Origin of the sequence: Cyanobacterium sp. T60_A2020_053 (assembly GCA_015272165.1) — a bacterium.
In the GTDB taxonomy this organism is placed as follows: domain Bacteria; phylum Cyanobacteriota; class Cyanobacteriia; order Cyanobacteriales; family Cyanobacteriaceae; genus Cyanobacterium.
Genome location: JACYMF010000113.1, coordinates 57,672 through 100,285, shown reverse-complemented (window position 1 = coordinate 100,285; position 42,614 = coordinate 57,672). Strand labels below are relative to the sequence as shown.

General features: G+C 36.8%; 36 protein-coding genes, 2 tRNA genes and 2 pseudogenes. 22 read left to right on the top strand and 18 right to left on the bottom strand.

What is annotated here, in order from left to right:
* Positions 1–124 precede the first annotated feature (124 nt).
* Positions 125–553 (top strand): four helix bundle protein, encoded by a 429-nt coding sequence (locus IGQ45_15545; protein ID MBF2058581.1) that lies wholly within the window; start codon positions 125–127, stop codon positions 551–553.
* A gap of 109 nt (positions 554–662) precedes the next feature.
* Complete coding sequence (gene opcA / locus IGQ45_15540; GenBank protein ID MBF2058580.1) at positions 663–2,021, top strand: glucose-6-phosphate dehydrogenase assembly protein OpcA; 1,359 nt, start codon at positions 663–665, stop codon at positions 2,019–2,021.
* Between the two features lie 107 nt (positions 2,022–2,128).
* On the opposite strand, the gene IGQ45_15535 is transcribed toward opcA, so the two are convergent.
* The 8 genes from IGQ45_15535 to dprA all read right to left on the bottom strand — a co-directional run bounded on the left by IGQ45_15535 (position 2,129) and on the right by dprA (position 14,225).
* Positions 2,129–4,354 (bottom strand): RNB domain-containing ribonuclease, encoded by a 2,226-nt coding sequence (locus IGQ45_15535; protein MBF2058579.1) that lies wholly within the window; start codon positions 4,352–4,354, stop codon positions 2,129–2,131.
* Between the two features lie 130 nt (positions 4,355–4,484).
* On the bottom strand, positions 4,485–4,718 hold the full coding sequence (locus IGQ45_15530; protein MBF2058578.1) for a DUF4327 family protein: 234 nt from the start codon (positions 4,716–4,718) through the stop codon (positions 4,485–4,487).
* A 150-nt stretch (positions 4,719–4,868) separates the two neighbouring features.
* Positions 4,869–6,470: a beta-glucosidase gene (locus tag IGQ45_15525; GenBank protein ID MBF2058577.1), complete on the bottom strand. Its 1,602-nt coding sequence runs from the start codon at positions 6,468–6,470 to the stop codon at positions 4,869–4,871.
* 263 nt (positions 6,471–6,733) lie between these two features.
* Positions 6,734–8,026, bottom strand: coding sequence for a phosphoribosylamine--glycine ligase (purD, locus tag IGQ45_15520; protein MBF2058576.1), 1,293 nt, complete (start codon positions 8,024–8,026; stop codon positions 6,734–6,736).
* Between the two features lie 128 nt (positions 8,027–8,154).
* On the bottom strand, positions 8,155–8,991 hold the full coding sequence (locus IGQ45_15515; protein ID MBF2058575.1) for a photosystem II manganese-stabilizing polypeptide: 837 nt from the start codon (positions 8,989–8,991) through the stop codon (positions 8,155–8,157).
* 536 nt (positions 8,992–9,527) lie between these two features.
* A complete protein-coding gene (locus IGQ45_15510; GenBank protein ID MBF2058574.1) occupies positions 9,528–10,724 on the bottom strand; it encodes a hypothetical protein in 1,197 nt (398 codons plus the stop codon).
* A gap of 94 nt (positions 10,725–10,818) precedes the next feature.
* Positions 10,819–12,426, bottom strand: a complete 1,608-nt coding sequence (locus IGQ45_15505) for a SpoIID/LytB domain-containing protein (GenBank protein MBF2058573.1) — start codon at positions 12,424–12,426, stop codon at positions 10,819–10,821.
* Positions 12,427–13,082: 656 nt separating this feature from the next.
* A complete protein-coding gene (gene dprA, locus IGQ45_15500; protein MBF2058572.1) occupies positions 13,083–14,225 on the bottom strand; it encodes a DNA-protecting protein DprA in 1,143 nt (380 codons plus the stop codon).
* Between the two features lie 511 nt (positions 14,226–14,736).
* Between dprA and IGQ45_15495 the strand changes: the two genes are divergently transcribed.
* From IGQ45_15495 to IGQ45_15485, 3 genes and pseudogenes are all read left to right on the top strand, one after another.
* Positions 14,737–20,118 carry a diguanylate cyclase gene (locus IGQ45_15495; protein ID MBF2058571.1) on the top strand — a complete coding sequence of 1,794 codons (5,382 nt, stop codon included), beginning with the start codon at positions 14,737–14,739 and terminating at the stop codon, positions 20,116–20,118.
* A 275-nt stretch (positions 20,119–20,393) separates the two neighbouring features.
* A pseudogene (locus tag IGQ45_15490) lies at positions 20,394–21,224 on the top strand (urease accessory protein UreD).
* A 43-nt stretch (positions 21,225–21,267) separates the two neighbouring features.
* The gene (locus IGQ45_15485; protein MBF2058570.1) at positions 21,268–21,630 is read left to right on the top strand and encodes a hypothetical protein; all 363 of its coding nucleotides are present in this window, start codon (positions 21,268–21,270) and stop codon (positions 21,628–21,630) included.
* Positions 21,631–21,968: 338 nt separating this feature from the next.
* Here IGQ45_15485 and IGQ45_15480 read toward each other — a convergent pair whose 3' ends face one another.
* From IGQ45_15480 to IGQ45_15460, 5 genes are all read right to left on the bottom strand, one after another.
* Positions 21,969–22,430 (bottom strand): divergent PAP2 family protein, encoded by a 462-nt coding sequence (locus tag IGQ45_15480; protein ID MBF2058569.1) that lies wholly within the window; start codon positions 22,428–22,430, stop codon positions 21,969–21,971.
* 6 nt (positions 22,431–22,436) lie between these two features.
* Positions 22,437–23,378, bottom strand: coding sequence for a polyprenyl synthetase family protein (locus IGQ45_15475; protein ID MBF2058568.1), 942 nt, complete (start codon positions 23,376–23,378; stop codon positions 22,437–22,439).
* Positions 23,379–23,497: 119 nt separating this feature from the next.
* The gene (locus tag IGQ45_15470) at positions 23,498–23,851 is read right to left on the bottom strand and encodes a hypothetical protein (GenBank protein ID MBF2058567.1); all 354 of its coding nucleotides are present in this window, start codon (positions 23,849–23,851) and stop codon (positions 23,498–23,500) included.
* Between the two features lie 229 nt (positions 23,852–24,080).
* Positions 24,081–24,431, bottom strand: coding sequence for a transposase (locus IGQ45_15465; GenBank protein MBF2058566.1), 351 nt, complete (start codon positions 24,429–24,431; stop codon positions 24,081–24,083).
* Positions 24,432–24,853: 422 nt separating this feature from the next.
* Complete coding sequence (locus IGQ45_15460) at positions 24,854–25,516, bottom strand: class I SAM-dependent methyltransferase (GenBank protein MBF2058565.1); 663 nt, start codon at positions 25,514–25,516, stop codon at positions 24,854–24,856.
* Between the two features lie 95 nt (positions 25,517–25,611).
* Between IGQ45_15460 and IGQ45_15455 the strand changes: the two genes are divergently transcribed.
* Entirely contained in the window at positions 25,612–25,953 is a 342-nt protein-coding gene (locus IGQ45_15455; protein ID MBF2058564.1) for an NADH-quinone oxidoreductase subunit K, read from the top strand.
* A gap of 168 nt (positions 25,954–26,121) precedes the next feature.
* Here IGQ45_15455 and IGQ45_15450 read toward each other — a convergent pair whose 3' ends face one another.
* Entirely contained in the window at positions 26,122–26,295 is a 174-nt protein-coding gene (locus tag IGQ45_15450) for a (2Fe-2S)-binding protein (GenBank protein ID MBF2058563.1), read from the bottom strand.
* Between the two features lie 325 nt (positions 26,296–26,620).
* On the opposite strand from IGQ45_15450, the gene IGQ45_15445 reads away from it, so the two are divergent.
* From IGQ45_15445 to IGQ45_15405, 9 genes and pseudogenes are all read left to right on the top strand, one after another.
* Positions 26,621–27,760 carry a DegT/DnrJ/EryC1/StrS family aminotransferase gene (locus tag IGQ45_15445; GenBank protein ID MBF2058562.1) on the top strand — a complete coding sequence of 380 codons (1,140 nt, stop codon included), beginning with the start codon at positions 26,621–26,623 and terminating at the stop codon, positions 27,758–27,760.
* A gap of 165 nt (positions 27,761–27,925) precedes the next feature.
* A complete protein-coding gene (locus tag IGQ45_15440) occupies positions 27,926–28,132 on the top strand; it encodes a hypothetical protein (protein MBF2058561.1) in 207 nt (68 codons plus the stop codon).
* A gap of 40 nt (positions 28,133–28,172) precedes the next feature.
* Positions 28,173–28,403 carry a hypothetical protein gene (locus IGQ45_15435; GenBank protein ID MBF2058560.1) on the top strand — a complete coding sequence of 77 codons (231 nt, stop codon included), beginning with the start codon at positions 28,173–28,175 and terminating at the stop codon, positions 28,401–28,403.
* Positions 28,390–28,757: pseudogene (locus IGQ45_15430) on the top strand (PIN domain-containing protein). The gene IGQ45_15435 and the pseudogene IGQ45_15430 overlap by 14 nt, the downstream one beginning before the upstream one ends.
* A 167-nt stretch (positions 28,758–28,924) precedes the next feature.
* Positions 28,925–29,221 (top strand): BrnT family toxin, encoded by a 297-nt coding sequence (locus IGQ45_15425; GenBank protein ID MBF2058559.1) that lies wholly within the window; start codon positions 28,925–28,927, stop codon positions 29,219–29,221.
* Complete coding sequence (locus IGQ45_15420) at positions 29,211–29,492, top strand: hypothetical protein (protein ID MBF2058558.1); 282 nt, start codon at positions 29,211–29,213, stop codon at positions 29,490–29,492. The genes IGQ45_15425 and IGQ45_15420 overlap by 11 nt, the downstream gene beginning before the upstream one ends.
* 27 nt (positions 29,493–29,519) lie before the next feature.
* Positions 29,520–29,966: an ISAs1 family transposase gene (locus IGQ45_15415; GenBank protein MBF2058557.1), complete on the top strand. Its 447-nt coding sequence runs from the start codon at positions 29,520–29,522 to the stop codon at positions 29,964–29,966.
* A 178-nt stretch (positions 29,967–30,144) separates the two neighbouring features.
* Positions 30,145–31,551, top strand: a complete 1,407-nt coding sequence (fumC, locus tag IGQ45_15410) for a class II fumarate hydratase (protein ID MBF2058556.1) — start codon at positions 30,145–30,147, stop codon at positions 31,549–31,551.
* A gap of 894 nt (positions 31,552–32,445) precedes the next feature.
* Positions 32,446–33,012 carry a cupin domain-containing protein gene (locus IGQ45_15405; GenBank protein MBF2058555.1) on the top strand — a complete coding sequence of 189 codons (567 nt, stop codon included), beginning with the start codon at positions 32,446–32,448 and terminating at the stop codon, positions 33,010–33,012.
* A 149-nt stretch (positions 33,013–33,161) separates the two neighbouring features.
* Here IGQ45_15405 and fabD read toward each other — a convergent pair whose 3' ends face one another.
* On the bottom strand, positions 33,162–34,037 hold the full coding sequence (fabD, locus tag IGQ45_15400) for an ACP S-malonyltransferase (GenBank protein ID MBF2058554.1): 876 nt from the start codon (positions 34,035–34,037) through the stop codon (positions 33,162–33,164).
* A 362-nt stretch (positions 34,038–34,399) separates the two neighbouring features.
* A complete protein-coding gene (locus tag IGQ45_15395) occupies positions 34,400–34,687 on the bottom strand; it encodes a hypothetical protein (GenBank protein ID MBF2058553.1) in 288 nt (95 codons plus the stop codon).
* A 48-nt stretch (positions 34,688–34,735) separates the two neighbouring features.
* Between IGQ45_15395 and IGQ45_15390 the strand changes: the two genes are divergently transcribed.
* Positions 34,736–34,808: transfer RNA gene (locus tag IGQ45_15390), tRNA-Ile, on the top strand.
* Positions 34,809–34,814: 6 nt separating this feature from the next.
* Here IGQ45_15390 and IGQ45_15385 read toward each other — a convergent pair.
* The gene (locus IGQ45_15385) at positions 34,815–35,237 is read right to left on the bottom strand and encodes a hypothetical protein (protein MBF2058552.1); all 423 of its coding nucleotides are present in this window, start codon (positions 35,235–35,237) and stop codon (positions 34,815–34,817) included.
* Between the two features lie 60 nt (positions 35,238–35,297).
* On the opposite strand from IGQ45_15385, the gene IGQ45_15380 reads away from it, so the two are divergent.
* From IGQ45_15380 to mnmG, 4 genes are all read left to right on the top strand, one after another.
* Positions 35,298–35,864 carry an orotate phosphoribosyltransferase gene (locus IGQ45_15380; GenBank protein MBF2058551.1) on the top strand — a complete coding sequence of 189 codons (567 nt, stop codon included), beginning with the start codon at positions 35,298–35,300 and terminating at the stop codon, positions 35,862–35,864.
* Between the two features lie 217 nt (positions 35,865–36,081).
* On the top strand, positions 36,082–37,305 hold the full coding sequence (locus IGQ45_15375) for an NAD(P)/FAD-dependent oxidoreductase (GenBank protein MBF2058550.1): 1,224 nt from the start codon (positions 36,082–36,084) through the stop codon (positions 37,303–37,305).
* A gap of 101 nt (positions 37,306–37,406) precedes the next feature.
* Entirely contained in the window at positions 37,407–37,892 is a 486-nt protein-coding gene (locus tag IGQ45_15370) for a nucleoside deaminase (GenBank protein ID MBF2058549.1), read from the top strand.
* A 99-nt stretch (positions 37,893–37,991) separates the two neighbouring features.
* Positions 37,992–39,884, top strand: a complete 1,893-nt coding sequence (gene mnmG / locus IGQ45_15365) for a tRNA uridine-5-carboxymethylaminomethyl(34) synthesis enzyme MnmG (GenBank protein MBF2058548.1) — start codon at positions 37,992–37,994, stop codon at positions 39,882–39,884.
* Positions 39,885–40,189: 305 nt separating this feature from the next.
* On the opposite strand, the gene IGQ45_15360 is transcribed toward mnmG, so the two are convergent.
* A tRNA-Ser gene (locus IGQ45_15360) sits at positions 40,190–40,276 on the bottom strand.
* A gap of 172 nt (positions 40,277–40,448) precedes the next feature.
* Here IGQ45_15360 and IGQ45_15355 point away from each other — a divergent pair.
* A complete protein-coding gene (locus IGQ45_15355; GenBank protein MBF2058547.1) occupies positions 40,449–41,888 on the top strand; it encodes a glutamate--tRNA ligase in 1,440 nt (479 codons plus the stop codon).
* Positions 41,889–41,978: 90 nt separating this feature from the next.
* Positions 41,979–42,515, top strand: coding sequence for a DUF721 domain-containing protein (locus IGQ45_15350; GenBank protein MBF2058546.1), 537 nt, complete (start codon positions 41,979–41,981; stop codon positions 42,513–42,515).
* Positions 42,516–42,614: the final 99 nt, after the last annotated feature.

The following is a 42,614-nucleotide window of genomic DNA, read 5'->3' as shown; positions in this document are numbered from 1 at the left end:
GGGGACGGGGGGACAAGGGGACAGGGGGACAAGGGGACGGGGGGACAAGGGGACGGGGGGACAAGGGGACGGGGGGACAAGGGGACGGGGGCTTGATTTAGTTTGATTTAATTGGTATTTGACTATGAATAATAAAAATTTTGATGGTGGGGAGGGTAAAAAGATTGTTAGTCATGAGGATTTGATTGTTTATCAGAAGGCTTTTAGGTGTGCTATGGATATTTTCTATATTTCTAAGCATTTTCCTTTTGAGGAAAAGTATTCTCTCACTGATCAAATTAGACGTTCTTCTCGCTCTGTGTGTGCTAATCTCGCAGAAGCATGGCGCAAAAGAAGATACAAGGCTGCATTTATCGCTAAATTAAATGACTGTGAAGGGGAATCTGCTGAAACTCAGGTATGGCTTAAATTTTGTTGGGAGTGTCGCTATATCCCTGAGTTAGACATGAACAAACTTAACAATCAATATAATCAAATTATTAGCGGTATTGTCAAAATGATCAATAATCCAGACCAATGGATTATTCATTACTCTAACGACTATCAAAAATAGTCATCTCTTAATTATCTTCCTGTCTTCCTGTCTTCCTGTCTTCCTGTCCAAAATAAAAACATTTTGATACTAACCTAATTTCGACAATCACAAACAAGGAGAAAACATCATGACAACCACACCATTAGTAGCGCTCCAAGCGCCCAAGGACGTTGATTTTGAGTCCATCGACAATGAGTTAAGGGAAATTTGGCTCACCTACACGGGCAACACGGACGGATTAGCCGCCACAAGGGCTTCTACTTTCAGTTTTTTGGTTTATGCCCCAGAAACTACCCAACCACTTCTAGCGGCGCTGGGCTTTTATACTGGTCCAGTGGATGGCATCGCTGGCCCCCGCACCTCCTCCGCCATTAAAGCAGCCCAAAAAGCCTACGGTTTTGAGCCTACAGGAATTTCTACTAAGGAGTTATCCGCTAGGTTACAAGCGGAATACATGGCGCTACAGGAAGAAGGTAAGGTAAATGTACGAGATGAATCCGTTTTAAAACAATATTCCCCTGATGTGGAGGGCGCTGGTATGGCTGATGCTATTGCTTCTGTCAATCCTTGTCGCATCATTACCCTTTGCCCTACGACGGGAGAAGATAAGGGGGTTAAGGTTCAAGTATCGGCTTATTGCCCCATTAATAAACGTTCGAGTAGTAGCTTAATTTGTTGTGAGTATATCACTATTACAGGGGTTTCTTCCGCTTTAGAACGTATTGCTGGAGTGATTTCCGAGTTAATGATTCCTGATTTACCTAAATACGTCTGGTGGAAAGCTGGAATTGATCCTGATTATCCCCTGTTTCAACGGTTACGGGGTGAATGTGATCGCCTGATCATTGACTCTAGCATTTTTACTGAACCGACTTTAGAAATCAATCGCATTGCTGATTTTATTAAGCACGATGTGCCAGTTATTGACTTAAATTGGGCTAGACTCTCTCCTTGGCAAGAGTTGACGGCGGAGGCTTTTGATCCCCCTGAGCGCCGTAATGCTATTTGGGAAGTAGATCAAGTGATAGTAGATTATGAAAAGGGCAATAAAACTCAAGCCTTGATGTATCTCGCTTGGTTAGCCAGTCGTTTGGATTGGCAACCAGTTTATTATGATAACCAAACGGGAGATTATGACATTACTACCATTAATTTTATCAATCCAGAAGGGAAGGAAATTAAAACGGAATTAGCTGGAATCCCTCTGGCTGATTGGGGTGAAGTTTTAGGGGATTTAATTAGTTTAAAGTTGACTTCTACTAATTTGGAGGCTGATTGTTGTACGGTATTATGTTCTGAAACTACAGGATGTATGCGCATGGAAGCGGGGGGGGGCGCTCAAGCCTGTCGTATTCAACAAGTGACATCTTTAGCTGATCAAGAAACTGAAAAGCTTTTAAGTCAACAGTTACAAGCTGGTGGCAAAGATACTCTTTATCAAGAAAGTATGGCTGTGGTAGCCCAAATTTTAAGCATTAGATGTTAAGGTGGAGGGCGCTGAAAAAGTAGGGTGGGCATTGCCCACCACCAAAGATAATAAATAAAGATGCGAGGTTTTGTTGGGTTACGCTGTCGCTAACCCAACCTACAGATTTAAAAATCAAATTCGATAGATGTTAGATTATGTTGAATGATCATTACTCTGGAAGCGCATTGTCGGGCATTTTTTTTACTATTACCAAAGCCCTGAGATTTTAAGATATTACCGCCATATTGGCAAGTAAGATCACAACGATAAAAACTAGCAATTTTATAGTATTCATCTTCAGGATAATCAATACCTAATTTTTGGCAAAAATCGTTTAACCATGACATTCCATCAAAACCATTATTTTCTGATTCTACTAATTCATTTTCTGTTAAGTTTTGAGTAATTAGTTTAACAGATGCAGGATTTGGGGTTAAATTATCAAGCAAATAACTTTCGATATATGCCATAGCAGATTTTTGTTTTGCTTTCATCTTTTTTTTATCTGCTTGTCTTTCTGAAGAAGTCAAACCGTCCACATAACAAGAAGCAATATAACAAGCATTTTTTTGATCATATTCTATGTGATAATCCATAGTAACATTATCTAATTGTGAGCGCACGACTAACACCGATACAGCGTTAAGACTATCGACATCAAACCAGCGATTAATTTTAGCTTTAAACCACAAATAATATAAATCTTTTGGTTGTAATTTATCTATTCTTGAATCAATTTGAGTAAGTATTTCATCGTTTATGTTATTTTCATCGATGGCTTTAGTTAAAAATTGAGAAAAATCTTTAATATTTGAATTGTCATCTTTTTTATTATTTGCACTTAATTCAGTTTCTAATATTTGAGATTTTTTAACCTTGTCAAATATTCTTGGTTTACTAACTAATTCATCATTGATATAACTTTGAATTGCTTTTAATGCTGACTGATGTTTAGCCTGAGTTTTTCTACTATCTTGGGCAGGGAGTTTAGTGGTTAAGCCATCAATAAAACAGTAACAAGAATGAATTTTTTTAGCACCATTAAAACTACAGTAGTAGTCAATGTTAATTTGTTTAATTTGTGAAGCAACTAATAAAATTGAGATAGCATCGATATTATCAACATCAAAAAATAAATTTAATTTACCCACAAACCAAAGATAGTAAAAGTCTTTTGGTTTTAAATCTTTAAGTCTATTTTCTAAGTGGATAATTAATGTATTAATATCCCCGTGAATAACTGTATATTCGATTAATTCTGAAAATTTTTCTGAGGAAAGCTGTTCAATTTCTTGGTCGCTAATATTAGCATATTTAGCGGTTTGTTGTTGACGATGTTTAGTTTTTAAGTAATTTTCTAAACTTTGTTTTAATTGAATATAAAAATCGTTAATTTCAGTAGCTATTGCAATTAATTCTTCAAGTTGATAAGGTTGTTTTTTGTTATTAATAAAAGCCTTAATAATACGATGATTTACTAAGTCTACAAAACGCCGTAAGGGGCTGGTAAAATGACAATAAGCCTTGATACCCAAACCAATATGAGATTTGGCTTCCACTTCATATATAGCTGGTACTAAACAATGCCCCATTTCCTTGACAGCTTGAGTTAAATCGGCAATACCTACATCTTGGGTGCGATAAATTGCTGGTATTTTTTCTTGGGCTAATAAGTTGGCAATGGTAGTATTAGTTAAAATCATCAATTCAGCGATTAGCTGTTGGGTATTGATGTTATTTTTTATCAAATTTCCGTCTTCATCGATATAGCCTTCTGCGGTTAAAGTTCCCGATTTTCCTCGTCTATTTTTAGCGAATTTTTGGGCTATTTGTTGAATTTTAATTAATAGTAATTCTTCTTGATTGTTACTGGGATTTCGTAATATTTCTTCTACTTCTTTGTAACTAAATGCCTTTAAGCTATGAAATTTTGTTTCCTCAATACGACTAGAGATTATCTCTCCTTGGGGGGATAATTCAAAAAACACGGTAATGGTTAATCTTGTTTCCCCTTGATTAAGTGACCCTAAGTTTGTGCTAATATTAACTGGTAGCATTGGGGTAGGGGGATGGGTATGATATAAAGTTACTACCCGTTTTAAGGCTTCTTGATCGATGGGTGAGTTAATTTCGACAATTTCCGCTATATCAGTAATACTAACCTGTAATTCAAGGTTACCGTTGCTTTTTTCTTCTAGCCAAATGCCATCATCTCGATCTACTGTGGTAGCATCGTCAATGGTAATACCTCGCACCGATGGGCGCTGATTTAGTAATGGTGTTAAATTGATTTCCTTGGCTTGGGCGATGTGCGCTGGAGTAAATTTCCGATTAGTGGTATTAGCTTTCATCCGAATGGATTTGAAAATGGTAAAAATTAAGAAGTGATAACTAAAAGCTGATCACCCCACATTATCATCTTAAATCATTGTCAATGATACATGGTTAATTAAAAACCAGCGCCCGTCACACTATGCAATTTTAGTCATTTTCCCAATTTTCATGGGCAATCAAGTCGCCTATTTGATCTCTGAGGAGAAAATCGCATTTCTCCAATTCACATTCTACATATACCCATTCCCGTGCTGGAATGAATTGACATAGAATATAGATAGGTTGATGACGGCTAACATTGCCATTTTCCACCAGATGGCGCACTTCGTCTTTGATCATGTCGATGGAATATTGAGTGGCAACTCTTTCTATAGTTTGCATCTGCTTTTCCTCGTAAATTTAATCTGCTTACTTTTCACTATAGTTTAACTCACAGTTTCAGTAAAGAACCATTTTCTGTATATTACATTACAGATTTTTTGAAGATTCTTTTTCAATGTATTGGTGTCTCTAGTCTAATTGTTATTTAAGCTACATAAACTCCCCCGTTTTGATGTCATCATCTGTAGATATTTGTAACATTACTTTACATAAACTTTTTTGAGCACCTTCTATTTGTCCATAAGAAAAGCCGAAAGGTAGATAAGATGGGATATATTGTTTAACCCATGATTGTAGATAAGGGCTACCGTAAAGTAAAACTCCTTGTATTTGTGGTGATTGTAGTAACTTTTGATAGATTTTTTGGCTACTATGACTTAAACTAACAGCGCCCTTAAAGGGATTACCGCGCTGAAAGATTTGCAAAATGAACGGTTGCTCAAAGTTTACCATCTCTAATAAGTAAAAAGTGCGACTGTCAAAAATTTGCGTTTGATAGCCTTTAATTTGCGGTAAAATCACGGCTGGAGTTTGTCGAGGTAAAAAATCACAGTTTAAAACGTCATCAACTATTATTATATTTATCCCTTCTGCCACTGGTTTAATAGGTATATTACCTTGTAAATGATTACTTTGTTTTAAAATGTCATTTACTATGGTTAAAGCCACCTTATTGCTAATTTGGTTAAAATTTTGTGGAATACTATTTTTTTCAGATGTAGACAATTTTTGTTTGGCTTGAAGGATTTTAGTTACACTGGCATCGATGCGACTTTCGCTGACATCGCCTTTTTTAACGGCTTCCACGAGGTAATCAATAATCACGGGGGGATTTTCAGGCATTAGAAGAATATCAGCGCCCGCCACCAAAGCAGAAAGTGCCACTTCAGGGGGGGAAGCGTATTGAGTGATACCGCCCATAATGAGGGCATCGGTGACAATTAAACCCTCAAAACCCATTTTTTGGCGCAGTAAATTGGTTAAAATTGTGGGAGAAATGGTCGCTGGTTTTTGGGAGTCGTAAGCATTAACGAGGAGGTGCGCTGTCATAATAGCATCTACCCCCGACTTAATGGCTTCTTCAAACGGGATTAATTCGAGGTTATTTAAGCGCCCTTCACCGTGAGTAATAACGGGTAAAGTTAAATGAGAATCCGTAGCAGTATCACCATGCCCCGGAAAATGTTTAGCGGTGTTGAGGATAGGATAATTTTGTGTACCTTTAATAAACGCGCTGGTTAATTGTGCCACGGTGGGCGCATCTTCCCCAAAAGCGCGCACATTGATGACAGGATTATCAGGATTATTGTTAACATCGGTGACGGGCGCTAGAATCCAGTTAATACCAATAGCTAGGGCTTCTTGGGCGGTTATTTTACCCATTTCATAAGCGTATTTGGTGGCTAAATCAAGGTTAGTTTTGGCAATTTGCGCCAATGCCATAGGCGGTGGAAAACAACTAGCGCCCGTAAACCTTTGCCCTACTCCTTCCTCGATGTCAGTACAAATTAACAGGGGAAGATTTGCCCATTGTTGTAGTTGTGACGTGCGCATTTTTACTTCCGCCGCGCTACCCCCCAAAAGAATTACTCCCCCCAAATTATATTCCCCTAACCATGTTTGTAACTGTTGGTTAGTGGCTTCCCAAGCTGGGTATTGGATTTGATGATCGAATAAATGTCCGGTGGTGCGCGCTATGATTAGTTGTCCAATTTTTTCCTTGAGGGATAATTCTGATAATGATTTGAGCATATTTTTTTGTGGGAAAGGGAGATGAGGGGATGGGGAGAAGGGGAAGCAGAGGGAGAAAGGGAAGCAGGGGAGAAAAGGAGAAGGGGGAGAAAATTTGGAATTTATAATTTAGAAAACAATTAGGGTCTGCTAAATAAATCAAAACCCTTATTAAACAGAGGTTCAAAGTCTATTCTACATAACAAAAAGTGTCATAAATTGACTTTTTTCTCTAAAAATATTGTATTTTTTCCATCCCAACCAAAAATTATTAATTCTAAATTCTACATTCTAAATTCTACATTCCTTTGCCCTTTTAACACACGATGACCAATATCACGGCGATAGTAAATGCCCTCAAAGTCAATATACTGAATAGCATCATAAGCAAAATTGATAGCAGTGGCTAAATCATTTCCTCGACTGGTGACACCTAAAACTCTTCCTCCATCGGTGAGTAAATCCCCCTGAGAATTTAATTTCGTTCCAGCATGGAAAACCAGCGCCCCTCGCCCCTGCGCCGTATCAATACCAAAGATAACCTTACCCTTGTCATAACTACCCGGATAACCAGCAGAAGAAGCCACCACACAAACCGCATAACCATCATGCCATTCTAAAGGAGGAAAATCTGCCAAACGTTGTTCCGCACAGGCGAGAAGTACATCCGCCAAAGGAGTTTTGAGCATGGGTAACACCGCCTGAGTTTCAGGATCGCCAAAACGACAGTTAAATTCAAGGGTTTTCGGCGCACCTTCTGGAGTAATCATCAAACCAGCGTATAACACCCCCCGATAATCAATGCCCCTTCCTTGTAAAGCCTTTAATGTAGGCTCTAAAATTTCTCTGGTAATACGTTCTAATAAATCTTGATTCACCAAAGGAGTCGGGGCATAAGCGCCCATCCCCCCAGTATTAGCGCCCTTGTCTCCTTCCCCAATTTGTTTATGATCTTGAGCCGGAATTAAAGGGATAACCGTTTGACCATCACAGAGAGCTAAAACTGATACTTCCTGCCCCGTTAGGAACTCCTCTATGACCACGGTGGAGAAATTTTGGGCAAAAAGTTCTTCCACAGCTTCTAACGCTTCTGCTTCGCTCATAGCTACCACTACGCCCTTACCGGCTGCCAAGCCATCCGCTTTGATGACAATAGGTGCGCCTTTTTCTTTAATGTAATTTTGCGCGAGGGTGAGATTTTGGAAAGTTTCAGCCTCAGCAGTGGGAATAAAAGCATCTTTCATCAATGCTTTAGCCCAAGACTTACTCGCTTCAATGGTTGCTCCGGCTTTAGTTGGTCCAAATACTTTAACATTATGCTCTTGTAAGTAATCGGTAATACCCAAAGATAAGGGTAATTCAGGACCAACCACTACCAAATCGATAAAATTTTCCTTAATTAATGACAATATTGACTCAAAATCATCCACCGCCATGGCAATATTTTCAGCTTTTTTTAATACTGCTGTACCACCATTGCCCGGAGTACAAAAAACCCTTTCTACCGTAGGGGATTCTAACAATTTTTGAGTAAGTGCGTGTTCTCTGCCACCATTACCAACTACTAAAATTCTCACTTTGACTCTACTAATTTTTTAATAGCCCTTAACAATAACATTTTATGAGCAAAAAATCGAGGCTTTAAAACCTCGATTTATTCGTAGGGGTTGAACATTCTTCAACCCTTTCAACTTTGATGAAAAACTTAAATTTGAGGTTCTAAACGAGCGTAGAATACACCACGAATTTTCACTTCTTCAGGCTCTTCAGCACCTAAATCGGTAGAAGAAGGCTGTTCACTTTCAAAGACACCGGAAATCTCGCCAGTTTCACTATCAACTTTAGTGATTTGTAAAGAAATTTCCCCTTCCATGGTATCAGCTTGTTTTAAATTACTGCGGAGATAATCAGAGTTGTCAGCGCCCGCTGGTAAAGCCACAGCGTTATCATAACCACTGGTCAAACCACGACCTTTAGGGTCTAAGAAAGAAGCACCACGATAGGAAGGCACTTTAAAATCTCCCACAAAATCAGTAGAAGTATTAACAGAAGTGAAACCGGGTTCAGTTTCCGCCGTTAATTTTTTAATGGTGAAGAAAAAAGGAACTTGTTTACCACCGGGTAATAAGACGGTGATAATTTGAAAATCAATACCATCTAATTCTTGGAAAGTTAAAACTCCTTCCTCGTTGGTGGCGATAGTACCACGAATTTGCTCTAAGCTACTGGTATCTCTGGTTAAAATTTTACCTTCGATAAATTCTGCTTCTTTTCTTTTGCTAACAGGCTCTTCCTTAACGAAATACTCTTGAGGCTCTAAACACATATCCACTACTGCCAAGGGCTGATCGACAGAGATGTCAATAGTACCACGGGTAAATTCAGAAATTTGGGGACATTTATTCGCTAAACCAGTGTTAACGATTTCGTCATAGGTGGTAGTGTTAGGATCGTAGGCTTGGGCAGAGTTATCGCTACAAGCACTCAAGAAACCGATACAGAAAATCATGAAGAAAGCGATTAATAGGTTACGAAACCTCATTTTTTGACCTCTCATTGTTCTTTTTACTAAATTTTAAATTTTAAATCGTAAATTCTACTTATCATCGCTAATTTTCTAATAATTAGGGCATGAAAACCAGAACTTTAAGTATAGTTAGACTTATTCGTTATATACTTTACCAAATTAAGAGTCTTTATGGAAAACTTAACATTTTGTAATATACGGTGAAGGGCGCTTTTTAAGTAAGGAGTAAGAGGCAATAGGTTTTGGCATGGGGTGGAGGGCGCACTCCACCGTTACAATTTCAATAAGTCTTCTAAGATATAAGGACATTGAGAAGAAAATTGTACCTAATAATAAGTTTTTCCCTTGATATACTCCTGTGCTTTTTCATAAATATCCCTGATCAGTCACTTTCCGATAGAGTTGCTTTAGTAGATTTAATTTCAGGCATTTTTAAAATCTGATAATTTTTATTACTTAAAAAGTCTTGAAATATTTTGCTAATAAAGCTCTTGTAATTTCAGAATGGCAAATGTTTTCGGAAAGTGATAAAAGAGGGATATACCATCTATTTAAGACAAAATTGCCATAATTTTTTCGGCAATTTTAACAGAAGCACCAGCGCCCCCCACCCTAGTTTTACCATTAATTTTACATTGTTCTAAATAGTCTTTATTAGCTAAACTTTTGACAATTTCTTCAGCGCCCTTCATCGCAAAATCTTCTTCTTGCTCTTGAAAAATAGTTTTAATATTAGTACCTAAATAACGCATTTGTGATCGGGCAAAATTAGCGGTAAATTGAGGACCAGCGCCCGTAACCTGTACCACAGGCTTACCTAAACCTACGGCTTGTTCTATGGCAGTTCCAGCCATACCTAAAACTAAATCACAACTATGCAAAATATCACTAAATTTATGATAATATAATTCAATATTAATAATACGATCATTGATAGTTTTAGTTAGTATGTAATCTGAGTTATTTTCAATTAAATCATAGTTATAATTTTGACTAATAAATTTTAAATAATCTAAGTTAAAGGCAGATACTAAAGCAGTACGGAAAAGGTAATTTTCTTGACTGATTTCCGTTAACTTTTCACATACTGGTAATAGTAAAGCCAAATTATTAACTGCTTCAGGAATACGGCTACCCGGTAAAATGGCGATAGTGGCTGAATTTTTGACAGTGGTTGAAGGGCGCACTTCACCGAGTGGCAAAGCATCCATAATAGGATAACCATAACATTCTACTTGCTTGATACCCTGTTTTTGTAAATCTTCGGCAGTAAATTGATCCTTAGTAAGAATACCTCGACACAGAGAAGATTTAGCTAACAACTCACAGGGAAAAGGTAATTTAATATTGCTCCCATAGTAGCTAGTGTAAGCCACAAAGAGCATTAAAAAAGGTCGTCCTGCCCAAAAAGCCAAAATTATTGGTACAACATCCCCAACACCCACCACCAAATCATAATTTTTAGCGATGTATCGTAAGGTGATTAATTGACGGATAGTTAAACCGATGAAACCTGAAAATATATCACGCCAAAGGTTACGGGAATTTTGATAAAACATCCCCCCCGATGGCATAATTTTGGTGGGCGCTACTACTTCAATATGTTTATTGCGATAAATCATACCTTCACCCACAATAGGAAAAGCCGAGATTTCCCCATGAGGGCAAAGATTTTTTAACGCTTCTGCTATTAAACTAGCGTTTAAATCCTCTCCGTGACCATTACTGATGAATAAAATTTTTGTCATGTTGAAATAAATAAGTAAAAATAATGGACAATTTAGGATTTACGCACCCATGACTAAGTATTCATAATTCATAATTCATAATTCATAATTCATACTATTGCCACCAGATAATGGAATCATTGAGAGGCTCAACTTTAGCGCCCGGATAATAAAATTGTAGGATGTCACGGAAGTTTTTACCTCGATTTGCTAAATTATAACTACCAAATTGACTCAAACCGACACCATGACCAAAACCACCACCAATGAATCTATAGCCTTCAATTTTCTTATTTTGACTTAAAACAGGTTCAAGGTAAAATAAAGTGCTAATTGGGGGCTGAAAAGCACTTCTCACCTCATTTTTCTTGAGGGATACAACCCCTAAATCTGTCTTAACCATTAACTCTAAAATGCGCCCGGAAGTAGAGCGTTTAGTAATAGTCATGTTTTCAATGGTAGTAAAATTGACTAAAGGATGACGAATCCTCTCTAAATATTTACGCAGATCACTATTAAGATCATTTATACTACGAGAACGGTCCCAACGAAAAAGTCGGCGCCCATCCTCGTTAAAACCACTTTTCATGCTAATAAAACGGCGCAAATTAGCCTCAACATTAAGGGGAAATTTTGCTAAATCCCACATAGGTTGAGGTGCATCAATAACAGATTTGAGGTAAGGTCGATCATTTCCATTCCAAGTGTCGCTGAAGGGCGCTGTTACCCCTCCAGAAGTAGAATAATACAACGCATCAACCAATTCATTTTCATAGGTTAATACTAAGCCACGGGTAGCATTAATGGCACGATCTGACTGGGGGGAAGTTTCGCCGATACCATAATATACTTGACAGTGAGTGGTGGCGCATAGTTGGTAATTATCGGCAACAAAACGGCGAGTATTACGGAGGGCATAAGTACGAGCGATGATGGTTTGTGCTTCGGCGGCGGCGAGGGGCGCACTCCCTCCTATTTCATGAGGTACAACTCCGCGCAAATAAGTTTCAATGTCCACTTTATTAACTAGAGTATAATCACCGTAAGCATTAGGCTGAATGATAAGTTTGCCTCCATAAAGCCGATTTTTGCCATCCTTACCGTCTTGTACTTGTACTAAATTTTTGGCGGTAGTAATTTCTAAATTCGTCACCTGATGGGTTTTTTCACCCACGGTAAAAGCCACTTGAGGCTTTTCGATCAAGTAGCTACTTTCTATATAAACTTGCTCGTTTTTTTCTTCTGCTTTAATGGTTTGCAGTAATAATCTTTTCAGCAATGGGTTATGGTACACGTCTCGTTTTGCCCACACTTGCCACCTACCCGGCTGAGTTATTTCTACTTCGATACCCAATTTTCGCCATCGATTAGCGTCATCTTCTGCGGTTTCAAAGGTGGCATGATCTCCTAAAATTAATCGCTCTTCAATTTTTCCCGTTGATAGGGTTTGCGGTTTAATTTGTAAAACTACTTGATTTGTCCTAATTGTTTTGCTAGTATCGGAATTATTCGCGCTAATGTCTTTAAATATTAGTTGTAACTGATCTTCTGTGGTACTGCGGATCGTTAATTGGTCTTCTTTTTCTTCTCCAAATCTTTGTACGATACCTACTTGTAAATCTACGGCTAAAACTGGGGCGAAGGGCGCTGAGGATAGTAATACTATTGGTACAATAATTTTAAAATTTTGTGGGATAAAGGGAAATAGATTTTTAAGTAACATATAATTTACGTTGAAAAATAAAACAAGTTACAGAGTTAATCAGACATTACAACTCCGCCTTGACCATTGTACAGCGCGTCTCACCCCACAAAACCAATAAAAGTCCCCCCTTCTCAAACAGGGTGTTTTCAAAGTCAGGATCAAAATTGATTTGTTTTTGACAAGAAGACAATATAAGGATGATCCCCCCCAACCCCCCTTAAAAAGGGGGGAGATTCAGGGAGACAGGAGGATTTTTTACTATTAATTGATTTATTAGTAGTTAAAAACCTCTGAATTTCAGATTATTGGCTAGTTTGAGAAACTAACATTTTTGAGAATGAAAACGCCCTCACCCCCCAACCGCTATCCCAAAGGGCGAGGGGCTTAAGCTCCTTGTTATTATAGCTTTGGGAAAAATAAAACACACAATTAATTTTGCTGACTTACTCAATAGTAAATGTTTTCGGAAAATAACAAAAGAGGGATATATAGCAATACTAAATGAGTTGTGGTAATTAAGTTAGTTGAAAAGGCAACAGGCAAAAGACAAAAGGCAATGGGGATGGTATCTTCGATGTTTTTTTCTAGTAATTGATTTTTCACGAATGATTTAGGACTGATATAATTTAGGCGTTATATTCCTTTTCTCCTCACTCTTTTTTATTGTCAAATATTTACCGACTATACATCATACCGGGTAACTGTTTAACTAACCCCTCCAACTCCAACTCTAACAGAAAACCTGATACATCCCCAGCATTTAAGCCGGTTTTCGTCACAATTACATCAAAGGGGGTTGGTTGATTATCAATGACGGCTAATACTTGGTTTAATGAAGGGGATAGATTGACGGCAGGAGAAGATATGACGGGGGAAGGGGGAGAGACAGGAAGATTGAATAAAGATAATTGATTAGGTTGATCTAAGTCTGGAATTGCGCCTAAACTGTTTAGTAAATCTTCTTCGGTGATAATAACTTCAGCGCCCTTGTGAATTAACTTTAAGCATCCTCTCGCTTGAAGATTGTCGGGGGTGTTGGGTAGGGTATAAACGTCTCGATTAAACTCCGTAGCATAATGCGCGGTGATGAGGGCGCCGGATTTTTCGGGCGCTTCCATGACTAAAATTGCTCGACATAACCCTGCGACAATGCGATTACGCGCTGGAAAATTACCCCTTTCGGGAATACTACCATGGGCATATTCCGTTAAAATTAGCCCTTTTTCAGCAATTTCTGCCATTAAATCACGATTTTTGGGCGGATACGCTCGATCTAAGCCATTTCCTAGCACTGCAATGGTTCTACCGCCCCCGTCTAGGCTACCACGGTGGGCGCTGGTGTCGATACCTTCCGCTAATCCTGATACTATGGTAAAACCTTTTTGAGCCAATGCTTTACTAATATTATAAGTCCATCTTTTGCCATGGTCAGTGGGTTGTCTTGTGCCTACCATACCGATGAGGGGAGTTATGCCTTCATTTTCTGACGGTTTTATTTTGCCTTGATAATATAAGAGGGAAGGATAACTAGGAATTTCCAATAATAATTGGGGATATAATGGCTCATTTGGTGTCCAAAACAGGGGATTTTTTTTTAAGTGTTTTTCCCATAGTTGATCAGGGTCAATTTTTACTTTTTGAGTAATAATATTATCAAGGGTTTTTCTACCGATTCCGTCTATTTTTAACAATAATTGAGGGTTATTGTGCCATGCTTCTTCTAAACTGGTGAAATTTTCATAAATTTTTTTGATGGTAACGCTACCTAAACCTTTAATTTGTGTCCATGCTAACCAATATTTTTTCTCTTGTTTAATCATAAAGATATAGTTTAATTTACAAAAAATAGAAAGTTTAAAATTCCGTCTTTTAAAACGTAAGTAAATGGCTGTTTTACAGTATAGCAATCCTAAATCAGTTGTGAAATATCTAAAGATAGAAAATAATTTCCTAGCTATTATCTAATAAGGGGCTTAAGCCTCTTGCCTGTGAATTTTTTGTGTTTATTTTCTGATGAATCATTTAGGATTGCCATAGTTATGATAAATTAATAGAAAATAACCTTTATAATCCTTACTTAATAGTATTTATAGCAAAATGAAAGTTAAAAGTTTATAAATTATCGCGCCAAATTAATCAAAGATTTCTAAATTAATCCCGTTTTGCACATTTCAGTGGGGAAGCTGTATGCAACGTCTCTGCATTAATTTTTATTTTGGTCTCAGAAAAGATGTACTTAACTAGATATAGTTGCTATATTAAATAAATTAGAAAGTATCATGGCAGTTTTTGCGTCTTATTTTGATCTATTAAAAGCGGTAATTTTGGATGATTTTTCTTACAGGCTACCAGTTTTTGGAGCAAATCTACGAAGGGAGTAATTCATTGGTTTGTCGGATGGTGAGACAAGAAGATCAATGTAATGTAATTGTTAAAATTCTTAAAATTGAGTATCCCACCTCTGAACAATTACAGCGTTTTAAGCAAGAATATGAGATAACAAAATCTTTGCAAATTGATGGTGTTATTAAAGTTTATGGTTTAGAAAAATACCAGCGCACTTCGGCGTTAATTATGGAGGATTTTCAGGGACAATCACTTAAAAAAATTCTTCTTTTATCTTCTCTTTCTGTAGAAGAATTCTTGGAAATTGCTGTTAAAATTATTACTACTTTAGAACAAATTCATCGAGCTAATTTAATTCATAAAGACCTTAATTCTACTAATATTTTATATGATCGAAAAACAAGAGAAGTTAAGATAATTGATTTTGGGTTATCAGATTTTTTTAATAAAGAAAATAAATACTTAAAAACAGATATTATTTTAGAAGGGCGCTTGGACTATATTTCCCCCGAACAAACGGGTAGAGTCAATAATAAAGGTTACGATTACCGTACTGATTTTTATTCTTTGGGGGTAACATTTTATGAAATGTTAACTGGTTTATTACCTTTTGAAAGTGATGATTCTTTAGAATTAATTCATGCTCACTTAACAAAAAAACCCCCAGCGCCCTCCACCATTAACCCTCAGATACCGGTAGTAATTTCTGATATAGTGATGAAATTGATGGCGAAAAAACCAGAAAATCGTTATCAAAGTGCTTGGGGTTTAAAATATGATTTAGAAAAGGCTTTACAACAATTAAAAAAGCAAGGTTTTATTAATAAATTTCCTTTACAAACAACGGATATTAGTGATAGGTTTGAAATTAGCGATAAATTGTATGGCAGAAATAAAATTGTCACTACTTTACGACAACATTGGCAAAATGTCGGCAAAAAATCGCCCCCCGAAATGTTATTAATTGGTGGTTATTCGGGCGCTGGTAAATCAACTTTGATCAAAAGAGCATATCAAAATATTGAAAAAGGCTTCTTTTTGTCAGGAAAATTTGACCAATTTCAGCGTAATATTCCCTACACGGCTATTATTTCCGCCTTTCGAGACTTGGTTAGACAAAAATTAAAGGAAACTCCTCAACAATTAACTTATTGGAAAAATAAATTATTAGTAAATTTAGGTAACAATGGACAACTAATTATTGATGTTATTCCTGAGATAGAATTGGTGATAGGTAAACAGCCACCTTTGACACCTTTAGGCGCTGTTGAAGCAGAAAATCGCTTTAATTTAGTCTTTCAAAAGTTTATCGAATCTTGCACCGAAAAAACTGCCCCTATCGTCATGTTTCTTGATGATTTACAATGGTGCGATACTGCCACTATAAAACTCATTGAGTTAATTTTATTGAATAATCGTCTCGATAATTTTTTGTTGGTGGGCGCTTATCGTAGTAATGAAGTTAATGAGAATCACTCTTTAATGACAATGGTAGAAAGGGTAAAATTTAATCATGGTATGATTCGAGAATTTTATATTGATAATCTCACTTTGGATGATGTTAATTTTTTAATAGCTGATTCTTTAAATACTGATATTGACACGGTGAAAAGTCTCGGTGATTTGGTTTTTCAGAAGACGAGGGGTAATGCCTTTTTTACTCATCAATTTTTACAAACCTTATATCTTAAAGATTTAATTTTTTTCAATTACAACCATTATCAATGGCATTGGAATATTGATGATATAGTCAGGGAAAATATCACCGATAACGTCATTAGTTTAATGATTCAACAATTAAAAATTTTACCTGATACTGTACAAGATTTACTCAAAATAAGTGCTTGTCTTGGTAATACTTTTAGTTTATCTACTTTGACGATAGTTACCAATAAACCCATTGATTCTTTACAAGAATTGTTGGTAATACCGATTGAGTCTAATTTGTTGTTACCTTTTAGGGATGATAATAACGAAATCTGTTATCAATTTTTACATGATCGCATACAACAGGCAATATATGAATTAATTGGCGAAGAAAATAAGCCACAAATTCATCTTAATATTGGTAATATTTTGTTATCTCAACGGGATACTGTTACTGCTGACATTTTAGAAATTGTGGGGCATTTCAATCAAGCCATTGATTTAATTGAAGAGTTATCTCTGCGAGAAACCGTTGCCAAATTAAATTTAGAAGCAGGAAAAAAAGCCAAAAATGCCCATGCTTACAGCGCCTCTACCGTTTATATTGACATTGGTTTAAGTTTACTTAGGGATGATTGTTGGCAATGTCAATATCAATTAACTTTAGATTTACATATTGCTAACGCTGAAATTGCTTATCTCAATGGTGATTTTGTCAAAATGGAAGCCATGACGGAGATAGTTTTATCTCACAGTAAAGATATTTTGCATAAGGTAGAAGTATATTTGATTTCCGTTGCTTCTAAAGCTGATAGGAGAATGATAGTCGATGCCGTGAAAATGGGAAGACAAGCGTTAAGGGAATTGGGGGTTAATCTTCCTCATCAACCTAACCCAGAAAATATGGCGGAGGTGTTAAGTAAAGTTATTGATAAATTACATAACCGAGATATTGAAGATTTACTGTATTTGCCACCGATGACGGATAGGCGCGCTATGGCGGTGATGAAGTTGTTGGGAATATTATCAATTCCTTTTTTTCAAGGAATGCCGGAGTTAATGCCTTTTTTGGCGGCGGAAATGGTGAGTTTATCCATAGATTTTGGTAATACTTCGGCTTCGGCTTTGGGTTATGGGGTATATGGTTTAGTTTTAAGTAATTTTTTGGGTGAGGTAGAAAGGGGTTTTCGTTTTGGCAAAATGGCTATTGATTTAATTAATCAATCTCATCAGTTACAGTTTAAGGCTTTGACTCTTAATCTTTATAGTGGTTGTATTCATCATCATCAGCGCAGTATTCATGAGGTTTTGCCGTTGTTGAAAGAAAATTATCTTCTTAGTGTGGAAACGGGAGATACCATGACAACTGCTTGTATTTTGGTTTATGGTTTCACCAGTTTTTTTGCGGGGGTAGATTTAGTTAGGTTAGATGATGAGTTGGCTAGTTATCATGAGGTTTTGGGTGAGTTTAAGCAGTATTCTGCCCAAATTTATATTGATATTGCTTGGCAAACGGTAAAAAATTTGCGAGAAAATCCTGCTGACATGGATATGTTAACGGGAAGTATTTATGATGAAAGGGTGATGTTAACTAAACACGCTGAGGAGTTGGAGTTAACTGCTATCGCACAGGTTTATATTTATAAGTTACTTTTAGCTTATCATTTTGGGCAACGGCGAAGGGCGCTGGATTATCTTCATCAGGTTAAGCCTTATTTAATGACGGTGTCAAGCATCATGTTTTGTGCAGTGTATCATTTTTACAGCGCCCTCACCCATATATCATTATTATCGCCAGAAAACCAAGGGGAATTGTTAACAGAAATTGAATATCATCAACAATGTCTCAAAATGTGGGCAGATAATGCGCCCATGAATTATCTTGGTAAATGGTATCTGGTGGAAGCGGAAAAACAAAGAGTTTTAGGCAATAAAGCTGAAGCTATCGATAATTATGATTTAGCTATTCAATTTGCTCAAGATCATAATTTTATCAGTGATAATGCTTTAAGTCACGAGTTGGCAGGAAATTTTTATTTACAATGGGGAAAATTAAAATTAGCCGAGATATATCTACAAGAATCTTACTATAGTTATAGTTTGTGGGGCGCTGGGGCAAAATTAGTTTATTTAGAAGAAAAGTATCCGCAAATTTTTAACCGGATTAACCCTGACAATAAATCTTCTCTGGGTAGTAGTAGCAGTAACAACAGTCTTGATTTAGCTACGGTGATGAAAGTTTCTCAAGCAATTACGGGGGAAATCATTTTAACCAATCTTTTGCAAACTTTGATGACAATTCTTCTAGAAAATGTGGGGGTAAAAAAAGGCTGTCTATTACTATATCATTCCGAGTTAGAAGGAGAAATGGGAGAGTTTACTATCGCTGTGGATAGTAGGGGGGATAGTCTTAATCTTTATCCTCAACAATCTTTACAGGATACTTTACCAGAATCTATCCTATACTATGTAGCACGAACAAGGGAATATGTAAATATCCAGCATCCTTCACACTATGGTTATTTTGTCAATGACAATTATATCAAATCGATACAACCACAATCAATTCTCTGCTATCCTCTAGTTACTCAAGGGGATTTAATGGGCATCATTTACCTAGAGAGTGAATTAGATATTAATATTTCTGATCATAGTCGCTTAGAATTATTACAACTCATTTCTGGACAAGCCGCCAGCGCCCTCCGTAATGCACAACTTTACCAAGAAGTCAAGCAACAAGAAAAATTATTAAAACAATTTTTAGAAGGTATGCCTGTGGCAGTGGGAGTATTGAATGCGGAGGGAAAACCATTTTATGCCAATCAAAAAGCGGTAGAGATTCTCGGCAAGGGAGTTTTGCCTAACGTTAGCGCCCAAAAAATTAGCGAAGCTTATAACACTTATATTCATAATACAAATAAACCTTATCCCAATGAAAATTTAGCTTTAATTCGAGCTTTACATGGAGAGGTTTGGCATAATGATGATATCGATATTCATCGGGGAGATAAAATAATTCCTATCGAATGTTGGGCAAACCCGATCTACGATGAGCAAGGTAAGGTAAAATATGCCATGACTGTATTTCAGGATATTAGTGAGCGTAAAAAAGCTGAACAAATCTTAAAAGATTACAATCGCACCCTCGAAATTGAAGTTTTAAGAAGAACATACGAACTAGAAAAAGTTAATCAGGAGTTGTCTCAATTAGCCAATTTAGATGGTTTAACTCAAATTCCTAACCGTCGTCGTTTTGATGATTATTTGGCACAAGAATGGGAAAAACATCGCTGTAGTCATAACAATTTATCTTTATTGCTCATTGATATTGATTATTTTAAGTTATATAATGATTTTTATGGACATCAGCAGGGGGATGATTGTTTAATCAAGGTAGCACAAACTATGCAAAAAACTCTCCAGCGCCCTTCCGATTTAATCGCGCGCTACGGTGGTGAGGAATTTGCTGTAATTTTACCCCATACGGATACCGCCGGGGCGCATTTAGTGGCAACGAGAATACAAAATGCCATCGATAATTTACACATTCCCCATGAAAAATCGAAGGTTAGTAATAATATCACCCTTAGTATTGGCGGTGCTTGTTTGATACCCCAAGGTGATGTTAATATGAATTGTCTGATTAATTTTGCTGATACTGCTTTATATCGGGTAAAAGGTGAAGGGCGCTGGGGTATTCGTATTTATAGAATGTAGAATTTAGAATGTAGAATGTAGAATTAATAATTTTTGATTGGGATGAAAAAATACAGTATTTTTAAAGAAAAAAGGTTATTTTTGGCACTTTTCTAAGTCTTATTGTGATTACAGCGTATTTTAGATGAATAAACCACGTTTTTTGTTTCTCGCAAAGGCGCTAAGACGCAAAGAGAATTTTTACGACAATCTAATTTGTGGTTTAAGGAAATGAAAACTGCTGTAAAACTTTTATCAACCAGCAATTTATCGCAATAATATAGACAATTATATTAATGAATATTCATCAAGAAATAGATAATTCTACTTGGGAAGGAAAAATTAATTTAGATTATCAGTGTAAAGGGAATAAAACTTATATTAATGATAGTTTTGCCTCAGCGCCCTTCAAACTATAAAAATCATTTTATCCTGAAGGAAATAATCCTTGTCATATAGTAATTTTACCCACGGCAGGGGGAATTGTTGGCGGTGATTATCTCTCGCAAAATATTAATTTAGGGGAAAATAGTCAAGTTTTAATTACCACCCCTTCGGCATCAAAAATTTATCGTAGTAATCAAAAATTTGCTCAACAAGATATTAATATTAATCTCCATAACAATAGTTTTTTAGAATATTTACCCCAAGAAATTATTGTTTTTAATCAAAGTTATTATCAACAAAAAACTAGAATAAATTTAAGTAGTAATGCTTTATTTTTAGGCTGGGAAATAATCCGTTGCGGGCGCACAGCAAGGGAGGAATTTTTTACCGTAGGAAAGTGGTTAAATTATACTGAAATTTGGCAAGAAAATAAGCCTATTTGGATTGATAGACAACATTTACAAGGGGAAAGTAATTTATTTTTTTTGGATAACGGTTTAGGGGGAAAACCAGTTATTGCTAGTTTAGTTTTTGTTGGTAAAAATGTTAACTTAAAACAAGAGGTGAGGGCGCTTGTCAATGATGAAAATTTAGCGGTAACTCATCTTAGCCAAGGTTTATTATGTCGCTATCACGGTGACTCTGTGCAAAAAGCAAGACAGTGTTTAATTAAAATTTGGCAATATCTCCGCAGTTTGGAAGGAAAATCTGGGCGCGCGCCTTCAAGAATTTGGCAATAAATTAAGATACAATAAAACAGAATAGCTCTTATTTATATTAATCATGAATAACAATAACTTTACCGATATAATTCAACAAGGATTGAGAATCGCTATCGGTGCGACAACTTCAGCCGTAGAAACTTTGCAAAATCCCGAAAAAATCAACAGTAAACTTAATGAGTTAAACGCTGAATGGCAACAAAAATCAACTATTTGGGCGGAGAAGGGCGCTGTTACCGAAGAAGAAGCCAAAAGAATGATTGAAAAGTTTTTTCAACAACAAAAAAATCAAAATAATAATACCGCAACTTATTCTTCTCCGGCTAATTATCGTGGTAATTCCACTCAAGAAATCCGTAAATTAACCCAAGATATTATTATTCTTAAAGATGAGTTAGAAAAAGCTAATTCTACTAATTATTAATAAGGAGTTGCTGAAAAAGTATTTTGGGTGTTGATAGGCAAGAGAAAAGGAGGAAAAATAATCATTATTTCTCATAAATTAGTCATCTCAACATCTTAGTTCAATTTATTGAACGTGGTACTGTTAGCCGTGTAATTCATTACACGGTGAGTAAATTACGAAGATATAATGTTAAAAGAAATTTTCGGATCTTCTACAGTAGTTATGACAAATTAATAATAAATAACGAATAAAACTTTTCATATATAATAGTTTTAGTATTTTAAAAATGCAACTGTTATAAATTTATGGTTGGCATTTCACCTGACACCTGACACCTGACACCTCCCCTCACCTTGCTATAAATCATAAATCAAGGGTAAACATATAGCTGATACAACGATACCGAGAATTAAACCGACAATGACTTGAAAAGGAGTATGCCCCAATAATTCCTTTAGTCTTTCCTCGTTAAAATCTTCATGGTTAATAAACTCTTCCATAATTTGATTCAACACCTTAGCCTGTTTTCCTGCCGCCTGGCGCACTCCGGCGGCATCATACATCACGATTCCAGCAAAAATGGAAGCAATGGCGAATTGAGAAGAATCCCAGCCTACGGTGACGCCAACCCCCGTAGCCAGCGCCCCTACCAGTGCGGAGTGCGCACTAGGCATCCCCCCGGTGCTAACAATGTAACGGAAGCTAAACTTACGATTAGTAATAGTATCCACGGAAACCTTGATGATTTGCGACACCACACAAGCAAGAAGGGGAATAACAATTAAGGGATTGTGGATAATTTCACTGACAATGTACATTTTAGTTTAATTTTGACGTTGAATGATAAATTGGGCAAGGGCTTTCAGGGTTTCCCCTTTGTCACCATAGGGCATGAGTTGGGCAAGGGCGCTATCAATTAATGCCGATGCTTTTTGTCGGGATTCTTCTAAACCCCAAATTTTGGGATAAGTGGCTTTTTGGGCGGAAATATCCTTTCCTGCGGTTTTGCCTAATTGCTCACTGGTGGCGGTAACATCTAAAATATCATCAATAATTTGAAAAGCTAAACCGATATTTTGAGCATAAATACTTAAACGCTGTAAATCTTCTTGACTAGCGCCCGCCACCACAGCCCCAGCCGTTACACTAGCTTCTAAAAGCGCCCCTGTTTTCGAGCGATGAATTTGGCTTAAAGTCTCGGCGCTAACATCGCTTTTACCTTCCCATTCTAAATCCATTACTTGCCCACCAACTAAACCTTCCGCGCCCACCGCCCTCGTTAAGATTTGTAATACCTGTAAAGTTCTTTCTGGTGGTATATTTTTAGTTTCCCGTGCTACATATTCAAAAGCATAGGTTAAGAGAGCATCTCCTGCTAAAATCGCTATATCTTCGCCATATACTTTATGATTGGTTAATTTACCGCGCCGATAGTCGTCATTATCCATGGCAGGTAAGTCATCATGAATCAGAGACATGGTATGTATCATTTCTACCGCACAAGCAGAGGGGAGGGCGCTGGAAGTATTGCCCCCTAATAACTCACAAGTAGCTAAACATAAAATCGGGCGCAGTCTTTTGCCTCCAGCTAAGAGGGAATAGCGCATGGCTTCGTAAATTTTGGCTGGTTGGGCAATGGGTAAAGACTCATCTAAGGCTTTCTCTACCAATTCCTGCTGAGTTTTGAGATAATTTTTTAGGTCAAACAACTTGATTCCCCTCTCGTTTTGGTTAGATAATAATTGATCTGTGCATTTCGACCACATTTTATTATTAATGATCAGGGAATTTTTATCAATAGTTGGAGAAGAGAAGAAAGGGAAGCAGAGGGAGATAATTAATAGTTTTTCGTTGTCAATTATCCATTGTCAATTGTCAATTGTTTTTATTTATTGATTTTTTTAGCCATATCTTTAAACATAGCTAAACTAGCGCCCGGACGACGACGAGAAGATGGCACATTATTAGTTACATACTGCCCAGCAAATGTACTAACTTCTGTTTTATTTTCTGATGGTTCAGGGGTACTATAATTTTTAATGGCTTTTACCCATTCTGGTTGGTCATAGCTAACATTATTATTAGTAGTGGGGGAAGTCGTTATAGTTTGAGGGGCGCCCTCCACCATCTCCGTTTCACCTTCAGAGGTAACTTGACTGATGTCTTCTTCTTTTATATCAGCTTCAAAGAAATATTTAGGAGACTGATTTTTCTTAGGGAGTAATTTTTTTAAAACCATGATAAATATTTAATAGTATTGTAATTTTTTGTTAATTAAGATAATGATGGCATCAGATAATAACTAATAATCAAAATATATCAGAATATTGTCATAGTTTAGAACTAATTTTTCCTAAAAATTTAAGGCTCTTCATTACTTGGTATGCAAATTGCATTTTGAGAACGAAAGAGTAAGGGTTACAGTCTTCGTAGCATACTATCTAGTGAAGACCCAAATTTGATTAGTCTCAGTCATCAAATAATGTGATATAAGTAAATGGTTCTTTAAATAATCTTCCGTTTTCAATGATGTTAAGCAGACTGATACATTTATGCGGCACAATACGGTATATCCCCGTAGCCACAATAGCATCACCATCAAAAGAGATAGTGAAGGTCGTATCCGACAAAACTTTGAGCATAATACCCAAAGCACCGTTATAATCCCTTAAAATGCGATGACCGCACTCAGGACATTTAAAAACTTTAGCACCACCTAATTTACTGTGAACATGACCACACTTTGTACAAGTTTTGCTGGTAAATTCCTCTGTCACATCAATAATTTGACAGCCACTTAACTCAGCTTTATTTTTCAAAACTTGTTTAAATCTCTTAACCTGAAACTCCTCCACTTTAAAGTGTGGGGATTCCCATACTGAAAAATTATTAACTCGTTGGTTTGAAATAGTACAACAATTTCAAATCAAAAAATTTGATAAGTTATTCCTGATCCGTCACTTTCCAATAGAGTTGCTTTAGTAGATATGGTTTCAGGCATTTTTAAAATCTGGGCGTTGCTGAATCAAGGTATGAAAATAAAAACTCAACAATCTGAAATACTTATCTATTTAATGGATTAGCGATCTCCCATAAATATTAATCATACTCAAAATCAGCAACTTGGTCAAAATGTTGCCACAAATCTGATCAAGGATTTACCATACAACTCATCAGTGTATTATTTTAAGACAAAAACTAAAATAAAATTATTAGACATTAGATGAGCTAATAATTTGAGCTATTTTTTTCTCGCTAAAGTTAAACCGTCACCTATGGGAATTAAACTTAAATCTATTCTTTCATCTTTTGCTAAAAATTCGTTAAATTCCCTAATTTTTTCTGTCCTTTTGTCATTAATATTAGTATCAGCTACTCGTCCATACCACAACACATTATCCACCGCCATTAAACCACCTTTTCTTAACAAGATTAATGACTTTTCATAGTAGTTTAAATAATTACTTTTATCAGCATCAATAAAAATAAAATCGAAGGTTTCTTTTTCCCCTCCTACAATTAATTTTTTTAAAGTATCTAAAGCTGGGGCAAGATGTAATTCAATTTTATCTTCTACTCCTGCTTTTTGCCAATGGTGACGGGCGCTGTTTGTATCTTTTTCATTAATATCACAGGCAATAATTTTACCATGCTCAGGCAGAGCTAAAGCCATTACCGTAGAGCTATAGCCAGTAAAAACACCGATTTCTAATACTTTCTCAGCGCCCATCACCTTTAATAGTAGCGCCATAAATTGCCCCTGTTCTGGGGATATGTGCATATTTCCAACCGGATGATTAATCATCTCTTGCCTTAATTCGGTTAAAACAGGATTTTCTCGTAAAGAAACTGATAATAAATATTGATATAATTCATTGGATAAATTTAAGGTTTTACTACTCATAATTTCTTAGTTTAGAGAAAACAATTAAGTATTTATTTTGTTATACTGTTTACAGTGCTAATATAAATTTTTGTAATAAAAAATAATTTTAAGTAATGTTAGAAGCCTTTATTTTAACGACTATTTTTTGTGGTTTTTTCGGAACACTTTTAAAGAAAAACTTGATCATGAAAATCATGTCTATGGATGTCATGAGTACTGGCGTTGTGGCTTACTATGTTTTTATTGCATCTAGGGGCGGTATGTTTACTCCCATTTTAGCCGATCAATTAGGAGAGAATCAAAGTTATGCCGATCCAGTGCCTCAAGCGGTAATTTTAACTGCTATTGTCATCGGTTTTTCTATTCAAGCCTTGATGTTAGTAGGAGTGATGAAATTAGGTAAAAATAATCCTACCTTAGAAAGCACTGAAATTGAAAATAATAATATGCCTTAATAAGCTAGTTTACATTTGAATGGTTAGATTAAGCTAGGCAAATGTTTAAATTATGGACAAGAATTTTAAATTCGTTATGTATAAAAACACCATATTTGACAAAATATCATGCTTATTGATAATACTTTTAACTAACTATGATTAAATTAGTTTTCAAAATAGATTAATTTACTTGAGATTAGATAAAGCACTTTCCAGCACCTGACAGGCTCGAGATTGACAACTACCACATCGTAAAGAAACAGAAGTGGCTTGGGAAAGTTGGTCAAGAGAAGATATACCTTCCCTTACAGCCTTATGAATATCTTTTTCCGTCACAGCATTACAAATACAAACGTACATCTTACCTCGATGTTCTTACTTATCTTATTAACTTCATTATTGCAAATAAATTTCATTATGTCTATAGTTTTTAAAAATTTTTATAAGTAAGAGGCTATAAATCATTCGCTAGTTTGCATTTCAGCCCTCTGGTGGACATAAGCAACAGGTAAGCGTTTGAGTAATGTTAAGACTTAATGAAAACAGTAATTCAAATGCGTCTTGGATTATTAATTGTTCATTATCAATTTGCCTTTACAACTCCAGTTTTTCATCAACCCTTAATTAACTAACACCCTATTTCTTAGTTACGATAAAATGGATCAAAATAAAAAAATAAGCATTAATGGGCAATAATTCAGTTAAAGTGCCATTTGTGGATTTATCATGGCAAAATCAACCCTTACTAGAGGAAATAAATCAACAGATGATGATTGTTTCTCAACGGGGAGATTTTATATTGGGCAAAGAAGTAAGAGAATTTGAAGAAAATTTTGCTCGTGCTTGTGGTGTCAATTATGGCGTAGGAGTAGGTAGTGGCACTGATGCCATTGCTTTAGGTTTAATGGCTTGTGGGGTGGGCGCTGGACATGAGGTAATTGTACCAGCTAACACATTTATCGCTACAGTTATTGGTGTGATTTTGGCTCAAGCCAAGCCCATTTTTGTCGATTGTGATCCTCAGACAGCCTTAATTGATTTAGAATTAGCTCAAAAAGCAATGACTAAAAGAACCAAAGCCATTATTCCAGTACATTTGTATGGACAGATGGTTGCACCGTCACAACTAGAAGATTTTGCCCGAAGTCATAATTTGATTATTTTTGAAGATAGCGCCCAAGCGCACCTCGCCGTCAGAGAAGATAAAAAAGCTGGAAGCATAGGTTTAGCAAGTGGTTTCAGTTTTTACCCTAGTAAAAATTTAGGCGCATTTGGTAACGGCGGAATGTTAGTCACCAATGAAGAAGAAATTGCCCAAAAAGTCCGCAGTCTGAGAAATTATGGCGCTCCGAAAAAATATTATCATCGTGATTTTGGCACTAATAGCCGTCTAGATACCTTACAAGGGGTAGTATTACAAAAAAAATTACCATTACTTCCTCATTGGAATCAATGGCGTAATCAAGTTGGGGCAAAATATGATCAGTTATTGCAACCATTGCAAAAAAAAGGCATTATTCCCATAAAAAATGTCAGTGGAGAAGGGCATATTTATCATTTATATGTCATCAAAATTGCCTCAGCGCCCCTCACCAGAGACATACTACAAGAAAAATTAGCGACTATGGGCATAGAAACAGGGATTCATTACCCCATACCCTGTCACTTACAACCGGCTTATAATTACTTGGGTTATCAAGAGGGCGATTTTCCTCACGCAGAAGATTTATGTCGTAATATTCTCTCATTGCCCATGTATCCCGGTATCACTGATCAACAAATCCAGTTAGTAACGCAAAGTATTAATTCTCTCATCAAAGATTAAAAAGGGCAAGGGTAAAAAAGTCTTTGGTTGTTATTCATGGGTCCAAAATTTTATGGCTGATAGGTTGGGGTGGAGGGCTAGCGGTTTGAGGTGGTGGGCGCTGGTTGTGGTGAAGGGCACTTGATCATTGTGATGGAATGTTAAATGTATGCAGTGAGGTTAATCATGAATCAAAAATTAATTGACTCCTTAATCACCGTAGTTCAATTACTTACTAATGAAGAACGCCAAATATTTGAACAAAAATTGTTCTTTGATGATTCTTTAATTTTAACAGGAGATATTGTTAACTTAGCCGAAAAAAGCCATTCTTTTGATTTCCTCAATGATGAACCTGATATTTACACATTCAAAGATCGAGAAATAATCTAATCTCGCTAAAAAGTATCTAAAATTTACAAATAGAATAAATATGGAAATAATCCGTACAGTTCAAACAGTAGAGAATGGTCAAATTTTACTTAACTTACCATCAGAATTTTCTGGACAACAAGTAGAAATTATTATTTTAACAAAAGAGTATTCTTCTCCTAAAAAAAATAGTTTAAAAGGAGCATTACAAAATTATATCAACCCTGAACTAATGACATTAGAATCAAAGGCTTGGGAAAATTTTATAGCGGAAAAATATGGCGATCGCTGATGCTAATATAATCCTTCGTTATCTTCTTAATGATCATGAAGAATTATCTACGAAAGCAGAAGAAATACTTGAAAATAATCGAATAATATTACTTCTTCCCGCTGTGAAGTGGTATTTGTTTTGCAAAAAGTTTATCAAGTAGAAAGAGATAAAATCAGAGAAGTATTACATAAATTAATTGAGGAGGAATTAGTTTTTCTGGAGAAACCTGAATTGTTAATCAAGGCTTTAGATTGTTATGGAGAAACAAAATTAGATTTTGTGGATTGTCTTCTCTGGGCTTATTCTAAGATTGATCAGGAAAAAGTGTTTACCTTTGATCAAAAACTAAATAAGCATATTCAAAATAGTTAGATGGTGCTGGTTTGCAGTGGAGGGTGCAGGTGCATGGTTTAAGGTGGAGGGCGCTGTTTTTGAGGGGGAGGGCGCTGGTTTTAAGTTAGGTTAAATGCAAAAAGACAAATAGATGAAAAAATAAAATATTGACAATGTCAATACGAACTTGATTATAATTAAGTAAAATGGATGTAACATTTATCCTGAATGGTATAACCTTTATTTGGAATGAACAAAAAGCGAAGCAATATCTGCTCAAACATAAGGGCATTAATTTTGAACGAGCCACCGAAGCATTTTTTGATCCCTTTTTAGTGGTAGTGGATGCTAGACGTAATTATGAAGCCAGAGATGCCGTCATCGGTATGGATAAAAATAATTACCTCTTATTTGTGGTTCATATTCAACAAGATAATGACATGATTCGCATTATTTCCGCCCGTCAAGCAACCCGTCAAGAACGTATATACTATGAAAATTGAAACATTAAAACAAAGATTAAAAAGCGATCGCCCCATGAAAAGCATAACTCTGCGTATGCCTGAAGATGTAGTGGAAGAATTAAAAGCCATCGCACCTCTGTTGGGATTTTCAGGTTATCAACCTCTGATTAGAGCTTATATAGGGCAAGGATTACGGCAAGATTTAAAAAAACTAGAAGCAAGTAATGTTTTAGAATTAATTGATAGTTTAAAACGTCAGGGAGTGGAAGAAAAGGTTATTAATAATGCCCTTGCAGAAATCACTTATTGATATTTATCACGCCCTTGAGGATTAATAATGAATCTAATTTGGAGTGATGGTTTTAAGCGTTCTTTTAAGAAATTTATCAGAAAAAATCCTCAGTTAAAATCTAAAATTTTCGTTGTGCTTCATTGCTTAATGAATGATGTGGAATATCTAATTGATAGTGAAAAATGGCGAGGACTAAAAAGCATCGGTGTGGTGGAGTCAGAAAGAAGAATCAAGGGAAAAGAAACAACCATTGAAAGAAGATATTATTTAACCAGCCTTAAGGAAGGAGTAAAACAATTTGCTCAAGGAGTAAGGAGTCATTGGGGCGGAGAGAATCAATTACATTGGTGTTTAGATGTGGCATTGAGAGAAGACCATAGTAGAATTAGACAGGGCAATAGTGCAGAAAATATGGCTTTAATTCGTCATCTAGCTCTGAATTTGCTGAATAAAGAAAAAGAGTATGGAAGAGGAAAAAAGCACAACGACTAAAAGCAGGGTGGGATGAAAGATGTCTGCTCAAAATTTTATCTTCCTGAGTATGCGTTTGCCCTAAGATAAGCGCCCTCCACCTTTGTGAGCTTCACTCTTTTTTGATAAAATTATTCTCACCATTGCCATCGGATTACTATATCATTAGGCTAAGACATCTTTTCACCCCCCCTTGATTATGATAAATTCCCAACCAGCGCCCCGCACCGAAACCGATAGTATGGGGGAAATAGCAGTAAGAGGTGATCGCCTTTGGGGAGCGCAAACCCAACGCTCACTACACTATTTTTCCATTGGTGAAGATATAATGCCCATGGAAGTCATTAGGGCTTTTGCCTTGATCAAAAAAGCCTCAGCTTTAGTGAACTATGAATTGGGCAAATTACCTAAAGAAAAAGCCGATTTAATTGTCTTAGTTGCCGAAGAGATTTGGGAAGGTAAACTAGACCAACATTTTCCCCTTCATGTGTGGATGACAGGAAGCGGTACACAAACTAACATGAATGTGAATGAAGTAATTTCTAACCGTGCCATTGAAATTGCTGGCGGAAAGTTGGGCAGTAAAGACCCCATTCACCCTAACGATCATGTTAATATGTCTCAGTCTTCCAATGATACTTTTCCCACGGCAATGCACATTGCCAGTGTCTTGGCGCTTCATCATCGTTTAATCCCCGCAGTAACAGAATTACGAAACGCTTTGGCTCAAAAAGCAAAACAGTGGCAAGACATTATAAAAATTGGTCGCACTCACTTACAAGATGCTGTACCTTTAAGTTTAGGACAAGAATTTTCAGGTTATGTGGGAATGTTGGATGATAATTTAAAACGTCTTAATCGTGTTTTGCCTGAAATTTATCCTTTGGCGTTGGGAGGCACTGCTTTAGGTACTGAAATTAATGCGCCCAAAGGGTTTGGTGACAAAACCGCCCGTTATATTGCCAAGTTTACCCAATTACCTTTTACCACTGCCAGTAATAAATTTGCGGTGATGGGCGCCCATGACGCACTCGTTATGGTAAGTGGTTGTTTAAAAACCCTTGCTTGTTCTCTTTTAAAAATTGCTAATGACATTCGTCTTTTGGCTTGTGGTCCGCGCGCTGGGTTTAATGAGTTAGAATTACCAGCAAATGAGCCGGGTTCATCTATTATGCCGGGCAAGGTCAATCCCACTCAGTGTGAGGCTTTGGCAATGATAGCTGTACAAGTTATGGGTTATGATACGGCGGTTAGTGTGGCGGGCGCTGGTGGCTACCTAGAAATGAACGTTTATAAACCAATTATTATTTACAACATCATGCAATCTATTAAAATTTTGAGTGATGGTTGTCGTAATTTTAAAGCGTTTACAGTGGAAGGCATGAAACCAAATTATGATCGCATTAGTGAATTAGTCAATCAATCTTTGATGTTGGTAACGGCACTAAGTCCAGTAATTGGTTATGATAAAGCCTCAGAAATTGCTCATTTAGCCCACCATGATAATCTTACTCTCAAAGAAGCTACTTTACGTTTGGGTTATCTGACGGCGCAGGAATTTGATCGATGTCTTGATGTGCGCAAAATGGCTTATCCCCATCAATAAAGCAAACAACTTTCTCTCGTTGTCTCAAAAATCTAAATTTTGGGAAGGGAGAAAGGGTGGAAAGCAGGGCGTTTTCAAAGTTAGCATCAAAATTGATTTGTTTAGCAGGGGAAGCAGAGGAAGCACGGAAGAAAGAGGGCGTTTTCAAAGTTAGCATCAAAATTGATTTGTTTAGCAGGGGAAGCAGAGGAAGCACGGAAGAAAGGGAGATTTTTTACTATTAATTGATTTATTAGTAGTTAGGCTTTGCTGAATAAATCAAAACCCTTTTAAAACAAAGGTTTTAAGTATAATAAAATCTTAAAAAAGTGCCAGAAATAGCCTTTTTTCCCAAAAAATGCCCTCTTTTCTCTACCCAAATCAAAAATTATTGATACAAATGAGCAATTTATGAAACATAAATATTTAGCTTAACTCTTTAATTTATAAGCATTTCACCTGATACCTGACACCCGAAACCTGACACCTCCCCTCACCAAAATACTTTTTCAGCACACTTTAGTTAAAAACCTCTGAATTTCAGACTATTAGCTAGTTTGATAAACTAACATTTTTGAGAATGAAAACCCCCTGGGTGGAAAGGGAGAAAGGGGAGATGCTTTATCATAAAATAAGTTATCGTGCAAAATTAATTATACATTTGTTAGTTATATCAAGTCCGCTTGATGACTTACAAAGCAATTAAAAATAATCTTAGTTCAATTTATTGAACGATCGGGTTGTTGGTTCCGTGTAATTCATTACACGGTGGGTAAAGTGCGAAGAAATGATCTATTTGTAACTAATTATCCGAACTTGATATTAATTCAGTTTTTCATATTTCAGTAGGGATATTTCATGCAACGTCCCTACATTAACAATAAAATCCATCCTGACTCATAAAATAAAGTAAAAATGACGGCACTAAAAATATTTTCCGAAGATAACCCTAAAAATCCTCTCTTTGATAGCCATACCATAGACAATCAACAAGATAAAATTGCTAAAATCATCTATCACCTACAACAAGTAGGGGTAAAATTCGAGCAATGGGAAACCAAAGACGAAATACAACTAGGCGCAACTCAAGAAGAAACCCTCAGCGCCCACCACACCGATATTCAACGACTGATGACAGAAGAAGGTTATCAAACCGTGGATGTTGTTACTATTACCAGCGCCCATCCCCAAAAAGAGATGTTAAGACAAAAGTTTTTAGCAGAACATATCCATAAAGAAGATGAAGTAAGATTTTTTGTAGCCGGAGAAGGTTTATTCAGCTTACACCTAGACCAAAAAGTCTTTGAAGTGCTTTGTCGGCGAGGAGATTTAATTAGTGTACCAGCTAATACCCCTCATTGGTTTGACATGGGCAACAATCCCAATTTTATTGCTATCCGTTTATTTAATAATCCGGAAGGTTGGGTAGCGCACTTCACCGGCTCAGATATTGCTGATCATTTTTCCCGTTTAGAAAATTAACATGGGGTGGAGAAAGGGAAGCAGGGGAAGCAGGGGAAGAAGGGGAAGAAAGGGAAGCAGAGGAGGATAATTAGTAGTTAGTTTTTCATTATCAATTGTCCATTATCAATTATCAATTTGTCCTAACGACTCCACTTTTTCATCAAGCCCTACATATCCTCTACCGTAGCAATATTAATTAAATTGAGGGTTTTATCAGTTCTTTTAATTAAACCAGATAAAACCTTACCCGGTCCAATTTCCACCACATCACTAATACCATGACTACCCAAAGCCAACATTATCTCTCTCCAGCGCACTCCCCCCGTCATCTGACGTAATAAACGATGCTTAATTTCAGCGCCCTTCACCGTAGGAAGAGGATCAACATTAGACATAATCGGCACAGAAGCATCCCGAAAATTAATATTATCTAACACCTTGGCAAACTCCTGTGCTGCCCCACTCATCAAAGGAGAGTGAAACGCGCCAGATACTTTCAACTCCACCGTTTTTTTGGCGCCCACTTGCTCTAAAACTTGATCAACCCCGTCAGGAGTACCAGAAATCACCACCTGACCATCACTATTATCATTGGCGATCACCACCTCACCATGACTATTAACAGCATCTTCCAATAATTGCCGATCAAACTTCATCAGCGCCACCATTTTGCCCCCTTGTGCCTGACTCATCAACTCTCCCCGTCTTTTAACCAGCCTTAATCCGTCCTCAAAATCATACACATTGGCAGTGTAGAGGGCGCTGTACTCCCCTAAACTATGTCCTGCTACTAAATCGGCATTTTTCCCTTTACCCTTGTATAAATCCACCAAAATCGTCTCAATAGCATATAAACAGGGTTGAGTATAAACCGTTTGATTAAGTTTATCTTCCTCTTGGTCACATACTTGTAACACAGACCATCCCAAAATTTCTTCAGCAACGGCAAATTTTTCCTTTCCCATGGTTGTATCAGCTAAACCAGCACCCATGCCCAGACATTGAGAACCTTGTCCGGGAAATACCCATGCAGTTTTACTCATTTTTAAATTTTTTTTATTAAATCATTTTGCATTGCATATTATCCCACTATCAAACCTAAGATGGAAGAGGGATATTATGAATTATGAAATTCTAATACTTAATTAGGGTTTGCTGAATAACTCAGAAACCTAATTAAACAAACACTTTAAGCATAATTTACATTACAAAAAGTGCAAAAAATAACGTTTTTTCTTTAAAAATACTGTATTTCTTAGTCAAGAATCAAAAATAATTGATGCAAATGAGCAATTTATGAAAAATAACTATAGTAATAATGGGAGCAAAATAGGTATTATCATCACCATCAAAATGATATAATTTACTGCCTAATTTAAACTGATTATTCATTATCAATTGTCTATTATTTATTATTTTCAGCCTGTTTGCGTTTTTCCGCTAAAATTTGCTTTTGTTGGTGAATACTATCATAAACTTTTACTAATACTTGTTGTTCGGGAATTATTTTAAATTCTTCTTGAAGGTTATCAAAATTAAGAGGTTTTTGTAGTTTTTGGGTGGGATTATCATTAGGAGTTGCTACTCCAGAGAGGGAGTCTTTACCCATAGTATAAGAAAAAAAGCCCGTAGTAATACCGGCTCCGATACTACTGATAATGACAAGAATAAAAGCAATTACAGAAAGATTCATAGAGATTTGGCAAAACAGGGAATAAATATTTTATAATAGAAAAAGTGACCAGGGTTGGCCGAGCGGTTGAGGCAGCGAACTCATAATTCGCCCAAGACAGGTTCAACTCCTGTACCCTGGATTTTACTTAGAGATTATCAGGATTAGCTGCGATAGACTGATTGAAAGGATTTTCAACGTCTCTAGTGCGAACCGATGTTCCTCCTTGAGTTAATTGTTTAAAATAGTCTGTGATAATGACATTGAGCAGTAAACCATCTCTAGCGATGTTATTTTCGGGGTAAGAGCCTTTCAAGCCCGTACGCCAACCGAAAATAGAGTTAAGATCACTACCAATGGTGGATTGTTCAAAGAAGTCCCCACTATGATAGTTAAAAGACTTTTTGATTAATTCGTCGGTGGTTAAGAATGACGTATTTTCCACCATTTCGGTGGTGCTTTCTTGGGCTACTACGGGGGTTTCCGTATTAGCGGAAGAAGGTTGCGCTATGACACAAGTTAAAGTGGTTAGCGCGGCAATGGTACAAAAACGGGAAAATTTTGGGAACATAATTGATTCTCTGTTAAAATCATGTTGCTCTCATTGTAACGGAAATAGTCATTAAATATCATGGAAAATCATAGCTTATCTCAACGGGAAAATTTATTAAAAATGATTGTTGAGTATGCTTATCAGGAAGGGAATTTCACCCTATCTTCGGGGCAAAAAAGTAATTTTTATCTTAATTGTAAGCAGGTTACTTTGCGTGGGGAGGGGGCGCTATTGTTAGGGCAGTTAATTTATCAAATGCTCTCTCCTGAAGTCGCTGGAGTGGCTGGTTTAACCCTCGGTGCTGATCCTATGGTAACAGCAGTTAGCGTGGTTTCTGCCTATGAAAATAACCCTATTCCTGCTCTAATTGTGCGTAAGGAGGCAAAAGGTCACGGCACGATGGCTTATATTGAAGGGGTTAGTCTTCCTAGGGAAGCACAAGTGGTGGTATTAGAGGATGTGGTTACTACGGGTAAATCTGCCATGTTAGCAGTGGAGAGGTTGAGGGGCGCTGGATTAACTGTCAATAAAATCATTGCCCTTGTGGATAGACAGGCAGGGGGCTCTGAATTTTACCAATCTCAAGGGCTACAATTTGAGAGTTTATTTACTTTGGAGGAAATAAAAAGTTTTCATGTTAGTTAGGCTTATAACAAATAAGCCTAGTTTTGAAATCGGACTCAAACTTGATTTATTATTTCCTAGTGTTGCAGATTTTGGTGGTACCAGAATCATCTCAATTTGAGTATTATATATTTGCTGTAATTTATTAATGTTTCATACCACAATTCAGTAACGCTGATTATAATTATAACAATGACAATTTATAGAAAAATAAAAAGTCTAAAAGAAAAATAATTTCATGACGAAAATAGTTGTTATTGGTGGTGGTGCATCTGGTTTTTTTGGAGCGATTAATACTGCCATAAATTATCCTGATGCAGATATTCTCATCCTCGAAGCATCCCCTCAAGTTTTGGGTAAGGTGAAAATTTCAGGAGGGGGGAGGTGTAATGTCACTCACCATTGTTTTAATGCTGGGGAGTTGGTAAGTCATTATCCAAGAGGTGGCAAAGAGTTGAGGGGCGCTTTTTCTCGTTTTCAACCACAAGATACCATTAATTGGTTTGAGTCGAGAGGTGTAAAATTAAAAACTGAGGGTGACGGGCGCATTTTCCCTGTTACCGATGATTCTCAAACTATTATCGATTGTTTACTTACCAGCGCCCTTCACCATGGCATTAAAATTCATACTAAAACATTAGTTAAAGATATTAGTAAAGAAAATAAACAATTTTTTATTAAGCTAAAATCAGAAGAAATTATCAACGCTGATAAAATTTTATTAGCAACGGGTAGTAACCCGTCAGGCTATCAATGGGCAGAAAAATTAGGACATACTATAATTAAACCTATTCCTTCTTTATTCACTTTTAAAATTAAAGATATTCGTCTCGAAAATTTAGCAGGAGTAAGCGTCACGAATGCTCAAATACAATTAGGAGAAAAAAAAGTGGAAAAAATCACTCAAAATGGTGCATTATTAGTTACTCACTGGGGTTTAAGTGGTCCAGCGATTCTAAAAACTTCAGCATGGGGAGCAAGGCTTTTATTTGATCATAATTACCAAATGAATTTAATTATTAACTGGTTAAATTATGGTAACACTGAAATAGTTAAGGAAGAATTAGAACAAATAAAAATTGATTTTGCTAAACAAAAAGTAACTAATTTTAATGGCTTCAACTTACCAAAAAGATTATGGCAAAGTATTGTTAAATACGTTGTTGAAAATAATGAAAAAATTTGGGCAGAAATTAATAAAAAAGAACTTAATAAATTAGCCTTAGAGTTAACAAAGGGAGTTTATAAAATTTCAGGCAAGGGCGTATTTAAAGAGGAATTTGTTACTTGTGGTGGCGTTAGTTTAAAAGAAGTTAATTTTAACAATATGGAAAGTAAAATTTGTCAAGGATTATTTTTTGCTGGGGAAATATTAGACATAGACGGGGTGACAGGGGGATTTAACTTTCAAAATGCTTGGACTACGGGATGGTTAGCGGGGAGGGCGCTGGGGAAAGAATGAATTATGAATGATGAATTATGAATTATGAATTATGAATTATGAATTAATAATTTCCTTTGCCCTTTGCCTTTTTGAGCCATTATCAATTATCAATTAAGTTAATGTCTTTTGAATCAGTTTATCAACAACATTTATATTGGATGAATCAAGCCTATGATTTAGCTAAAAAAGCTGGAGAAATGGGTGAAATTCCCGTGGGGGCGCTGATTATAGATGTTAACAATAACATCATAGCTGAGGGGATTAATCTGAAAGAAACTAATCAAGATTGTACGGCGCACGCCGAAATTATAGCCATTCGTCGGGCTTGTAGCGCACTCCACCGATGGCGTTTAGATGATTGTACTTTATATGTTACTCTTGAACCTTGTGCGATGTGCGCTGGCGCCCTCCTCCATAGTCGTCTCAAAACGCTAGTTTATGCGGTAGATGACGAGAAGACGGGCGCTATTCGTACTGTGTTAAACTTACCCGATAGCCATGCCTCTAATCATCACTTAGAAGTCATTGCCGGTATCAAAGAGAGAGAATGTCGCCAGTTATTGACATCTTGGTTTACACAATTAAGATGTGACAATCCCAAATAATTTATGGGAATTAGGATTTTAAACTCCTTGTAAAGCCTACTTATCTTAGGTTCAGGTTATCATAATAAAGAGTATAAGATTTGCAGAACGAAAGGTGATATGACCATTAAAACCCCCGTAGAATATCAAGATGAATTTGACGTAATTATCATTGGTGGTGGCCATTCAGGATGTGAGGCAGCCCTAGCTTCTGCCCGTCTCGGTTGTCGTACCATGATGTTAACCTTGAATTTAGATAAAATTGCGTGGCAACCTTGTAATCCTGCGGTGGGTGGCCCGGCAAAATCTCAGCTTACCCATGAAGTGGACGCATTGGGGGGTGAAATCGGCAAAATGGCGGATCGCACCTATTTACAAAAAAGGCTCTTAAATAACTCTCGTGGTCCTGCTGTGTGGGCTTTACGGGCGCAGACGGATAAGCGCGAATACGCCCATGTTATGAAAAATATTGTCGAAAATGAGCCTAATTTATCCATCCGTGAAGCCATGGTAACGGATTTAATTTTAGGCAAAAATGATGAAATTGTGGGAGTACAAACCTATTTTGGCACTTGTTTTAAAGCTAAAACTGTGGTAATGACTACAGGAACTTTTTTACATGGTCAAATTTGGATTGGTGGTAAATCCATGAGTGCCGGTAGGGCGGGGGAATTTGCTTCTATCGGTTTGACTGAGACTCTTAACGATTTAGGTTTTGAAACGGGAAGGCTGAAAACTGGTACTCCAGCGCGCGTCGATAAGCGCACCGTAGATTATAGCAAAATGGAAGTACAACCCCCTGACGGTGACGTGCGCTGGTTTAGTTTTGACCCAGAAGTTTGGGTCGAGAGAGAACAAATGAACTGCTATCTTACTCGCACTACTTTAGCCACCCATCAATTAATTAAAGATAATTTGCATTTATCACCTATTTACGGCGGTTTTATCGACTCCAAAGGACCTCGTTATTGTCCTAGTATTGAAGATAAAATCGTGCGCTTTGCGGATAAGGATTCCCACCAAATTTTTATCGAACCGGAAGGGCGGGATATTCCTGAGTTATATATCCAAGGATTTTCCACTGGTTTACCTGAAAATATCCAACTGGCAATGTTGCACACTTTACCCGGTTTGGAAAATTGTGTGATGTTGCGCCCGGCTTATGCGGTGGAATATGACTTTTTACCAGCTACCCAATGTTATCCTACCCTAATGACGAAAAAAATTGAGGGTTTATTTTCCGCAGGGCAAGTTAACGGCACCACTGGTTATGAAGAAGCGGCAGCGCAGGGGATTGTAGCTGGAATTAATGCAGCGCGCTTCACCCAAGGCAAGGAAATGATCGTTTTTCCGAGAGAACAAAGTTACTTAGGAACTTTAATTGATGATTTATGTACCAAGGATTTGCGTGAACCTTATCGGATGTTAACATCTCGTTCGGAATATCGCTTGATTTTACGCTCTGACAATGCAGATCAACGTTTAACGCCTCTAGGGCGCGAAATTGGCTTAATTGATGACAGGCGCTGGGCATTATATCAACAGAAACAAACTAATATTATCGCTGAACAGGAGCGCCTATACGAAACTCGTATCAAGGAAAAAGATGGCGTTGCGGTGCAAATTGTGACGGATACTGAGCAAAAAATCAAAGGCTCAATTACCCTCGCTGATTTGTTACGGCGCCCGGGTTTCCATTACGAAAATCTCGCTCATTACGGTTTGCATAATGCCGATTTGACTGAGGATGAGGCGAAGGGCGCTGAAATTGAGATCAAATACTCCGGTTACATCAAAAGACAACAAACTCAAATCGAACAAGTGGCGCGCCATAGTAATCGTAAATTAAATGAAAATCTCGACTACATGAAAATTGAAACTTTGTCAATGGAAGCACGGGAAAAATTAACAAAAGTTAAACCTTTAACCATTGGACAAGCTACTCGTATTGGAGGAGTAAATCCTGCGGATGTTAATGCCTTATTGGTTTACTTAGAAATGCAAAATCGATAGTGATAATTGACAATTGATAATGGATAATTATTAGATTTGACTATCCCCGTATAGTATGGCTAATATCAAGTCTGTTTGATCAGCCGAAGGCTGCCGCTGCGCGATCACTTACAAATTAGCAATATTAACATCTTAGTTCAATTTATTGAACGAAATATTATTAGCCGTGTAGTTCATTACACGGTGGGGAAAGTGCGAAGATAACAAATTATCCGAACATAAAAATTTGCCTCAAAACAATGATAGAGACGTAATATATTACGTCTCTACCACTAATTGTTGTATCATAAAAGACTTAAAAAGAACGGAGAGGGAGGGATTCGAACCCTCGTTGAAGTTACCCCCAAACAGCATTTCCAGTGCTGCGCCTTCAACCGCTCGGCCACCTCTCCAAGATGACACAGTTAATCATTATAGCTGATCTCTTTTTTTTTCGCAAGGATGACAAGGAGAAAGGGAGAAAGGGAGAAAGGGAGAAAAGGGAGGAAGGGGAAGAAGAGGAGAAAGAGGTTAAAATAAGAGACTGTAGAAAAAACAGTAGTTATTTAAAAAAAATATATTATTATGTCGGTTAGAGTCAGAATTGCACCTTCTCCTACGGGAAACCTTCACATTGGCACAGCGCGCACCGCCGTTTTTAATTGGTTATTTGCCCATAATCAAGGCGGTAAGTTTATTTTACGGGTAGAAGATACAGACATGGAGCGCTCGAAGGCGGAATATACTGATAATATTACCAGTGGTTTACAATGGCTTGGTTTAGTTTGGGATGAAGGACCTTTTTTCCAAACCCAAAGAATGGATTTATACACTCAGGCAATCAAAAAATTATTAGCTGGGGGTTATGCTTACCGTTGCTATTGTACCCCAGAAGAATTAGAAGAGATGAGAGAGAAACAAAAAGTTAATAACCAAGCGCCACGTTATGATAACCGTCATCGTAATTTAACTCCTGCTCAAATTTCCGAGTTTGAAGCGCAAGGAAGAAAAGCGGTAATTCGTTTTAAAATCGATGATAGTCGGGTAATCACTTGGCATGACATGGTAAGGGGTAAGGTGACGTGGCAGGGTAGTGATTTAGGTGGTGATATGGTAATAGCGCGCACCGCCCAAGGGGATCAAGTGGGTCAACCGTTGTATAATTTAGCGGTAGTGGTGGATGATATTGACATGAATATCTCCCATGTTATTAGAGGAGAAGATCATATTGCTAATACTGCTAAACAAATTTTACTTTATGAAGCACTCAGCGCCCCTGTCCCCATTTTTGCCCATACTCCTTTAATCTTAAATAGTGAAGGGAAAAAACTTTCTAAACGAGATGGTGTAACATCTATTGATGATTTTCGTAGTATGGGTTTTGTTGCCCCTGCTTTAGTTAATTATATGACTTTATTGGGCTGGACTTCTCCGGATGGGGAGGAAATTTTTACTCTCACGGAAGCATCGACAAAATTTAGTTTAGAAAGGGTGAATAAAGCCGGTGCAAAGTTCGATTGGGATAAGTTAGATTGGCTTAATAGTCAGTATTTACATCAAATGTCTGCTGAAGATTTATTACCTGATTTATTATGTCAGTGGGAGGGCGCTGGTTATCAATTTAACCTCCATACCGATAAGGATTGGTTACTTAGTTTAACTACTTTAATTACACCTACTTTAACTCGTTTAACGGATGCGGTAAAAGAAGCTAGTTTATTTTTTGCAACTGACGTAAATTTATCAGCAGAAGCTGAAGAATTTTTGAATCAAGAGGGAATTAAGGAAGTTTTACAAAAGGTTGTGGCGAATTTACCTGAAGATTTAAATAGTGAAAATGCTAATGATTTAATTAAACAAATTACTAAAGATTTAAAGGTTAAAAAAGGTTTAGTTATGCGCTCATTAAGAGTAGGTTTAACTGGAGAATTACATGGACCTGACTTAGTTCAAACTTTAGTTTTATTACATCAAAAAAATATTGCTTTAAGTCGCTTAAATAATACTCTTAATCATTTTATTTAAGAATATTATTTGTCAATCAGTTAGATAAAATTATTGTTGGGTTACACTATGGCTAACCCAACCTACATAACCGATAATCTGAGAGAAAAAATGTCCTTTCAATCTATTGATAAGTTATTACAACAAATCCTTAATCAACCTCAATGGGAAAAACAAAGAAGATACCATCAATTTGTAAAGGCATGGTTTGCAGTGGTTAATCAATCAGTGGCGGAAAATACTAAACCTATCGGTTTAAAAGATAATACTCTCTTAGTGGCAACTTCTAGCTCTGTTTATGCTCAAAATCTTACTCTACAACGCTATACCCTGCTTAAAAAAATTAATCGCCGTCTTGATGAATGCCTCGATGATATAAGATTTACTACTATTCAATGGTATCAAAAAGCGCCCTCCGAACCAGAAGCAGATACCAACCCTAACCATCCTAGTTTGATTTCCCCTGTTTCCTTAGATGAGGATATTCCCGTGTCAGAAAATGCCCAAGAAGCACTAAAACAGTGGTTAAATAATATTAAAACACAAGCGCCCTTCCTCCCTCAATGTCCTTGTTGTCACGCACCCACTCCAGCCGGAGAAATCGGGCGCTGGGGAGTCTGTGCTATCTGTTACAGTGCTAAACAGTAGTAAGTTATCGTGCAAAATTAATTGTATATAGTCAAGGGGTTTAAACCCCTTGTTAATAAAAACAGTAAATTAAATGTAACTTAGCCTATATCAAGTCCA

What these genes read in the sequence shown, in the direction of transcription:
- IGQ45_15455 (MBF2058564.1), top strand. Translation starts at nt 25,612, where the DNA reads ATGTTAGAAGCCTTTATTTTAACGACTATTTTTTGTGGTTTTTTCGGA.
- IGQ45_15415 (MBF2058557.1), top strand. Translation starts at nt 29,520, where the DNA reads ATGAATCTAATTTGGAGTGATGGTTTTAAGCGTTCTTTTAAGAAATTT.
- IGQ45_15510 (MBF2058574.1), bottom strand. Translation starts at nt 10,724, where the DNA reads ATGACAAAAATTTTATTCATCAGTAATGGTCACGGAGAGGATTTAAAC.
- IGQ45_15355 (MBF2058547.1), top strand. Translation starts at nt 40,449, where the DNA reads ATGTCGGTTAGAGTCAGAATTGCACCTTCTCCTACGGGAAACCTTCAC.
- IGQ45_15470 (MBF2058567.1), bottom strand. Translation starts at nt 23,851, where the DNA reads ATGGTTTTAAAAAAATTACTCCCTAAGAAAAATCAGTCTCCTAAATAT.
- opcA (MBF2058580.1), top strand. Translation starts at nt 663, where the DNA reads ATGACAACCACACCATTAGTAGCGCTCCAAGCGCCCAAGGACGTTGAT.
- fumC (MBF2058556.1), top strand. Translation starts at nt 30,145, where the DNA reads ATGATAAATTCCCAACCAGCGCCCCGCACCGAAACCGATAGTATGGGG.
- IGQ45_15435 (MBF2058560.1), top strand. Translation starts at nt 28,173, where the DNA reads ATGGAAATAATCCGTACAGTTCAAACAGTAGAGAATGGTCAAATTTTA.
- IGQ45_15495 (MBF2058571.1), top strand. Translation starts at nt 14,737, where the DNA reads ATGATTTTTCTTACAGGCTACCAGTTTTTGGAGCAAATCTACGAAGGG.
- IGQ45_15350 (MBF2058546.1), top strand. Translation starts at nt 41,979, where the DNA reads ATGTCCTTTCAATCTATTGATAAGTTATTACAACAAATCCTTAATCAA.
- IGQ45_15405 (MBF2058555.1), top strand. Translation starts at nt 32,446, where the DNA reads ATGACGGCACTAAAAATATTTTCCGAAGATAACCCTAAAAATCCTCTC.
- IGQ45_15505 (MBF2058573.1), bottom strand. Translation starts at nt 12,426, where the DNA reads ATGTTACTTAAAAATCTATTTCCCTTTATCCCACAAAATTTTAAAATT.
- IGQ45_15445 (MBF2058562.1), top strand. Translation starts at nt 26,621, where the DNA reads ATGGGCAATAATTCAGTTAAAGTGCCATTTGTGGATTTATCATGGCAA.
- IGQ45_15485 (MBF2058570.1), top strand. Translation starts at nt 21,268, where the DNA reads ATGAATAACAATAACTTTACCGATATAATTCAACAAGGATTGAGAATC.
- IGQ45_15395 (MBF2058553.1), bottom strand. Translation starts at nt 34,687, where the DNA reads ATGAATCTTTCTGTAATTGCTTTTATTCTTGTCATTATCAGTAGTATC.
- IGQ45_15460 (MBF2058565.1), bottom strand. Translation starts at nt 25,516, where the DNA reads ATGAGTAGTAAAACCTTAAATTTATCCAATGAATTATATCAATATTTA.
- IGQ45_15545 (MBF2058581.1), top strand. Translation starts at nt 125, where the DNA reads ATGAATAATAAAAATTTTGATGGTGGGGAGGGTAAAAAGATTGTTAGT.
- IGQ45_15385 (MBF2058552.1), bottom strand. Translation starts at nt 35,237, where the DNA reads ATGTTCCCAAAATTTTCCCGTTTTTGTACCATTGCCGCGCTAACCACT.
- IGQ45_15480 (MBF2058569.1), bottom strand. Translation starts at nt 22,430, where the DNA reads ATGTACATTGTCAGTGAAATTATCCACAATCCCTTAATTGTTATTCCC.
- IGQ45_15525 (MBF2058577.1), bottom strand. Translation starts at nt 6,470, where the DNA reads ATGCTCAAATCATTATCAGAATTATCCCTCAAGGAAAAAATTGGACAA.
- IGQ45_15380 (MBF2058551.1), top strand. Translation starts at nt 35,298, where the DNA reads ATGGAAAATCATAGCTTATCTCAACGGGAAAATTTATTAAAAATGATT.
- fabD (MBF2058554.1), bottom strand. Translation starts at nt 34,037, where the DNA reads ATGAGTAAAACTGCATGGGTATTTCCCGGACAAGGTTCTCAATGTCTG.
- IGQ45_15450 (MBF2058563.1), bottom strand. Translation starts at nt 26,295, where the DNA reads ATGTACGTTTGTATTTGTAATGCTGTGACGGAAAAAGATATTCATAAG.
- IGQ45_15530 (MBF2058578.1), bottom strand. Translation starts at nt 4,718, where the DNA reads ATGCAAACTATAGAAAGAGTTGCCACTCAATATTCCATCGACATGATC.
- IGQ45_15440 (MBF2058561.1), top strand. Translation starts at nt 27,926, where the DNA reads ATGAATCAAAAATTAATTGACTCCTTAATCACCGTAGTTCAATTACTT.
- IGQ45_15425 (MBF2058559.1), top strand. Translation starts at nt 28,925, where the DNA reads ATGGATGTAACATTTATCCTGAATGGTATAACCTTTATTTGGAATGAA.
- mnmG (MBF2058548.1), top strand. Translation starts at nt 37,992, where the DNA reads ATGACCATTAAAACCCCCGTAGAATATCAAGATGAATTTGACGTAATT.
- IGQ45_15475 (MBF2058568.1), bottom strand. Translation starts at nt 23,378, where the DNA reads ATGTGGTCGAAATGCACAGATCAATTATTATCTAACCAAAACGAGAGG.
- IGQ45_15515 (MBF2058575.1), bottom strand. Translation starts at nt 8,991, where the DNA reads ATGAGGTTTCGTAACCTATTAATCGCTTTCTTCATGATTTTCTGTATC.
- IGQ45_15375 (MBF2058550.1), top strand. Translation starts at nt 36,082, where the DNA reads ATGACGAAAATAGTTGTTATTGGTGGTGGTGCATCTGGTTTTTTTGGA.
- IGQ45_15370 (MBF2058549.1), top strand. Translation starts at nt 37,407, where the DNA reads ATGTCTTTTGAATCAGTTTATCAACAACATTTATATTGGATGAATCAA.
- IGQ45_15420 (MBF2058558.1), top strand. Translation starts at nt 29,211, where the DNA reads ATGAAAATTGAAACATTAAAACAAAGATTAAAAAGCGATCGCCCCATG.
- IGQ45_15535 (MBF2058579.1), bottom strand. Translation starts at nt 4,354, where the DNA reads ATGAAAGCTAATACCACTAATCGGAAATTTACTCCAGCGCACATCGCC.